The following is a 55,413-nucleotide window of genomic DNA, read 5'->3' as shown; positions in this document are numbered from 1 at the left end:
GGTTCGTCCTCGGTGCCCGATACCGGTGGTTCGCTCAACACATTCGGGCCCAGGGCATGTACCTGCGCGGTCAATCCCGAGTAGGAGGTGCGCCGCCAGGCCCGGTCGATCTCCCGGGTGAAGACCCGGGCTCGCAGGTTCGTGGCGTTCTCGACTCGTGGTGGCGGCAACACGGTGTCGGTGATCTTGGAGTAACTCACCACGGCACCGGCGCGGCTCAGGTGGGGCAGTCCGTCGGGGTGCGGCTCGATGGGTTGGGTGACCTCGGTGGCCGGCACCTGGCCGGGCACCCGTGGGGTGTAGAGCATCCGGTGCAGGGGGGAGCACTTGGTGCGGTTGCGCACGTCGGCCCACCACAGGGTCAGTTGATGCTGGGCCCGGGTGGTGGCGACGTAGAAGAGGCGTAGATCTTCGTCGAACTGTTCGGCCTCGGCGAGCTGACCGTGCTGCTGGGAGACCGCACCGTAGGGGAAAACCACGTCGAGCATCCGTTTGAACCGGCCGTCTTCGCGGTCGTGGTAGCTGGGCAACAGGTCCAGCGGTGGGATGTGGTCCCAGGTGTCGGGCAGAAACACCAGAGGGTATTCCAGGCCCTTGGCGCCGTGCATGGTGGAAATGAAGACCACATCGGAGTCGGTCTCCAACCGGCGTGGCTCTTCGTCCGAGCCACGCAACAGCGCCCGCTGCTTGCGCAACCACGCCAACAGTCCGGCGGTACCGAGGTTCTCGGCGCCTTGCGCCTGGTGCAACACCTGGGCCAAATGCCGCAGGTCGGTGACCAGGCGCTCGCCGTCCTCGGTGCCCAGCAGCCGCCCGGTCACGTCACGGTCGACGCTGAGGCTGTCGAAGAGGGCACTGACCCCGTCGGTCGCCAACACCCGAGCCCATTGGCGTACCTGCTGCATCAACTCGGCGTGGTCGGCCTCATCGGAGGCGGCGAGGTCTTGCAGACTCCATCCGATCAGCGGGGTCAACGCCAGGCCCCGCACCTGTGGTGCCCGGGGGCTGTCCAGAGCTGCCAAAAGGGTCTCCCAGTACTGCGCGGCCGGGGAGGAGAACACTCCCTTGGCTCCGGGGAACACCACCGGTACCCCACGCCGCCGGAGCGCGTCGCGGACGAACTCACCCATCGCGATCGTGCGCACCAGTACCGCCATGTCGCCGGGTCGCACCGGCCTGGGGTCTCCGTCCTTGGGATGCACGATCGGGGGGTCGGTGAGTGTTTCGGCGATGTGGGAGGCCGCGTGTTCGGCGATCGCCGGACGAGCCTGCCAGTAGTCGTCGAAGGTGCCTTCGATCAGGCGGACGTTCATCGGTGCCGCGGCTGCACCGTTGGTGTGGAACAGGCGCCCGTTCTGATGGGAATCGACCGGCGTGACAGCGATCCCTTCTCCCAGAGCCGCCTGCCCGAACAGTGCGTCCAGGCAGCGCTGCACCGGGCGATCGGTGCGCCAGTTGCGGTCCAGGGTGAACACCTCGGCCCCGGCCCTGGCGTCCAGGTAGCTCTGTACGTCGGCTCCACGGAAACCGTAGATGGCCTGTTTCGGGTCGCCGATCAACACCATCGTGGAGCGGCCGTCGAAGGCCCGGCGCAACACCTGCCACTGCACCGGGTCGGTGTCCTGGAACTCGTCGACCATCACCAGGGGAAAGCGCTGTTGGAGACGTTCGGCCACCAGGGCTCCCGTGGTGGGGTGGCCGAGCGCATCGCGCAGCCGGTTCTGCAGATCGTCGAAGGTCTGCACCCGCAGCCGACGCTTGCGCAGCTCGAACTCCTCGCGCACGTCGTGGGCGAACTCGACCTGGTCACGAGCCGCCTCGTGCAGGTCGGGGAAATCGCGCGGAGGCCAGAGTTCGGAGCCGGGATTGGTTGCCACCAGTTGAGCGATCTTCAGCCCATCGCGTTCCTGCCGCTTGCGCACCGACAACGGCAGGCTGGGCGACGGTTGCTTGCCGAAACGGCGCAGCCAGCAGTCCACGCCGATTTCGTGGATGAAGGAATCCACATCCTTGGTCAGGATCTGGGAGACGTCGTGATCGGCCAGCATCCCGAGTTCGGTCAGCATCGCGGCACAGAATGCGTGGGTGGTGCGGATCGTCGCCCGGTCGTACTCGCTCAGTGCAGCACGAATCCGGTGTAGAGCTGCGCCCCGGTCGCCGTCTCGATCGATGGCCTTGAGGATCGGGTCGTCGCCGGCCGGCCGGTCGGTGGTAAGGGCTTCGGCGGTGTCGGCCAACCGTTCCCGCAGGCGGGATCGAAGATCGCCGGTGGCGGCCTCGGTGAACGTGATCAGCAGCAATTGGGGTAGTTCAACCAGGCCGGCGGCCAGGTAGCGCACCGCCAGGGTGACGATCGCGAAGGTCTTGCCGGTACCGGCGCTGGCTTCCAGCAGCACCCGGGTGCCGGGGGCCGGCAGTTCACCGGCCAGGTCGAATGCCTTGCTCATGGACGCTCCTCATGTGCCAGCAGCGGGCCCCAAACTCGTTCGGCCAAGGCGACGAATTCGCTCTCCTCGGGGTCGTTGCCCAAAAGCTCGCGGTAATCGGTGAAGTGTTCATGCCAGGTCTTGTCGACGAATCTCCAGCGGTCCTCCCAGTCGAACCTGCGGCGCCGGGATCGGTCCTGCCAATCCCTCGCCAGCCCCACCGGCATCCGCACCAGGCGTTGCACACCAGCGTGGTACACCTCGACCAGGTCGGCCAGGTACTCCCGCGCCTGCTCAGCCGGCAGCGACCCGAACCGAACGACCCGGAACCTGAAGCTGCCCGGATGAGCCACCAGAACGGACTCCCGCTCCGGCGGCCCGGCGGCACACAGGGCAAGGTGGTTGAGCCACAACTCGACCTCGTGCTTGGCCTTGCGCTTCGACGCGGTGATCTGTAGGTGTGTCGAGCCGGCCACCGGCACCGCGCCGGTCACCACCGCATCGTTCACCACCGCGCCGGTCGCCATCGCATCGGGCAACGAGATGCGCACCGACTGGGGCACTTGGCGCAAGGTCCCGAATCTCTCGGCGGTGTGCACGATGTCCTGCATGTCACGCAACGAATCCGACAGCAGCTTCCGGCCGACCTGGAAGGCCGGCACCTTGCCCGCCCGCGATTCGCGCAGCGCGATGATGTCCGGTTCGGTGCCTTCGACCAGTGCGGTCAGCACGCGGTCGTTCAACTTCCAGTACTGCAGGCCGTCGAGGGCGGCGGGGAGTTCCTCGGGGTACTCCTCGTCGGCGTCCTCCCAGGTGGACAGGCCACAGCTCTTCAGGAAGTGGCGCAGGGGATCGGCGAAGAATGACACCAGATCGGCCAGGTCGACGGTGTCGGTTTCGGGCGCGGGCAGGGTGACGGTCAGGTCGAGCGACGGCACCGCGGTGCTGCGCGGGCCGGTCAGCGCACGAGCCCCGGCCAGGCCTTGTGGATCGAAACTGGCCGGCTCGGTCGCGTCGAAGTAACTCGGGGAGAAGGGCTGCAAGGGGTGCTTGCGGTGTGCGGCCGGCCACCGGTGCCGGGTCGGTTCCGAGACGGTTTCGGTGATCGTGTCGAACAGGTCGGCCAACGGAATGCTCATCGGGATCGAGCGGTTGCTCACCGGATCACGGTCGGCATGGATCACCACCAGGGTCTCGGTCGCCGACATCACCGCATCCAACAACAACTGTCGATCCTCGCCGGGGCCGTCACGTTCACCCTCGTGGGGATCGCGGGCCAACAGGTCGTCACCCACGGTGGTGCTGCTGCGCGGGAACCGGCCGTCGTCGACGCCGAGCAGCACCACGACCCGATGTGGCACCGAACGCATCGGCGACAGGGTGCACATGGTCAGTGCGCCGGTGCGGAAACTGGCCCGGGTCGGACGGCCCCGGAAGGCGTCGGCCAACAACTCCGAGACGTCTGCGGCGGTGAGCAGGGGCTGTAGGTCACCGGCGCCTTCGGCGAGATCGGCCAGGGTCGAGTAGGCGTGGTGGATCTGCCAGTCCTCGCCCGGTGCCGCCCGGGTGACCAGTTCGAGTGCCCGGCGCAACGATGCGGCCCAGTCGACCAAGGTCTTCCGCTCGGCGCGGTCGGGCTTCAGGCCGGCGAAGTCGAGGCTGATCCGCCGCAGCCGGGTGATGAGTTCGGCCAACCGTCCGACCAGGTCGACCATCGACGAGGAGTCGATGTCCAACGGTGTGACCCCGGCCAGGGCGCGTTCGGCCGGCAGGGCCACCCCGGTCAACATCCGGTCGAGGCCCGCCAGCCAGGTGTTGAGTTGAAAATCACCCATCCCGTGGCGGGCCATGTCGGCGTTGTCGATGCCCCAACGGATCTCGGCCTCATTCACCATCGCGGTGATCTCTTCGAGTTCCTCGACCGTGAAGGCGAAGCGGCGGGCCACCGGCTCGGCCGCGCACAGTGCCAGCAAGCTGCTGGCCCGGGGTCGCTGGTGCACCAACTCCAGCAGTTGCTCCAGGACCCCTAGCACCGGGTTAACCTGCCGCAGTGAGCGGTCGGCCAACCGCACCGGGATTCGGTGTACCGGGTGGTGGGCAGCCACCCCGTCCAGGGTCGTGCCGGAGAAGGCCGCCGAAATGTGCGGTGCATACACCTCGATGTCGGGGCACATCACCACGATGTCGCGCGGTTCCAAAGTCGGGTCGTCGGCCAACAGTTCGAGCACGACCTCGCGCAGTACCTCCACCTGGCGCTCGGGGCCGTGGCTGGCGTGGAACTGCACCGATCGGTCATCCTCGGCCAGATCATGGTCGGCCCGCGGTGGTTGCCCGCTGATCACATCGGCCTGTACCGCCGCCAACAGGGTCGTGGGCCCGTGGGCCGAAGGAGTGGCATGGTCGTGCACGGTGTGCCGAACCTGCTTCATCACCCGCGCCAGCTCGAGAGCATCGCGCCCCAACCGGTTCACCAGCGGGTGACCGCCGGTCGGCGGGGGTGTGCGGGGGCCGAGCGGACCGTCGGGGGCCTGGTGCCATTGCGCGGGGCAGGCCTGGGGCAACCACAGGTGCACGGCTCGATGCGCCCCGACCGCGGCCAGAATCCGGGCCTCGGTGGTGCTCAACCGGGTCGGACCGAAGACCGACAGTCGCGGCGGCAGGTCGATCAACCTCGGGTCGCCCTGCAACTGCCGCACCGCCTCGTCCAGGCGCCCCGAGGGGTCACCGATGCGGTTGCACAGTTCCCGCCACAGCCGGGGTTGCCATTGCAGATCGTTCGGCACCCGGTCGCGTCCCGACGACCAGTCCTGCAGCAGTTCGGGACGTTGATCGAGATAACCGGTGAAGACGGTCGCCACCCTGCGCGCGATCCGGAAGCGGCGGCCCGGGCGTCGTCCGGCGGCGCCCGAAAGGTGCTCGGCCACCACGGCGAACCACGGCTCGTCCAGCACCTCGTCCATCGTGGTGAGCACCGGCCAGACCAGCCGATTGCGCTGCCACGGGTCGGTATCGACGTCGACCCCGAGGGCGGCGGCGGTGATGTGCCGCACCAGCCGACGCAGTGGCGGGAAATCGATGCCGGCGCTGACCCCGTCCGCATTCTCGCCCGCCCCCAGGTGGGTGGACAGTGCCTGGGACAACCAGCGCTCCACCCCGGCGGTCGGCACGCTGACGATCTCGCGGGCGAAAGGATCCGCCGGTGGCTCGGCCAGTTCGTCGGCCAACGCCGTCGCGAGCACATCGGCTCGTGGAGCCAGATGGGCGTGCAGCCCGGTGAGTGGCGTTTCGGTGGTCATGGAGCCATCGTTGCAGAGGGCACCGACAGTTTCGGACGGGTGCGTCCCCGGTTGCGCGGAACCGGCTCAGACCTTCAGTTGGTTGAGCTTGGACACGACCTGAGCGCCGGTCGGGTTGGTCATCGTGGTGCCGTCGGGGAATTCCACCGTCGGCACCACCCGGTTGCCGCCGTTGATCTTCTTCACCTTCTCGGCCGCCTGTCGGTCGCGATCAACGTCAACCTCGCGCCACACCACACCGCGCTCGGCCAGCGACTCGGTGAGCGAGGCGCAGTAGGGGCACCAACTGGTCACGTACAGAGTCAGATCGCTCATGGGCAGGGAGCATAGCTGGCACCGCGGGCCCGGCGCCGCACCGTTACGAAACTGTCGGTGGTGACACCTATGGTTACTGGCATGCGTCGCGATCCCGAACACCTGCTGGCTGCGCTCGACCCCGAACAGCAGCAGGTGGCCCGTGCCCTGACCGGGCCGGTGGTGGTGATCGCGGGGGCCGGTACCGGTAAGACTCGGGCGATCACCCATCGCATCGCCTACGGTGTGGCAACCGGCACCTATGCACCGCGCAATGTGCTGGCGCTGACCTTCACCACTCGGGCCGCCGGAGAGCTGCGTTCCCGGCTGAGCGAACTGGGCGCCCCCGGGGTGCAGGCCCGCACCTTCCACTCCGCCGCCCTGCGTCAGGCGCAGTATTTCTGGCCGCGGATCCACGGCGGTGAACTGCCGCCGGTACTCGACAATCCGTACCGCTTGGTGGCCGGGGCCGCCCAACGGCTCGGGCTGGAGGCGGAAACCGCGCTGGTGCGTGACCTGTTGGGCGAGATCAGTTGGGCGAAGGTCAACAATGCCGACCCCGAACGCTACGCGGGCCTGGCCCGGGCCCAAGGACGCGAGGTGGCCTCGGCCGATCCGGAGGCGGTGGCCCGGGTATTCACCGCCTACGAGGACGCGAAACGCGAGGCCGGCCGGATCGACTTCGACGACATTTTGTTGTGCACCGCCGCCCTGCTGGCCCAGCACGAGGAGGTGGCTGCCGAGTTCCGGCGCAATTATCGCCACCTGGTGGTCGACGAATACCAGGACACCTCGCCCCTGCAACAACGTCTGCTCGAGTTGTGGCGTGGCCCCCATGAGGAGCTGTGTGTGGTGGGTGACCCGGCCCAGACCATCCACACTTTCGCCGGTGCCCGGGCCGAGTATCTGACCAGCTTCACCCGACGTCACCCCGACGCCACCGTGGTTCGCCTGCACCGCGACTACCGCTCGACCCCGCAGGTGGTGCAGGTGGCGAACCGGCTGAACCATGCTGCCGGGGTGCTGTCGGGAGTGCAACTGGTCGCCCAGCAACCGTCCGGGCCCGCCCCGATCTTCACCGAAGCCCCCGACGAGGCGGCCGAGGCGGCAGCCGTGGCCGACTGGTTGAAGCAACGTCACGAGGCCGGGGTCGAGTTGCGCGAGATGGCGGTGTTGTTCCGGATCAACGCCCAATCACCGGTGTACGAACAGGCCCTCAGCGAACGAGGCCTCAGCTATGTGGTGCGCGGTGGCGAACGCTTCTACGAGCGGGCCGAGGTGCGTCAGGGCCTGGGCGCACTGCGTGGCGAAGCCCGCAACGGCGCCGTGTTGGGCGAGGTCGTGCCCGACGACCCGGTACAGCGAGCCGTGGCGGTACTACGGGCGATCGGGTGGACCGAGGAACCACCCTCGGGATCGGGTGCGGTACGGGAACGCTGGGAGTCCTGGGCAGCCCTGGCCGCCGCGGTCGAAGACCTCGCCAAAGCCGACCCGGAGGCCGATTTCGCCCTGTTGATCGGTCGGCTCGAAGATCGCGCCGCCGACCAGCACGTGCCGCAGGCGCACGGGGTCACCCTGGGTACCCTGCACTCGGCCAAGGGACTGGAATGGGACGCTGTTGCGTTGGTGGGGGTCCACGAGGGGTCGGTGCCCTTCGTGCTGGCCCAGACGCCCGACGAGATCGCCGAGGAACGCCGACTGTTGTACGTCGGCGTCACCAGGGCCCGCAGGGACCTGTGGATCTCCTGGTCGACGAGCCGCTCCGGTGGGGGTCGGCGCCGGTCGGCCAGCCGCTTCCTGGACGGCATCCGGCCGCAGAGCGCCCGCACCGCCGGGGCGGCCAAACCCCGAAAGCAACGCCGCCGCGGGACGGCTCTGTCGGCGACCTGCCGCACCTGTGGCACCCGCTTGGTGGATGCGGCCGAACGCAAGGTCGGTCGATGTTCCGACTGCCCGCCGACCTATGACGAGAACACCCTCACCCTGTTGAAGGAATGGCGTCGGCAGGAGGCCGCCGAACTGCGTCAACCCGCCTACTGCGTCTTCACCGATGCCACCCTGATCGCGATCGCCGAGGCCAAACCGACCGACGATCGGGCGCTGCGCAAGATCCACGGCATCGGGGCCACCAAGGCCGAACGCTACGGCGAAACGATCCTGACCCTGCTGTCGGCGGGCACCTTGCCCACCGGCGACTGAACACGGCCGACCAGCGACTGAACACGGCCCGCGGACGTGGCCGAACCCCCGCAACTGAGACAAAGAATTAAATAGGTTGCGCGCCCTGCCCGGGGGTCTCTACGGTGTATGACGTCCTTGTGGTTCGCACAGGGCGAATGAATCGAGCAGGGAGGAGGGGCTGATCATGGTGGATTTCACCACGCGAATGAACGCGGTGCTGCAGAGCGTCAGCCTGTCCGCCAAGCGCCCGTGGCTCTATGGCGAGCGTGCACATGCCGCCACCACCGGCTTCAACCCGTTCATTCGTCCGGACGTCTTCGGCCCGACCGAGGTGTAACTCTCCTCTCCTCGCGGCCGTGATGTCCCACCGGGGATCACGGCCCACGTGTCCACGGTCCAGCCCCCAGCTATCAGGGGCCTACCGGCCCCAGGCACCACAGGAGACACCACATGACCACCATCATCGACGAGCACGTGCGCTTGCCATGCCACGTCGTCGACCCCGACCTCTTCTTCGCCGAGGTGCCCGAACAGGTCGAGCAGGCCAAGGCCGTGTGCGGCCCCTGCCCGATGCGGGCCGAGTGCTTGGCGGGCGCCGTGGCGCGCGAGGAGCCGTGGGGCGTATGGGGTGGCGAGTTGTTCGTGCGCGGCGCGATCGTGGCCCGCAAGCGGCCACGTGGCCGGCCGCGCAAGGACGCGCTGCCCTTGGCGGCCTGAGAGCATGCACCCGGCTTACCCAAATATTACATGTGAGGTGTAACAAATCGGGTAGGCTGGGTGCATGCCTCATGGTCCCCACGCCACAGCCACGATCCCGCCGCTACCGCGGGCCCGGCGGCGGGTCCTGACCGCCCTGGCGGACATCTTCGACGGCAAGCCGGTATTGCTCACCGACATCGCCGAACGGGTGGGCGGGCATCCGAACACCTCACGCCAGCAACTCGACCAACTGGTTGCCGACGGGCTGGTCGAATCCGAACCGGTCGCCCGGATCGGACGAGGTCGCCGCCCCCTCGGATTCAAACCGACCTCGGCCGGGCGGCAGGCTCTCACGGGCTCGGGTGCTCAGGCCGAACACACCGAACTGCTCAGAGCTTTCGCCGGTTACCTCGTGACCAAACCGGACGCCGCGGAAGAGGCCCGGGCGGTGGGGGAGTTGTGGGGCCACGAACTGGCCCTCCCACCCACCCCCGACGAAATGGCCGCGGTGATCGAACTGCTGGAGATCCTCGGCTTCGACCCGGCCCACGCCACCACCGACCAGGGTGAGGCGGTGCTGCTGCGGGCCTGCCCATTGCTGGATCTGGCCCATTCCGATCCCGAGGTGGTGTGTGAGGTACACCGCGGCATGATCGAGGGGGTACTGGCCAAGGTCGGCGCCAACCGGGGCGTGGAACTGCGCCCCTTTGCCTGCGAAGAGGGCTGCCACCTGATCGTCACCGACCAGCCGGCCGAATAACCCTGGGCTGCCGGACTGCTCAGTCCTCGTCGCGCCAACCGGGCAGAAACTCGTCCAGCACCCCGGCGAAGGGTGCCCGCACGTCCAACTGACTGAGGACCGACACCGCCCCCAGGTAGACCCGGTCGATCATCAGGAACTCCGGCGGCAGGTTCAGCTTGGCCGCCACCCCGTCGGGCCCGGAGGCCTGATGCACCCGCAGGGACTGATGGCGCATCCAGTCACGGGTGAAATGGAACTCCTCGACCGCTGCGGGTTCGACGAACGGGGTGAGGAACTCGATCAGTTCGGTCGGATCCACCTGTCCGGCGATGAATCCCAGATCGGCCAAGCCCGCCGCGAGCACGTCGGCATCACCTCGGGCGCAGAGCTTGAGCAACCTGCCCATCACCGGTGGGAGCCCGTCCGGGAAATGTTGGACCCCACCGAAGTCGAGCACCCCCAACCGTCCGTCCGGCATCACCCGGAAGTTGCCGGGGTGCGGATCGGCGTGCAGCAGGCCGACCCGCTCGGGGGCGGCGAAGAGGAACCGGGCGTACTGCAGCCCCACGCGGTTGCGGTCTTCGGCGGGCCACTCGGCCACATCCATCAGCGGGGTGCCGTCGACCCATTGACTGACGATCACCTTGGAGGTGTGGGCCAGGGCCGAGGGGACGAAAAACTCGGTGCTGTCGGCGAAACCGTCGGCGGCGCGCTGCTGGGCCGCGGCCTCGAGGGCGTAGTCGACCTCTTCACCGACCCGTGCGGTCAGCTCGTCGACCAGCGGCTTGACCTCGATCCCACCGCTCAGCGGAGCCAGCACCGTGGACAGCCGGGCGAGCTGTTTCAGATCCGATTGCAGGGCCTCATCGGCTCCCGGGTACTGCACCTTGACCGCGACGGGTTCACCGGTGTCGGCCCACACCGCCCGGTGCACCTGTCCGATCGATGCCGCCGCCGACGGGCGGGGCCGGAAATCACTGAACATGTCACGCCAGTCGGGGCCGAACTCCTGGCTCAGGATGGCGTGCACCCGGGCGGTGGCCATCGGTGGTGCGGCCTCCTGCAGTTTGCGCAGGTGCTCGCGGAAGGGCGCGCCGTATTCCTCCGGCATCGCGGCCTCGACCAGGCTGAGCGCCTGACCGACCTTCATCGCCCCGCCCTTGAGGTCACCCAACACCCGGAAGAGTTGTTCGGCGGCCTGACGTTGCAGATCGGCGTTCACCTCTTCGGCCGAACGTCCCGACAGCCGGCGTCCCAACCCTGCGGTGGCCCGCCCGGCCAGGCCCAGCGGCAGAGACGCCAACTTCGCCCCCCGGGCCAATGCGCCACGGGCGGGGGTGCCTTCGCTCTTGTTGCGCCGACGGTCCTGGGCCATGTGCCCCATTGTGACAGCTAGGCGGCAATCATCAGACCGGCGATATCCTGACCGTCCCAGTGACACAGACAGCTCGGATGAGATCGCCACCGACGCCACCGCGGGGTCCACTGCGGCGCCGTAACGGTCGCGGTGTGTCCGAGCAGGGCGCTGTTCCCGCCATGATGAAAGCCGAGCACCTCGGTGGCCGCGGTGACGGCCGCCCATCGCGCCGCCAGGTCGGGCATCGCCAACCGGACCCGGGTCAGTTGCATCAACAACTGCGGCCATTGCGGGTCGAGGGTGCGGGCATGCAGGTCGAGGCAGTTCAGGCAGGGCCCTGCTCCCGGCACCACCAGGGGACCCAGCACCACCCCCTCGGCCACCGGACGCACCACCAGGTGGGTGATGTCGTTGCCGGCACAGGCGGAGGTCAGGGCGCGGTCGGTCTCGGCGGTTTCGGTGTTGATGATGGTGAGTACGTCGGGCTCTCGCGGGATGGTCCATTGCTGATGCAGGAACAACCGGCCACGATGCTCGGCGGCCAGTAGTTGGCCCCGGCGTTGTACCCGGGGGTCGTCATCGAGCAGGGCGACCGCCACATGGTTCGCCCCACCGCGGAGCAACAGGTCGGCCATCTGCAACCCCCACGCGCCGGCGGCCAGCACCTGGGCGCGCAACGGCAGGGTGGGCTCGGGTTCGGCCAACAATCGGTGACGGCGCAACTCGTCGAGCAGTCGGGGCCAGTGCAACCCCGCGGTACGCCCGGCCCGGTCGGCCAGGGCATCGACACTGTGGTGGCCGTCGATCAGGGTCAGGAGTTCGAACAGGCCTGCCGGTGGATCATCGATCACCAGGGCACGGTCGGGGGTGCTTCCGATCTGCAGCGCCGAGCCCCGGCGCAACAGCACCGCGTGGTCGGCCAGCCGGGGGTGAGGGGTGGGCATGGCAACCATGGTGGATCACCGGCACCCCGCAATGGCAACTCGGCGACCAAACCGACAAGACCGAACCGACAAGACCGAACCGACAAGACCGAACCGACAAGACCGAACCCCGGACGAATCACCGCTGGCCTTCCCCTGCGAGCGGCTTCCATCCGGGGTTCGGACTTATGAGCCTAGGTGGCGCAGGTCACTGGGGTCAATCATCCCCAGGGGTGAGTTCACCGGTCGAGAAAGCTACTCCTGGTCGTCGAGCAGTTTGCGCAGTTCGGCGTCCAGGTCGAGCTCTTCGTTGTCGTCGGTTTCGCCCTTGACGTATCCCATCGGGTCGTCCAGCGCCGACGAACGCGGCAGCAGATCGGGGTGGGCCCACACCGCGTCGCGCTCGGCGGCGCCCCGGGCATCGCGCATCGCCGCCCAGAGGTTGGCCGCGTCCCGCATGCGCCGGGGCCGCAACTCCAACCCGACCAGGGTCGCGAAGGTCGCCTCGGCCGGCCCGCCGGTCGCCCGCCGACGCCGCATCGCTTCGGCCAGCGCCACCGCCGAGGGCATCCACTTGCTCGTGGCCTGGCTGACCACCTCGTCCACCCACCCTTCGACCAGGGCCAGCATCGTCTCCAGCCGTTCCAGGGTGGCGAGCTGTTCGGGGGTCTTGTGCGAGGTGAACAACTGTCCCTGCAACTGATCACTGAGCTCCTGCAGCGCGGCCGGGTCGATCGAGGCCGGATCCATCTCTCCGACGGCCGACTCCAGGGCCGAGGTGTCGATGGTGATGCCGTGGGCGTATTCCTCGACCAGGGCGAGCAGGTGCGGTCCCAACCACGGGGCGTGGGCGAACAAGCGCTGACGGGCGGACTCGCGCAGGGCCACGTACAACTGCACGTCGGTGGCCGATTCGGCCAGCCCCTCCCCGAAGGCCGCCACATTCACCGGCACCAGCGCGACCCGATGTCCGTCGTCCAGGGGCAGCCCGATATCGGTACTGCCGAGTACCTCGGTGGCCAGTTGCCCCAGGGCCTGGGCCAACTGGTGGGAGAACATCGCCCCACCCGATTGACGCAGCATCGGTCGCAGCAGTTCGTGCATTCCGGCCAGGGGTCCCAGATCCTCTGCCGGTTCCCCGAAGGTCAGGGAGTCGGCCATCGCGTCGGCGATGCTGGCCGCAACCGGCTCCACCAGACGCTGCCACACCGGCATGGTCTGCTCGACCCACTCCGCCCGGCTCCAGGTGGCAGCCGGTCCGCTCACCCGGGGCAGGTCGGTGGCCTGATCGAGCCAGGTGTCGGCCAGACCGACGGCCTCGGTGACCGCGCGACGATCGGCGTCACTGGGGGAGGGGTCGGTGCCCAGAGCGGCCACCTGACGACGCACCAGATCCTTGGTGGTGGCCCAGTTCACCCCCGAACCGGACACCTCGGCGGTGCCGCCCAGGCCCAGGCCGCTGAACATGTTCTGCAGCCCCTGCATGAACTCGGCCAGTCCTTCGGCGCCCGTGCCGGCACCGCCGAACAGCGATTCCATGCCGCCGGGGCCGAAGAGCGCTTCGAACGGGTTCTGCGGCTGGTTGGGGTCACCTTCGGGCTGTTGGTCGCCGGGACGGTCATCGGACATTCGACTCGGAGCTCCTAAAATGCGAGGTCCCTCCATTCAACCGCACCGGACAAGGCCTGCGCACCTATCGCAGAGGTCTGTTGTCGGATGGGGTGAAGTTGGCACTTCTCGGTAGGCTGCGGGCATGCCTCTTGACCTGCATGCGCGGATTGCGTCCGAGCCGTTGTCGGTGGACGCAGCCTTGGCGCGGGTCGGCTTGGCCGAGGTCGGTGGGGTTGCGATGTTCATCGGCGTGGTGCGCAACCACGACGGTGGACGCTCGGTGACCGCACTGGAGTACTCCAGCCATCCCACCGCCGAGGACGCCCTGGCCGACTGTGCCCGCAGCGTGGCTGCCGGCCACGACGTCCGCGCGATCGCGGTCGAACACCGCGTCGGTGACCTGAGGATCGGTGACTTGGCCGTGGTGGTGGCGGTGGGTGCCGCCCACCGCGCCGCAGCGTTGGAATGCTGCCGGGAACTGATCGACCGGTTGAAGGTCGAGGTGCCGATCTGGAAGCGCCAGTCGTTCGTCGACGGCGATGTCGAGTGGGTGGGCGCGTGACTCGCCAAACCTGGACGGCATTGGTGTCGGCGGTGCTGTTCGTCGGTTTGGCCGCCGCGGTGGCTCTGGTGCCGGTTCCTTTCGTCACCTGGAATCCCGGCCGGACGGTCAACGTGCTGGCCGGAGGGGAACCACCGGCACTCGATGTGGCCGGGGCCAGGTCCTATCCGACCACCGGCGAGCTGCACCTGACCACGGTGTCGACCACCCGGGTGGATTCGACCCTGGGCTTGCCCGAGGGCGTGATCGCCCATTGGTTGCCGAACCGCGACACCATGCCGCGGGAGGTGATTCACCCGCCGGGCCAGTCGGCCGAGGAGTCCCAGGCCGAGGACAAGCGGATGATGGACACCTCCCAGCAGAATGCGGTGGTTGCCGCGTTGCGGCAGGCCGACCTGAAGGTCACCGAGCACCCGGCGGTGGGTTCGGTGAACGTCGGGGGGCCCTCGGACGGTCTGCTGGAACCCGGTGACCTGATCATGGCCGTGGACGGCAGGTCGGTGGCGACTCCCGAGGACGTCAGCGCGGCGGTGCATCGCGTCACGGTGGGCGCCACCCTGGAGATGACCGTGCTGCGGGCCGGTACCGAACGTGCCGTCCAGATCACCACCACTGCCAGCAATGCCGACCCGAAACTGCCCGCGATCGGCATCGGGGTGCAGGTCGGCTACAAGCATGCCGCCCAGATCACCATCGTGATCGACCCGCGCATCGGCGGACCCAGTGCGGGCCTGGTCTTCGCCCTGGGTATCTACGACCTGCTCACCCCCGGGGCGTTGCTCGAAGGCAACGTCGTGGCCGGTACCGGCACCATCTCGCCCGACGGTCGGGTCGGGGGTATCGGTGGGGTGCACGAGAAGATCCGGGCGGCGGAGGAATCCGGCGCGCAGTTGTTCCTGTTGCCGGAGGCCAACTGTTCCGATTTGGGGGATCTGTCGACCAATGTGAAGGTGGCCAAGGTGGCCACCCTGGATGATGCGGTCAAGGCCATCCGCGACTACGCGAAAGACGGCCCCGCTGCGGTGCTGCCGACCTGTGAGAGGTGAGATGAACGTCGACCACGACGCGCTGGTGGCTGCGTTGGTGCAACTGGAGCATCACGTCGGACACCTCGGCTTCGACCAGCCACCACGACTGTTCGCCCTGGTGCGTACCGCGACGCTGATCGAGACCGAGCCGGAACTCGCCACTCAGGTCGGCTTGTCCACCGACGCGCCCGAGGGGTCCCTGACCGCGGTCGAACAGGACGGTTTCGACCCCGGCGACGATCTCGTCGCGGCCCTGAACCGGATCTTCTGGCCCGAGACCGTGGCCGGGGTGGCCTGTTCGATGGTCAGCAGTTTTTTGCCCAACGGGGTGGATGCAGAACTACCCGATGATCCCCACGAGGCGGCCGACTATGTGGCGGCGCACCCCGACAAGGTCGACCTGCTGGTGGTGGCCGGGGCGATGCGCAGCGGTGCCCGGCACGGGGTGGGCCGGTTGATCACCCACCCCGATGATCTGATTTCCGGCGATGACCTGGTGCCCGGGTTCACCCAGACCCTGGCCCGGACATTGCTCGACGACCCGACGACCGAGGAGTTCTCGACGTGAGTACGGCGACCATGCCACGGCGCACCAGGGCGCTGTTGCCCACCATCCTGATCGCGGGAGCGGTGGTGCTGGCGTTCATTCTGTTCACCAGCATCTGGACCGACCGCCTCTGGTATCACAGCGTCGGTTACGAGTCGGTGTTCGCCACCCAGTTGTGGACGCGGGTGGGCCTGTTCCTGGTGTCCGGGCTGGTGGCCGCTGCCGTGATCGGCGGTAATGCGGCCCTGGCCCAGCGGCTCCGTCCACCGACCCGCAGCGGACCGATGGCCAGCCCCTTGCTCGAGCGTTATCACTCGATGCTGCAGTCGCGGCTGCGGCGCACGGTATTGGCCACCGCTGTGCCGGCGTTGATCATCGGCGGCACTGCGGGTCTGGCCGAGACCTTCACCTTCCTGGCTTGGCGCAATGGCACCGAGTTCGGCGTCGCCGACCCGCGCTTCGGGCTCGACGCCTCGTTCTACGTTTTCGCTCTGCCCTGGTGGAAGTTCGTCGCCGGCTTCATGTTCTGGTTGTTGTTCTTCACCACCGTCGTCACGGCCCTGGTGCATTACCTCTTCGGCGGTCTGCAGGGCCGCAGCGCCACCAAGGCCGCCACCGCGCACATCTCGATCCTGGCCGGGTTGACCCTGCTGGTGCACGGGGTGCGGCTGTGGCTCGATCGCTACGGGTTGATGATCGACGACGCCCCGCTGTTGACCGGTCTGACCTACACCGACTCCCAGGTGCGGGTGTCGGGTCTGACGATCATGGCGGCGATCGCGATGATCAGCGCCCTGCTGTTCCTGGCCAATGTGTGGCTGCGGCGTTGGTCGTTGCCGGTGGTGTCGGTGGTGCTGATGCTGCTCAGCGGCCTGGTGATCGGGATGATCTACCCGGCGATCATCCAGGCGATTCAGGTCAACCCCGATGAGCCGGACACCGAACGTCCCTACATCGAAGATCACCTGAAGGCCACCAAGTCCGCCTTCGGCATCACCGATGTGGAGATCGAGAACTACGAGGCGGTCACCGACACCGAACCCGGCCAGTTGCGCGCCGATGCCGAGGCCCTGCCCGGCATCCGGTTGATCGACCCGGCCCTGATCGGCCCGGCCTTCGAGCAGTTGCAGCAGGTGCGCGGCTACTACTCCTTCCCCAAGGTGCTCGATGTCGACCGCTACACCATCGACGGCCAGCAGACCGACGCGGTGGTCGCGGCCCGGGAAATGGACATCGAAGGCCTGCAATCGCAGAGCTGGAACAACATCCGCACCGTCTACACCCACGGCTTCGGTCTGGTGGCCGCCTACGGCAACCGGCGCCAGCCCCAGGGTGACCCCGAGTGGATGGCCCGTGACATCCCGCCCACCGGCGCCCTGTCGGAGCACGAACCGCGGATCTACTTCGGCGAACTGCACTCCGACTACTCGATCGTCGGTGCCCCGGCCGGAACTCCGCCGGTCGAACTCGACACCCCCGGTGGTGGCGAGAGCGATGAGCCGACGCTGACCACCTACACCGGTGATGGTGGTGTGCCGGTCGGCAACTTCTTCAACAAGTTGTTGTACGCGGTGAAGTTCGCCGACGTGAACATCATGTTGTCCGACCGGGTGAACACCGAATCCAAGATCATCTACGACCGCACCCCGCGGTTGCGGGTGGCCCAGGCCGCCCCCTTCCTGCAGGTCGACTCCAACGCCTACCCGGCCATCGTGGAGGGCCGACTGGTGTGGATCGTGGACGCCTACACCACGTCCAACTCCTACCCCAACAGCCATCGGGTGTCGCTGGAGCAGGCCACCTCGGACTCGATGACCCGGCAGGCGATGGTCGCCCAGCCCGACCGGATGGTCAACTACATGCGCAACTCGGTGAAGGCCACCGTGGACGCCTACGACGGCACGGTCACCATGTACGCCTGGGACGAGGACGACCCGGTGCTGAAGACCTGGCGCAAGGTCTTCCCCGACACGGTGAAGGACCGATCCGAGATCTCCGACGACCTGTTGAGCCACCTGCGCTATCCCGAGGACATGTTCAAGGTGCAGCGCGAGGTGCTCGGCCGCTACCACGTCAGCGACCCGCACCTGTGGTACCAGCAAACCGACCTGTGGGTGACCCCCAACGACCCGGTCGCCGGTACCGGTTCGAAGGAGACCCCCTACTACCTGTCGATCCGCTGGCCCGGTGATGACGAGCCGGTGTTCAGCCAGACCACGGTGTATGTGCCGAACAACCGCTCTAACCTCGCCTCGTTCATGGCGGTCAACGCCGATGCGTCCCGCGACGACTACGGCAAGATCCGAATACTCAGAATGTCGGGCCAGCAACAGATCGACGGCCCCGGGCAGACCTTCAACGCGATGACCACCGACCCGGTGGTCGCCGAGACCCTCAGACCCCTGCTGAACCAGGGTGCGGCCTCGGCCGAGTACGGCAACCTGCTCACCCTGCCGGTGGGCGGTGGTCTGCTGTACGTGATGCCGATCTACGCCCAGCGGCAGGCATCGACCGGGTCCTACCCGGCGCTGCGATTCGTCGTGGTGCGCTTCGGCGAGAAGGTCGCGATCGGTAACACCTTGCAGGAGGCTTTGGACAAGGTCTTCGAGGGTGACTCCGGCGCCGAAACCGGTGAGGACCCCGACGCGATCGACGAGGAACCGCCGGCCGACGAACAGCCCGGCCAGACCGACCCGGGTGAGGGCACCGCCGACGAAGCGGCTGCTCGCCGGGCCCTGACCGAGGCCGAACAGGCCTTCAACGACGCCGAGAAGGCGCTGAAGGACGGCGATCTCGGCACTTACCAGGAGAAGAACGCCGAAGCCCGGGCCGCCCTGCGCCGAGCTCTGCAAGCGATGGGCCGATAGCGCCTGTCGACACTCCCTCGAGCACCTTCGTGGGGAGTGCTGGGCGTCTGCTGCTGCAAGTGGCCCGATTTCGCCGAGCAAAGCCCGGATATGGTTTTGATGCGCGAAATCGGGCACGTTGCAGCACGGCTGAGTAGTCCGGTTGGGCCCGGACTCGGTGGCAGCGGCTCAGACGCTCCAGCCGGCGGCACGCAGCGGTTCGGTGAGGTGATCGGCATCGCCGACCACTACCAGGTACAGGTTGTCGAGATCGATCAACTCCCGGTAGGCGGCGGTGGCCGATTCGGCGGTGACCGCGGCGATCGCAGCCAGGTTCCGGGTGGTCCATTGCGGATCCAGCCCGAGCAGCAGGTTCGTGGCGGTTCGGGCGGCCACGGTGTCGGCGGTGGCGTACTGCAAGGGCGAGGTGCCGGTGAACCAGCGCACCGCGTCGGTGACCTCCGCGTCGGTGAAGGGCGAGTCGGTCACATCCAGCAGGCGCCGGGCCTCGGTGATCGCATCGGCGACCACCTCGGTACGAAACGATCCCGAGGTCGCCCAGAATCCGCCCTGCCGCATGCCGGTCAGCCCGACCCGGGCCCCATAGGTCCAGCCCTTGTCCTCGCGCAGCACCAGGTTCACCCGCGAACCGAAGGCTCCACCCATCGCGTGCACCGCGACCACCAGATCGGCCCAGCGGGGATGGGTACGGTCGATCCCGATACCGCCGAGGCGAATGTCGGCCTGTACCGCGCCGGGCCGATGCACCAGCTTCGCCGTGCGGGCGGCGTACTCGGGAGTCGAATGAGCCACGTTGTCGGCTTCCCCGGCCCAATCACCGAAGGCCTCCTCGATCAGCCCCAGCACGCCCGCATCGAGGTCACCGGCGACCACGATCGAGGTGCGGTGCGGGGTGACCAAACGGTGCCAGGCTCGCACGTCGGCCGGGCTCACCGCAGCGACGGTGGCGGCGTCACCACCGTTGGGACGCTGGGCGCGGGTGGCTTCGGTGTGCAGAATCCGGCGGTACTCGACCCCGGCGGCGACCGCTGAGTTGGCCTGCTGCTGGTCGATCTGGGCCAATCGCAGGCCGACATGGCGAGTGACATCGGCCTCGTCCAACAGGGGTCGGATCACCGCATCGCGCAGCAACGGCAGCGCGTCGGGCAGGCGGGAGGTCGGCACGTCCACATCGACGCGCACCCCCGACAACGACACCTGCACCCCGAGGGCGGCCCCGCAGGCTTCCAGCGCGGTACTGAAAGCGGCACCGGGCAGGTCGGCGGTGCCCTCGTCGAGACAGCGGGCGCAGATCGTGGCCACTCCCTCCCGGTCGGCCGGCTCGGCCGCCAGCGGCAGGTCGAGCACCACGGCCACGGAGGCGACGTGCTGGCCCGGCAGATGGTGGACGAGCACATCCACGCCATTGGTCAGGCGATGCTGCTCGGCGGCCGGAAACTCCCAGGCCGGTGGGGCAGCGACAACGGGGCGGGTGCTCATGCCTGCTCCTTGCGGTAGGTCACGGTTGCTCGGTGCTCGGGGTTCAGGTGCCGGCGAGCGGCCTCGGTGACAGCCTCGGCGTCGATGGCCATCACCTCACCCAGATGTCTGTTGATGAACTCGTGGTCACCGCGCAACAAGGTGGTGCCCGAGAGCTGGTCGGCGCGAGCATCGAGGCGGGCCAGGCCCTGCAACCAGGCGCGTTCGTACTGCGCCTTGACCCGGTCGAGTTCGGCCTCTTCTGGCCCGTCGGTGACCAGCCGGTCGAGTTCGGCCAGGGTGCGATCGGTGACCTCGTCGATGCTGTGGCCCTCGATGGCCCGGGCGCTGATGAACCCCAGGGAGGTGCCGCCGATCAGCCCGATGCTGCCGGCCCCGGCCGACGATGCCAGCGGGTTGTCGCGCACCAACGTCCGGTGCAGACGTGAGGGTTGGCCGTCACCCAGCACCATCAGGGCCAGGTCGGTGGCGTCGAAGGCCGGGTCGTCCATCGCCGGCAGCCGCCACGCCAGGTACACCGCATCGGCCGGTACATCGGCGCGTACGTCCGCCGACGGCAATCCGGTCAGGGCGGGCAAGGGGTCGGGCATCACCACCGGGGGCAGCTCACCGGCCGGGATGTGCCCGAAGTACTTCTCGGCCAGGGCGAAGCCCTCGTCAGCGGTGAGGTCACCCACCAGCGACAGCACCGCATTGTTGGGCATGTAGTGGGTGCGGAAGAAGGTGTGCGCATCCTCGAGGGAGGCCGCGTTGAGGTCATCCATCGAGCCGATCGTGGTGTGCCCGTAGGGGTGGTCGGCGGGAAACACCAACCCGACCAGCGTGTCCATCAGGTCGCCGTAGGGCACGTTGTCGTAGCGCTGCCGCTTCTCCTCCTTGACCACCTCACGCTGATTGTCGAGGTTCTCCTGGGTGAGCGCGGTCAGCAGCGACTCGAGGCGGTCGGCCTCCAACCACAGGGCCAACTCCAGCCCGCCGATCGGCAGGGCCGCGAAATAGTTCGTCCGATCGAACCAGGTGGTGGCGTTCACCGAGGCTCCGTTGGCCTGCAACAGCGAGATGTGTTCTCCGGAACCGACATGGGCCGAACCCTGGAACATCAAGTGCTCGAACAGGTGCGCGAACCCGGTCAGGCCCGGTTGCTCATGGCGTGAGCCCACGTTGTACCAGATGTTCATCGCCGCACTGGGCACCGCATGATCGGGGTTGACCACCACGCGCAGTCCATTGGCCAAGGTGGTGGTGTGCAGCGGGTAATGCAGGTCGGGCATGCGCCCCATCAGACCACATCGGATATCACGCGTGTCGTTGACACGTCCACGTCGGCGGGCAGAATCGAGTCATGAGCCGACCCGAGATCAGTGCTGTACAGGGTGACATCACCACCGTCGAGGTGGACGCCATCGTCAACGCCGCCAACAACGCGATGCGCGGCGGTGGGGGAGTCGACGGAGCCATCCACCGGGCCGGTGGGCCGGCGATTCTGGCCGACTGCATCGAGCGGTTCCCCGACGGTCTGGCCACCGGTGACGCCGGGTGGACCACCGCCGGTGACCTGCCTGCCCGCTGGGTGATCCACACTGTCGGCCCCAACCACGCCGCCGGGCAGACCGACCGGACGCTGCTCACCTCCTGCTACCGACGCAGTTTGGAGGTGGCCGACGAACTGGGCGCGACGTCGGTGGCCTTTCCGCTGATCAGCGCCGGCATCTACGGCTGGCCCAAGGATGATGCAATCCGGGCCGGCCTGGAAACCGTCGCCGAAGCCGACACCCGGGTGGAGCGGGTGCTCTTCGTGGCCTTCGATGAGGCAACCCATCGGCAGATCGAGGCGCAGTTGAACAACTGACGGTCACCCATCGGGAACATCTGGTGTCGCCGCGCCGGGCCACATAGGCTGGGTGGCACAGCCGGGCTCCGCGCCGGGCCCGCGAAGGGGACGCGATCATGCCGCTACAAGGGGAGTACGAACCGCCGGCCAGGGATTGGGTGCGGCAGGAAGTCGACCGGATCCTCAGTACCGGAACCACCGACGGCACCACCATGAGCGGCTACGCCGTGGTGCTGGTCACCACGGTGGGGGCCCAATCCGGCAAGCTGCGCAAGGTGCCGCTGATTCGCGTCGAGCACGAGGACGAGTATGCGCTGATCGCCTCCAAGGGCGGGGCTCCGGATCATCCGCAGTGGTACTACAACGTGAAGGCCAACCCGCACGTCGAGTTGCAGGACGGGGCGCTCACGATGGATTACCTGGCTCGGGAGGCCACCGGTGAGGAGCGCGACCTGTGGTGGCATCGGGCGACGCAGGTCTATCGCGATTACACCGACTACCAGGCCAAGACCGACCGCCAGATTCCGGTGTTCGTGTTGACCCCGATGAGTTCCTGAGCGCTGTTTCGGCCGTGCTCGGGCCCTATCACTTCCCGGGTTCGTCCGGGACGGGCACCGGCTCGTTGGCGTAGCGCGCGACGTAGGAGCGCTCTTCGACCCGTTCGGTGATCTTCCACCCGTCGTCGGTGCGGCGCAGCTTGTCGACATACCAGAGCCCACACACCAGCACCCCCGAGTCACCGTCGCGCTCGAACTGCATCGGGTTGTAACAGATCGTCCGGGCGGTGGCCGCGTCACCGGTGATCTCGATCAGCGGCGGTCCGATCATGTGCTGCATGCTCAACCAGTTGGGCATCGCCTCGGCCAGAAAGCTGATGACCGCCTCGAGGGTGTCCCGAGGGCCCCCGAAGACGCTGTAGTCGATCACCGCATCGGGGGTGAAGCACTGCCGGAACAGATCCCAGTTCAGCGAGTCGACCGCATGGGTGTAGCGGAGCAGGACGTCGGTGATCTCCATCCGATCGGAGATCTCTTGCTGGCTCAACATCGGTCCTCCTCGACACGGCGGTCGATCGAAACTAACCGCCGGTCGCGGGCCGGCGAGGGCCCGCTCCCGATCAGTGGCGACGACTATTCGCCGCGATAGGAGCCGATCGAGTACTGGTTTCCTTCCGGGTCGGCCACCGAAGCCGAACGCCCGCCGTAGGGGACGAACTCCGGCTCCTGGAGCGAGGTACCCCCGGCATCCAGTGCGCGGCGGTAGGTTGCGTCCACCTCGGCGTCGGAATCGACCACCAGATAACAGGATCCGACACCCACCCGCCGCTGCCAGCCCTCATCCCCACCGGGACGTTGAGCCGAGCCGAACATGATTCCCCCGTTATCCCCGAAGTGGAATTGGGCGTGTTCGACCACATCGGGATGATCGGCGTTGCGCACCACGAGCTTTTCCTCGAAGCCCAGAGCGGTGAGGAAGCTGATGCCGGCGTTGGCGTCACGAAAGGCCAGGGAATGCCACACAGTAGGATTCGTCATGGGTTCAACCCCTCCGAGAGAGAATGATCACCGAAATCTACGCCCCGCGCCGGGTGTCCGGAAGAGCAGACCCACGTGCTCGAGCCTCACACCGGGGTGACCAGCTCCCCGCGGTCGAACCAGGCCTCCACATTGGCCAGCACCACGTCGGCCATGGCCTGGCGGGTCTCCACCGTGGCCGACCCCACGTGCGGGGTCAGGACGACGTTGTCGAACTCCAGCAGCGCCTCGGGAACATGCGGTTCATCGGGGAAGACATCCAAACCGGCCCCGGCGATGGTCCTGGTGCGCAGCGCCTCGATCAGATCGTCGTGGTTCACCACCGAACCGCGGGCCACATTGATCAGGTATCCCTCGGGGCCGAGTGCGGCCAGCACGTCGGCGTCCACCAGCCCTTCGGTCGCGGGGCCACCGGGCACCATCACGATCAGCACGTCGTTGGCCGCAGCCAGCTCGGTCGCACTCGGGTGGTAGGCGTACGGGGAGCCGGCCACCTCGCGGCGCGAGTGATAGGAGATCTCGCAATCGAAGGCGGTCAGCCGGTGGGCGATGGCTTCGCCGATGCGTCCCAACCCGAGGATGCCGACCTTCGACCCGGTCAAGCGTCGCGACAACGGGAACCACCGTTCGGCCTCCCACTGTCCGGCCCGGATGAACCGGTCACCGCGGCTGACCATCCGCAGCACGTCCAGGGTCAGCGCGATCGCCATATCGGCGACACAGTCATTGAGTACGTCGGGAGTGTTGGTCAGCGTGATACCGCGCTCGCGGGCGGCGTCGGCATCGGTGGAGTCGTAACCGACCGCGAAGTGGGCCACCACCCGCAGGGCCGGTAACCGATCCATCAACTCGGCGTGCACCCCGCCACCGGCATGAGCCACGGCCACCTCGATCGTGTCGCCATGTTCAGCCAGGAAGGCATCCCGCTCGGGCCCGGGATCGGGCAGCGGCAACGCCCCGAAACGCTCCGCCAAAGGCTCGCCCAGATTGGGCGGCATCGAGGCAACGGTGATCACGCGCACAGTCATGGGCCCGACTTTACGGTTTCGCGCCGCAACTCGTCGTCGGACTTCCCGCGCCGCACCGCTGCCCGGTCCGTCAGTTGCTACATTTCGCGCCCACAAGACCCGCCCGGCTTGCTATCGTCCCCGGCAATCGGCTTGCACTGGAGGAAGCATGGAAACCCGAAACCGGCGCTGGTTGCTGTGGGGGTTGTTGGTGTTCGGGGCCATGCTCCTGTCCGGGTGCGGCGCCAAGATCGACTCGGTGTTGCAGCTCAACGCGGATGGTTCGGGTGAGCGCACTTTCACGATGACCTTGAGCGGTGAGGATCAGAAGCAGTACATCAAGGGTGATGTGGCCAAGATCGATGCCCTGTTCAAGTCCTCCACCCCGGAGCAACTGGAATACCTCGGGGTGGCCGACGGCTCCGGTGGCGCCAAGGTCTACTCCTTCAAGATGACCTTCAGCGACATCGACGACTACACCGACAAGGTGACCCGGCTGATGGCCGCCGGCGGCAACCGCAAGCCGGTGGAGATCGAGTGGAAGGTCGAGGACTCGGTCTTCCGCAAGAGCGTGACCTACAAGGACAACACCAACACCAAAGCTCTGATGAAGTGGGCCAACCAAGCCGTGTACGACTCGGACGTGATGGATACCGAGAACCCGAACTTCACCGCCGATGACCTGACCGAAGAGGGGCAAACCGTGCTCCGCCACGGCGAGGAGAGCTACGAGATCACCGGATCCGGCAGCGTCAGGAAGGTCGATGACCGAGGCGCGATGTCGGTGCAGGTGAACACCGAAGGCGTGGACACCGGCCGGTACAAGCGCACCATCACCTACGAACTGCCGCGCGAGCACTATGTGGTCGATGAGGCCGGATTCGATGAGTTCTTCGACTCGGTCACCCCTGAGGGCGGCACCCTGACCCCGGCCGGTGGCACCGGTACGACGTGGGTCCTGGAGTTCTCCTCCGAGGACCCCGCCGACATCGTGTCCTGGACGAACGCGGCGCTGATCAGTGAGCAGACCGAGTTCACCGTCGAGTCGAAGGTGGCCCAGCAGGAGGACGGTCTGGCCCGTGAGCTGCGGGTGGTCGACAACTTCGAGTGTTCGGCGGTGTGCCATCGCGATGGCCGGATTTCCGGTGATCTGGAACTGCCCGAACCCTGGCAGCGAAGCAGCGGCCAAAGCCCGTCCACCGAGCCGATCGTGTACCACAAACCGGTGCAGGCCGAGACCCGCAGCGTCCGGGTGAAGGCGGCCGAGCGCAACCCCTCGCTGACGCTGAGTGTGGGCTTCGCCGCCGACGACGTTGCGGGCCTGGAGGATGCCGTGGCGAAAGCCATCAGCGGCTCCGACGGCAGTGACGTCGAGATCACCGACGAGGACGGGCGGAAGATCTTCACCGTCGTGCAGGAAGGTGACAGTCAGGCCGACTTCCAGACCGCGTACGAGACGAGTCAGCCGGGCTTGTTCCTCAAAACCGACGAGGTCAATTCCACTCTGTTCCAGCGTCACACCGTCACCAACGTCGGCTACCGGATCGAACACTCCGGTCCGGCCGGCGGCCCGGTCGAACTGACCGTCGAGTTGGTGGGCCTGGGGACGATCGACGAGGAGGCCTCGAATCTGCCCGAGGGCGCCACGATCGACGGCAACACCGTCACGCTCACCGTCGACCCCAGCGCTGATATGTACTTGGTCGCCAAGCAAACCCAATGGCTGGGAGTGGCCGTCGTGGGCGGGGTGATCGCCGCAGCTTTGATCGGTGCGGTGGGCTTGGTGATCGTGGTGCGCCGGATGGCGAATGACGACACAGCTCCGTCCGCCCCGGGAGCCGGGCCCCGATAAGACGTCCCGCGTGCGGCCCGCCCGTCCATGACCCAGCCGGGTGGGCAGTATGGACGAATGGACGAACTGTGGTCGCACATCGGAATCTCCGGCATCCAGGTTCTCGGAGTGATGCTGGCCACCACCACCTTGTACGTGGTGTACGCCGGGGTCATTCGCTATCTCGGACGGCGGATCCGGGCCAGCACTTCGACCTTCAGCCTGGCGCTCGCCACCCTGATGGGGGCGTTGATCGCGCGTTCGATGCTGGGTGACTCACCAACCCTGCTCGGTGGTCTGGTCGCCCTGGCCACTCTGATGGGCCTGGAAGCCAGCTTCGGGGTGTTGCGCCGCCGACTGCCACGGCGGGGGAGACCCGGGCGCCACCAACCCACCGTGATTCTGGTGGACGGCATGGTCCTTCCGGCGGCTCTGGCCACCACCGGGTTGCACGAACACGAGATCGTCACCCGGCTGCGCCAGCAGGGGGTGACCAGTTACCAGGACCTGGCGCTGGTGATCCTCGAATCGAGCGGGGCGCTCACCGTGCTGCGCACCGGCAGCACGATCCACCAGCGATTCCTGTGGGACGTGCGGGGAGCCGGTGACCTGCCCGAGGCGCTGGTGGACAATTCCGCCACGCACTGAGGACGCTGCACCGAGGGGCGTGGTCAGCGGTGACGGCGTGTGGTCGAGCCCGACCTGGCCAGCCCGACGAGTGGACGGCCGGCCGTGCCGGTCGATGCCCGGGAGTGCTGACCGCCGATTGCTCTGCTGTGCAAGCGTTCGGCCCGCAATGCCATGTCCGGTCGGGCGGCGAGTTGCGCCATCACCGACAGGGCCGAGGCGGTGGCGTGCGAACCGCATTTGGCCGCAGCAACATCATCGGCGATCAGCTCCACCAAGAACTTCGTCGACTTCTTCAGCCGCCGCACCGGCGCGAACCGGGGCAGGCAGGCGGTGTAGACATTCGCCAGGCGGAGCACCAGGTGATGGCGCTCCTCGAGGTGGGCGCATTCGTGGGCGATCACCGCGTCCAGCTCGGGCTCGGTGAGGTGATCCTGCAGCGTGCGGCTGATCACCACGGTGGCCTCGGGGGCGTGGAAGGAGTACGCCACCGGACTGTCGGCATCGACATAACGAATGGTGGTCCCGGAGCGGTTCTCGACCGAATGGCGACAGGTGCGGGCGGCATACCGCAGGTGATCCTTCACTCCCTGTTCGTGACGCACCACGGGCTCGGAGCGTCCCGACAGCAGGGCGCAGCAGGCCGCGAGCACGAAGGCCCCCGCCCAGGCGCCGAAGCTGAACACCAGGGCCTTGCCGCCGCGGCCGTCCAGCCCGAGGCTGTGGGCCAGCGCCATGCCGTAGATCGCGGCGAAGAGCAACGCCCCGGCAACACTGGCCAGGGCAGCGTGCCAGCAGGCCAGAGCAAGCCTCGGCTGCCACACCTGCCACCGGCCACGGGTGAGGATCTGGGGTGCTGCAACCGTCACGGTCGCCGCGTAGATCAGGCAGGCGACGATCGGTGTCATCGGCGCTTCTTCGAACGGTTCGACGATCCTCGCTGCGAGATGGCCTCACGCAAGATGTCCAGGTCCTCGGGGTCGAGGTCCCCGGCGAACTTCAGCAGGGCCGCACCCCGGCTCGCGTCTTCGGGCAGGGCTTCGAGCATGGCCTGGCTGGCGTGCTCGGCCTCGGTGATGGTCGGTTCGAACTGGACCCGGCGCACCGCATCGCCGACCCGACGCACCATCCCCTTCTGACCCAGGCGGTCCAGGGCGGTGAGCAGGGTGGTCTGGGCGGGGCGCTTGCCGGTGACCAGATCCTGGATCTCCAGTGAGGTCATCGGGCGTCCCTGTGACCACAGGACGTGCATGATCGCGGTCTCCAGTTCGCCCGGAGCACGAGTGCGTCGACCCGCCATCAACAACCTCCCTGTTCGGATCCGATCCGGTGGCGCCGTCCCGCCGAAGGACGGGGTGGCCGATGTTCTACCCGCAGTAGAGTAATGCACCCGGAGCTGGGTGCACAGTGGAAATCCCTGCCGGTCAGGCGTTCATCGCCACCAGCATGACGCCCATACCCACCGACATCAGCAGGTGGCAGACCGAATGCAGTCGATGCCGCGGTTCGCGCACCGCTCGCAGCAGCCACCACGCCGCCACCAGTCCGCAGATCGCGACGAAACCGACATTGACCGCATCGGCCCAGGCCGGGGTGTCGGCCGCCATGTCCATCTCGTGGCCACCGTGACCCCCGTGGTCGCTGTGGTCGCTGTGATCGGCATGATCGCCGTGGTCCCCGTGCGCGCCGTGGTCCATCCCCGCCATCAGCAGCGGCATCGCGGCCAGCATCCAGATCATCGCGAGGTCGAGCAGCATGTGGCCGGCCACATCGAGGCGCTCGGTGAGGCCGCGTGCCCGCAACCAGTTCGGGATCAGCGACAGCAGCAGCACCGCGAACAGCGCCACCTGGCCCCACAACAGCACATCGCCGAACATCACCCAGGTCATGAAGATCATCGCGGCGCTCATGATCAGGTGGTTGATGTCGACGACCTGCCCGTCGGTCAGTGCGGGGGACCCCGCCGATTTGCTGCGTTGGGCGGCAATGAAGTGGTACAGGCAGTACAGGCCGGTGAAGACGAAAATCGCCGTGAGGGCCACGTTGACGGGGAACGCAATCATGGCAATACTCTAACTCTACATCAGGTAGAAAAGCCAAGCCTCCGAGGAGCCTCGCGTGACCGCCACCCAGACCATGAGCCCGGACGCCGAGCGGCGTGACGCGAGCGCTCCGTCCGATCGCAAACGCGTGAACTGGTTCGCGGCCTTCTGGCGTTGGCATTTCTACGGTTCGGTGTTGGTGATCCCGGTACTGCTCGTGCTGGCCGTCACCGGCCTGACCTACATGTACCGGGCCCAGGTGGATGCCTGGACGCATCCGGGGGTGCTCACCGTGGCAGCCCCCGAAGGCGCCGAACGACTGCCACTGTCCCAGCAGGAAGAGGTCGTGCGCGAAGCTTTCCCCGAACGCAACATCTTGTCGCTGGTCGACCATACCGGCGAGCGCGCCACGGTGTTCGTGACGTCTGCGGGCGAAGACAGTCGCAATGTCTACGTCGATCCCTACCGAGGGGTGGTGACCGGCGACCTGGCCCCCGAGGGCCTGATTTCGGACTGGGCCGAACGCATTCACGGCACGTTGTTGATCGGTGATGCCGGCGACCGGATCATCGAACTCGGCGCCTCCTGGGCGATCGTGATGACCATCACCGGATTCGTCATCTTTTTCCTCGGCCGCCGACCCCGGAAGAACGCGACGAGCCGGGGGATGCGGGGCGCCACGCTGCGTGGGGCGCATGCAGTGGTCGGCCTCCCGGTGGGCATCGGACTGCTTCTGCTGGTGGTCTCCGGGCTGCCGTGGACCGGGTTGTGGGGGAGTCAGGCCCAACAGATCGCCGCAGGCAACGGCATGTCGCTGTGGGGTGAGGATCCCGGAGGTGAATCGAAGCTCGGAGAGCTGATCGAGAAAACCGACGGCAAGTCCGGGCCGGCCGGATGGGCGGTCTCCAACGGGGACACGGCGCACAGCCACGGCAGCGGCGAGCCGATCTCGGTCGACCGAGCTGTCTTGGTGGCGTCGGGAACCGGGGCGCCGGGGCCGTACTCGATCACCTACCCCGTGGATGAGAAGGGCGTCTACAGCGTCTTCGGCTGGCAGTGGTCGAACAACGGCAACCCCGCCGAAGCCGATGTCTCCCGAGAGCTGGCCGTACACGTCGACCAATACAGCGGCAACGTCGTTGGTACCTACGGCTATCAGGACTACTCGATGGTGGCGAAGACCGTGTCCCAAGGCATCGCCCTGCACGAGGGACGACGCTTCGGCACGATCAACACCATCGGTACGACGTTGTTCTGTCTGGCTGTGATCTTTCTGTGCGTCTCGGCGCCGATCATGTGGTGGAAGCGCCGCGGGGCGGCCACCGGCCTGGCCGCCCCGCGCGCCCGACTGCCGATCTTCGGCAACTGGATCCTGCTCGGCGCTGTGGCCGCACTCGGCCTGTTCCTACCGCTATTCGGCCTGTCGCTGCTGCTGATCCTGGCCGTCGATCAGTTGATCGTGCGGCGGGTGCCGAGCCTGGCGAGGGCGTTCGGCTCGGCGAGGTGAATCGGCCCAGGCCCTACAGTTCGTGTCCGGAAGTGCGCCTTGGCGCTCGGCATGATTGCGGTGGTTGGGGTGAGCTCAGTTCGCATCCAGTGCACCGGGGGTGTCCGCCGGGGGATCGCCATAGGTGTCGCTGAGCCGCATCCAGGAATACGTCGGTTCCTGGGGCACATGCGGAGGTGAGTTCTCCCAATCCTCCTGACGCCCGAAAGGTGTCAGGTCGAGCAGGTCGAACACGAGCATGAAGGGCTCTTCACCGCGGGCTTGGGTGGACCACGTATGGAAGACGCGATCTCCACGGCGGAGGAAAACGCTGATCGCTTGGTGTTCCTCTCCGTCGACGGTGGCGCCGAAATCGACGTTGAAGTCCGTCCCGACGGTGGAATACCACGGCAGGCTCCACCCCATCCGGTCACGGAAGGCGTGTAGTCGCTCCCAGGGGGCGCGGGAGGTGAGTACGAACGAGGTCCGCCGAGCATGCAGGTGGGACAGCGGGCCGATGTGTTCGGCCATCATCGAGCAACCGTCGCAACCTTCCTTCCAGTCTGGGCCGAACATGAAGTGCTGAACGATGAGTTGGGGACGTCCGTCGAAGAGGTCAAGCAAGGTGATGGAGCCGTCGGGTCCTTCGAACTCGTAGTCCGAGCGGACTTCGACCATGGGCAGGCGACGCCGTGCCGCGCTGATCGCGTCCTTCATGCGGGTGAGTGCCTTTTCCTGCTGGAGTAGTACGCCCCTGGCATCGTTCCAGGTATCGCGGTCGACGATTCGAGGCCACGTTTGATCGATGGTGCTCATTGGTGGAACCCTTCTTGGGCAGTGATTGTGTTTTTCGTGCAGGCTTTCGGTGTGCTGGGCATGTTCGTCCGTCCTTCACGGTTGTGGAATGCGGTCTTGGTCCCGACGGCGGTCGGGTGACTTGATGTCTCGGTGATGGTGAGTAGGTCCCGCATCAGGCGCCGGAGAGCAGGCCGGCGCCCCGAAGGATGCTTGGTAGGGCGAGCAGGATGCTGCCGAGAATCACCGGCGCCCCGCACATCCCGAGCAGAAACTCGCGCCGGCCCAGTCGGGCCCGACGCGCAAAGGAAACTGCCAGCACCCCAAACCCTGTGCTCGCCAGGAGGAAGCCGAGCACGTACCCGATCGCTGCGGCGTCAAGGTGATCGGTTCCGGGATGGATGCCCGCGACGATGATGACCGCTTGAATCATACTCCCCGAGACGTAGACGGCCAGGGTGGCGAAGCCTGCCCACAGGAGGATGCCGATCACACGGGGGCTGACCAACTTGGTCGTCGGGGTAATGGCCAGTGTCGCGACGATGACACCCACGAGCTTGATGGCTACGACGTACCAATTCACGACCGACAGTGCGGCCGCGTCGGCGGCGTGAGGGCCCGAGTCGAACCTGTTGGTCAACTCGAACCAAATGTTGATCGCGGCGAAGGCCGCGCAACCGGCGGCAACCAGAATGCCGATGATGACGATGGATCTGGACGCCGGTCGTACTCGCAGGACGTCGGTGGTGGTCAGGGTCATGGTGAAGCCTCTTTCCTCGGCTCAGGGGCCGGGAGGTTCAATTAGAATGAGCATCCTAGAATCTACGCTCTAGAAGGGGTGTTCTCCAAATGGTTTATGCTGATATTTGTGGCCACTGCGAAATTCACGACTGACGGAATCCTCGACGCCGCTGCCCAGGAGGTTCGGGCTGGTGGGCGAGAGGTGCGGATCGGGGACATCGCCCGGCGTCTCGGGGCCCCCACCGGGTCGATTTACCATCGATTCGGCTCACGGGAAGAACTGTTGGTGCGCTTGTGGCTGCGCAGTGTGCGCCGATTTCACGTCGAGTACTTGGCCGCAGCGGACCGGGTGGACCCTGAGCAGGCAGTGCTGGGGATGGCCGAGTGTGTGGTGACGTTCACCCGCGACCATCAGGATGATGCGGTGGCGATGACCCTTTATCGCCAGTCCCGCCTGCTTGAAACCGCGCCGGAGGCGTTGCGCGACGAGGTTGCGAAGGTCAACGATGCGATCCACGCGCGGATGGCCGAGCTGGCCGTCATGCGTTATCCCCAACCTGAGGCGCGGCATCACTCCTTGATCAGAATCGCTGCCGCTGAATGCCCTTACGGTTTGGTCCGGCCATACCTGTGGGGCACGCTGCCTCCGTGGTTGCCCGAGGTGGCCACTGCCAGCGCCACAGCCATCTTGGCCCTGGGTGACTGACGTCCGCGTCACCCCGCGCAGGGAATAATGGGTCACAGGTGTGCGGGTGTCCATCAGTTCTCGAGCAGTCGCAGGCCGATCACGCCGGCAATGATGGCACCGAGGCAGAGGATCTTCAGCGGGGTGACGGCATCGTTGAACACCGTCATGCCCACCGCGGCAACTCCCACCGCTCCAATGCCGACCCAGACTGCATACCCGTTGCCCGCCGGCAGGTGGCGAAGTGCGATCGCGAGGAGTCCGAAGCTGATGACGGCCGTGGGTATGGCGATCAGGCTCGGCCACAGCCGGGTGAATCCCTCCGACCGTTTCATGGCCGTCACCCACACCACTTCGAGTAAGCCGGCGATCACCAGTGTTCCCCAGGCGATGTTGGTCACGTCGCGGCTTCCGTCCGTGTCGTGTGGTGCGGACGGGTCATGCTGCATAGCCGCCGTCCACGGAGATCGCGGTTCCCGTCACGTAGCGACCGCCCTTGCCGGCGAGGTGGGCGACCGCTGCAGCGATGTCATCGGGTTCGGCGTAGTGCCCGACGGCGATATAGGGAAGCTCGTTGGCGGCGTCAGGGCCGTCGGCCGGATTCATATCGGTGTCGGTGCAGCCGGGGTGTAGGACGGTTGCGGTGATGCCGCGAGGGCCGAGATCCCTCGCCAGGCCTTTGGTGAGTCCGATCAAGGCGGACTTGGTCATCGCGTACAGGGTGAGGCCCGCGTACGGCACCCGCTCGGCGAAGCAACTGCCGATGCTGATGATTCGACCGCCCGCCGGCATCACCCGGGAAGCGTGCTGACTGGCGATGAAGGCCGCCGCCACATGGATGGCGAGCTCGGCTTGGAGTTCCTGCTGGGTCACCGACTGCAATGGTCCGGTATGAAATACGCCGGCGTTGTTCACCAGAATGTCGATGGAGCCCAGTGTCTCGACAGTCTTGTCAACGGCGTCGATCACCTGCTGCGGGTCAGCGCTGTCGCTCTGGATTGCCACCGCTTTCCGCCGAGCCCTCGTGATTCGGTCGGTAACCCGCTCCGCGTCATCAGTTGCGCGTAGGTAGGTGAATGCGACGTCGGCACCGTGATCGGCCAACTTTGCGGCGATGGCCGCCCCGATTCCTCTGCTGCCGCCGGTCACCAGCGCCACTTTCCCATCGAGTTCACCCATGTGAATCCCCTTTTTTTATGTATCGATCGATACACTATTAGTATGGGCAGGGTGGACAGCAAAAGTCAACGAGAACGCTCCTCCGGTTATTCGGGTAATGGTCGCGGCCGCGGCCGGCCACGGGCCTTCGACCGCACCGGGGCGCTCGTTCGGGCGATGGAGGTGTTCTGGGAGCACGGTTACGAGGGCACGGCCCTGAGCGACCTCACGGCCGCGATGGGGATCGGGCCGACCAGTCTGTACGCGGCGTTCGGGTCGAAGGAGGGGCTGTTCCGTGAGGCGGTCGCCTACTACAGCGCCCCCCAACGATCGCCGATCGAGCGCGCCTTGGCGGAACAAGCAACCGCTCGCGGAGTGGTCGAGGCGATTCTGCGTGCGAACGTGGAGCTTTACACCCGGGACGACACTCCGCGTGGATGTTTGGTGGTGCTCTCCGGGTTCACCTACACCGAGGAGAACGCGGCGGTCCGCGATCTACTCGCGGACCTGCGCAGAGCTGACCGGCTGAAGCTGAGGAGCCGGTTCGAAGAGGCTGTCGTCGCAGGCGAACTCGATGTCGATGCCGACCCGGAAGCTCTCGCGAACTTCGTGGTCACCGTCTTGCATGGTTTGTCCGTCCATGCCCGAGATGGTGGGTCTCGGGATCAACTGGCGCGCACCACCGATCTCGCAATGGCGGCGTGGGACCACTTGACCGCACAGCGTCCCTTGTAGGTCTGCGGCCGCATGGCACGCGAGCTGTGCAGGTCTCAAAAGACTTCTGGCCCGGGATTCGTGGTGAATCCCGGGCCAGACTGGTAGCGGGGACAGGATTTGAACCTGTGACCTCTGGGTTATGAGCCCAGCGAGCTACCTAGCTGCTCCACCCCGCGTCGACAACAGATATGTACTTTACGCCCCCATCAAGCTCGAATCAAATTGGCGGTTAACCGACCGGTCACTCCGGCGTCACCTGGGGGATGGATTCGCCCCTGGGCGCGGTCGAACGGCCTCTGCGATTGCGCCTGCAGTAGCGTGACGCAGACCAGCAACTCAACGGCGAGGGGTGCCCCGGATGTCAGATGATCGCATTGCGACCTGGTTCGAAGACAACGGCCGCGTGATGCACCTCAGGCTGGAGAATCCCGCCAAGCACAACGCCATCGACGCCGAGATGTGCCGAGCACTGGGCACCGCCTGGAAAGCCTTCGAAGACTCCGAAGCCAGGGTGGCGGTCATCTCCGGTGATGGTCCCTCGTTCAGTTCCGGGGCCGACCTGGGCAACCCACCCACCAGTCAGGACTGTCTGCCCGGCGTCACGACTCCGGTCACCAAACCGGTGATCTCGGCCGTACACGGCTGGTGTATCGGGCTCGGCCTGGTGCTGAGCCAGATGGCCGACCTGTGTGTCGCCGATGCCGGAGCGCAGTTCGAATTACCCGAACTGCGCCTGGGGCAAACCGGCGGTGCGGTACTGCACCTGACCGGACGCATCCCGCTCAAGGGTCTCTTCGAACTGCTCTACGGCGAGCGGGTCGATGCCGAGCGTGCCCAGCAGCTCGGTCTGGTCTATCGGGTGGTGCCGCCCGGCACCCACCTGGCCAAAGCCCGCGAGGTTGCGGGCCGGCTCGCCGACCTGGATTCGACCACGGTTCGCTGGATCAAACCGCGACTGTTGGCGACGTTGCCGCAGGTTGCCGGCGCCGATGCAGTGAACCTGCTCGATCACATCCGGGCAACCGACCCTCCGACCGGCACCCCCTAGCGCTGTTTACATCCAGCAGCCCGCTGCTGCAAAACGCCCGATTTCGGACAGCAAAGCCTGTGAGATCGATGCCGGCCCGAGAAGGGGCAGGTTGCAGCAGGCTGCGACGATCACCGAGGCTTACCAGCCGGTAAGTGACCGGAACCACCCCGGGCCGTTACCTGGCCGTTATAAAACGGTGCCCACGTCGTTGCCGGTTCCGAGTGGATTGGTCGCCCACGAACCGATCCGAGCGCCTAGGCTGAGGCGCATGATCACCGGTTTCCACATCGGCCATCATGAGGTGCGCGCACCCGGATGGCAGACCGGAACGACCGTGATTGCAGCTCGCGACGGTGCCACCGCCGGAGTGGACGTGCGCGGGGGAGGCCCCGGCACCCGGGAAACCGACGCCCTGGATCCGACCACTCTGGTTCAGCAGGTGCACGCCCTGGTGCTCACCGGGGGCTCGGCCTACGGGCTGGCCGCCGCCGACGGGGTGATGCAGGCCCTGGCCGAGGAGCACATCGGATTCCCGGTCGGCACCGAACCCCACGAGGTCGTGCCGATCGTGCCGGCCGCAGTGATCTTCGACCTCGGCCGCGGCGGGGAGTTCGGCAATCGACCCACCGCCGAGTTCGGCCGACTGGCCCTGGCCAACGCGTCCGGAGCGGACCCGGCTCAGGGCACCGTCGGCGCAGGCACCGGCGCAGTGTGTGGGGGAGTGGCCGGTGGCTTCGGCTACGCCGAACTCACCATCGACGCCGATCAACCGATCACCATCGGCGCCGCAGCGGTGGTCAACGCCGCCGGGTCTGCCGTAAACCCCGACACCGGACGGCTCTGGGCCGACCGCGCACATCGACTGCCCGCACCCTCGGCAGCCCAGCGCACCGCGCTACAGGAAGCCCGCAACAACGCGGCCTCGATCAACACCACCATCGGGGTGATCCTGACCGATGCCACCCTCACCAAGGCGCAGGCCAACAAGGTCGCCCAGGTGGCCCACGACGGCTTGGCCCGGGCGATCACCCCGGTGCACTCGATGACCGACGGCGACACGATCTTCTGCCTGGCCTCGGGTACCGACACACCCCTTCCGCACACCCCGGCCGGGATCACCACCTTCAACGCGATGCTGGACAAGGCGGCCGAGGCCTTCACCGAGGCCTGCCTGAACGCCATGATCCACGCCGAAAGCCATGGACGGTGGCAGTCGTACACCGACCTCACCACCTGACCCAAGAAATGCACATGTCGAGGAGCACAATGCGCAGCAAGTTCATCAGCCTGATCGGCGGCCTGATCGCCGTGGCGATGATTGTCACCGGATGCACCGGAAACGGCGCCGGTAACGGCAACGGCGAAGGCAAGTCGGACACCCTGGTGATCGGAGCCGTCGCCCACCCGCCGACGATGGACGCGGTCACTAACGATTCCGCCGCCATCCCACAGGTGCTGCTGTACAACGTGTACGAGACGCTGGTGAAGATGGGCTCCGACGGCGAACTGCAGCCACTGCTGGCTCAGCGCTGGGAGGTTTCCCCCGACAACCTCACCTACACCTTCCACCTCGACCCGGCCGCGAAGTTCGCCTCCGGCAAGGACGTGACCTCATCGGACGTGAAGCACAGCATCGAGCGCATCCAGGCCGGTGGATCCGTGACCAACGTGCTGCAGGGCCAGATGGAGGTTGTCGAGTCGGTGGACGACAGCGACAAGTCCGTCGCCGTGATCAAGCTGAAGCGACCCAGCAACGCCTGGCTCTACAACATGACCTCCACCGGCGGGATGATCTTCGACGCCGAATCCGACACCGATCTGGCCACCGACACCGCCGGTTCGGGCCCCTACCAACTCAAGCAGTGGAACCAGGGCGACTCGGTGGTGCTGGAGCGCAACGAGCAGTACTGGGCCACCCCGCAGCCCTTCCGCGAGGTCACCTTCCGGTACTTCACCGACCCCAACGCGATGAACAACGCGATGCTGTCGGGCGACCTGGACATCATCTCCAACCTGCAGGCGCCGCAGGCGATCGACCAGTTCTCCGACACCTCGCGCTTCCAGATCATCGAGGGCACCACCAGCGGTGAGGTCGTGCTGGCGATGAACCACGAGAACAAGGCCCTCGCCGACGTGCGGGTGCGCCGGGCGATCATGCACGCCATCGACCGGCAGGCCCTGATCGACACCGTCTGGAACGGCCACGGCACCCTGATCGGCTCGATGGCATCGCCCACCGACCCCTGGTACGAGGACCTGTCGTCGGAGTACGACTACGACCCGGAGAAGGCCAAGAAGCTACTCGCCGAAGCCGGCTACGCCAACGGGTTGACCCTGCGGCTGCGGCTGCCGGTGCTGCCCTATGCCACCAGTGGCGGCCAGTTCGTGGCCAGCCAGTTGCGTGAGGTCGGCATCAACGCCACCATCGACGAGCTCGAGTTCCCCGCCCGCTGGCTGGACGTGGTGCTCACCAAGGCCGACTACGACATGACCATCGTTGCCCATGTCGAACCGCGCGACATGGTCAAGTACGCCGACCCGAAGTACTACTGGCGCTACAACAACCCCGAGTTCCAGAAGTTGATGACCGAGGCAGATGCCGGCAGTCACGACGATTACGTCGCCAAGATGCGCGAGGGCGCCAAGATGCTGAACGAGGACGCGGCCGCCAACTGGTTGTTCCTGCTGCCGAACCTGATCGTGGCCCGCGAGGGCATCAACGGTCTGCCCGAGAACATGACCTCGCTGAGCTTCGACCTGACCAACGTCACGGCACGCTGAGCCGCCGATGGCCTTGCGGATAGCGACCAGGATCGCTGCCTTCGTGGGCAGCGTCCTCGTCGCGTCCATGCTCATCTTCCTGGTCACCGCCGCTCTGCCGGGTGACGTCGCCCAGGTGATCCTGGGCAACAACGCCGACCCGGCCGCGGTCGAAGCCCTGCGTCAGCGCCACGGCCTCGACCGGCCCCTGCCGGTGCAGTACTTCGACTGGCTCTTCGGGATGTTCGTCGGCGACTTCGGGCATTCCTACCTGACCGGCCAGTCGGTGATCAGCCGGATCTCCCCCGCGATCGGGGTCACCATGTCCCTGGTGCTCGGGGGCATGCTGTTCGCCATCATTTTCGCCATCCCGATGGGCATGATCGCCGCCATCCGCCGCCGGCACGCCTCGGGTGCCGTTGCGTCGGCGCTGTCGCAGATCGGCCTGGCGATCCCGGCCTTCTGGGCCGGGTTGATGCTGGTCTATCTCTTCTCGGTGAACCTCGGCTGGTTGCCGGCCAACGGTTACATCCGCTTCGGCAACGACCCGGGCCGGTGGGCCCGGCACCTGGTGCTGCCGGTGCTGTCGCTGGCCATCGTCCAGGGTTCGGTGCTGTCGCGCTACGTGCGTTCGGCGATCATCGAGGTGCTGGGGGAGGACTGGATCCGCACCGCCCGCTCGATCGGCTGGACGAAGTGGGGCGCGCTGATCCGACACGGGCTGCGCAACGCCTCGCTGTCGGTGGTCACCGTGCTCGGCCTGCAACTGGCCACCTTGTTCGTCGGCGCGATCGTGGTCGAATCGGTGTTCACCCTGCCCGGCCTGGGTTCGGTGCTGCTGTCGGCGGTCGCCCAACGCGACCTGATGATCGTGCAGGGCACCGTGATGCTGCTGGTGCTGGCGGTGCTGGTGATCAACGCACTGGTCGACCTGAGCTATCTCGCCCTCGACCCCCGCCTGCGGAGCCGTCGATGAGGAGCCTGAAACGCCTCACCCTGTGGCTGGGTGCCGCATTGGTGGCGATCGTGGTGCTGGCCGCGCTGGTGTCACTGTTCTGGACGCCCTTCGACCCGACCCAGGTGCGACCCTCGGAGCGACTGCTGCCACCGGGATGGCCGCACGTACTCGGCACCGACGGTTTCGGCATCGACATGGCCTCCCGATTGATGGCCGGCGCCCGGATCTGCCTGCTGGTCGGCATCATCGCCGTCGCGATCGCCGCGGTGATCGGGGTACCGCTCGGGGTCTTCGCCGGCATGAGCAAGAACTGGGTCTCGTCGCTGGTACTGCGCGCCACAGACATCCTCTACGCCTTCCCGGCCCTGTTGTTGGCGATCCTGCTGGCGGCCACCTTCGGCGGCTCGACCTGGACGGCGATGACCGCAATCGGGATCGCCTCCATTCCGGCCTTCACCCGCATGGCCCGAGCCGCCACTCTGCAGGTGATGGCCTCCGAATACGTGCTCGCCGCCCGCTCGTCGGGTACCGGACGGCTGGGCATCGCGCTGCGGCACGTCGCCCCCAACATCGCTCCGGTGATCGGGGTGCAGGCCTCGGTCTCCTTCGGCATCGCGATCCTGGCCGAGGCCGCGCTGAGCTACCTGGGCCTGGGCACCCCACCGCAAACCCCCACCTGGGGCCGGATGCTCAAGGACGCCCAGGCGTACGTGTTCAGCGGTGACCCGCTGGTGGCGGTACTGCCCGGCCTGGCCATCGCCGGTGCCGTGTTGGGCTTCAACCTGCTCGGTGACGGGCTTCGGGATCTGCTGGATCCGCGCCTGCGCGAATCCACCGTCCGGGCGGAGCAGGGCCGATGACCGCCCTGGAAGTACGCGACCTGTGCGTCGCCTTCGGCAACCGGCCCCCCGCGGTGATCGAGGTCAACCTCGAGATCGCCGAGGGTGAACGCCTCGGCCTGATCGGCGAATCCGGCTCGGGCAAATCGGTCACCGCCCTGGCCGTGATGGGTCTGCTGCCCGAGTACGCTCGGGTCACCGGCGAGGTGCTGCTGGCCGGACGCTCCCTGCTGGGCCGCTCCGACCGGGAGATGTCGAAGCTGCGCGGGGATGCCATGGGCATGGTCTTCCAGGAACCGATGACGGCTCTGGATCCGACCATGAAGGTGGGCCGGCAGATGGCCGAGGTGATCGAACTGCACCGCCCCAAGGTCGGCCGCACCCAACGCCGCGGCGAGGTGATCGACATGCTGGAACGGGTCGGTATCGACGAACCGGAGCGCATCGTGCGCTCCTACCCACATCAGCTTTCCGGCGGACAACGTCAGCGCGTGGTGCTGGCGATGGCACTGATCAACAGCCCCGACCTGCTGATCTGCGACGAACCGACCACCGCCCTCGATGTGACCGTGCAGGCCCGGGTGCTGCGGGTACTGGACGAGGTGCTCGCCGCCGACGGGGCCGCCTGCCTGTTCATCAGCCACGACCTGGCCGTGGTCGCCCAGGTGTGCTCCAAGGTCGCCGTGATGCTCGACGGCCGGATCGTGGAGCAGGGCAGCGTCGCGCAGGTCTTCGATGACCCGCAACACAGCTACACCAAGGGTCTGGTGGCCACCTCGCGGCTCGACCGGGTCGCCCCGGGCAGCAGACTGCCGGTGGTCGGCGACTTCTGGAACCGGGAGCAGACATGACGCCGGTGTATCGACTCGAGGCGGTGAACCGCATCTTCGGCGCCACCCACGCGGTGCGCGACGTCAGCTTCGACCTGGCCGCGGGGCAGCGTCTGGGCATCGTGGGGGAGTCGGGTTCGGGCAAGTCCACCCTGCTGCGGATGATGGCCGCCCTGGACCATCCGACCTCCGGGGAGATCCGGTTCGACGACCGGCGCATCGACCATCTGCCGGAACGCCGGTTGGCCTTTCTGCGCGCGGAGGTGCAGGTGGTCTTCCAGGACCCCCGCTCATCGCTGAACCCCCGGATGAAGGTCGGCGACATCATCACCGAACCGCTGCGCTCCCGGTTGCTGCGCGGACGCACCGGGGTCGGGGACGCTGCGGGCCGGCTCACCCAGGTGCTGGACGAGGTCGGTCTGCCGGCAGATTCGGCCCGACGGTACCCGCACGAGTTCAGCGGGGGGCAGCGGCAACGCATCGCCATCGCCCGTGCCCTGGCGCCCCGTCCCAGGGTGCTGTTGGCCGACGAACCGGTCTCGGCCCTGGACGTGTCGGTGCGCGCCCAAGTACTCAATCTGCTCACCGACCTGGTCGCCGAATACGGCCTGACCACGGTCTTCGTCAGCCACGACCTGCAAGTGGTGCGCCATGTCTGCGACTCGGTGGCGGTGCTGCGTCGCGGCGAGATCGTCGAATCGGGCCCGATCGAGCAGATTTACGACCAGCCCGGTCACGAATACACCCGTGAACTTCTGGCAGCAATTCCGCGGCTACGATGAGCGGGTGCGTGCACTGCTACTTGAGAACATCCATCACGACGCCGCCACCCTGCTCGAACAGCGCGGTTACCAGGTGGAAACCCGCAAGGGAGCCCTCGACGAGGACGAGTTGATCGAGGCCCTCGACGGGGTCGACCTGCTCGGCATCCGGTCGAAGACCCAGGTCACCGCCGAGGTGCTGGCCCGAGCCCCGCAACTGTCGGCGGTCGGTGCCTTCAGCGTCGGGACGAACCAGATCGACCTGGAGGCGGCCACCGAACACGGCATCGCGGTGTTCAACGCCCCCTATTCCAACACCCGCTCGGTGGTGGAACTGGTGATCGGCCACATCATCGCGCTGGCGCGCCGGATTCCGGAACGCAACCAGGCCCTGCACGCCGGCAACTGGCTGAAGTCGGCCACCGGCTCCCACGAGGTGCGTGGCCGCACCCTGGGCATCGTCGGCTACGGCAATATCGGCACCCAACTGTCGGTACTGGCCGAGGCGATCGGGATGCGGGTGTACTTCTACGACATCGTCGACCGGCTCGCCCTGGGCAACGCCCAGCGCTGCGGATCACTGGATGAACTGCTCGAGAAGGTCGAAACCGTCTCGCTGCACGTGGACGGCCGCCCGTCCAATACCAACCTGATCGGTGCCGACGAGTTCGCCCGGATGCGCCCGCGCACCCTGTTCCTGAACCTCTGCCGCGGCAACGTGGTCGACCACGAGGCGCTGCGCGACGCGCTGATGTCGGGTCACCTCGCCGGGGCGGCGATCGACGTCTTCCCCACCGAACCCAAGGCCAACGGGGACTCCTTCGAGTCCTACCTGCAGGGCCTGGACAATGTGATCCTGACCCCGCACATCGGCGGCTCCACCCAGGAGGCCCAGCAGGACATCGGCCATTTCGTGGCCGGCAAGCTGCGCGATTACGTCCAGACCGGGTCGACGGTCATGTCGGTGAACCTGCCCGAGGTGGGTGTCGGGGGTGACATCTCGCACTGCCGGGTACTGCATCTGCACCGCAACGTGCCCGGTGTGCTGGCCGGTATCAACCAGGTCTTCGGTGACGCCCAGGTCAACATCGACCGGCAACAGCTCGCCACCCGCGGTGAGCTCGGTTACGTGGTGACCGACCTGGCCGGCGACCTGCCGAAGACGGCCGTCGAGGCGCTGTTGGCGCTGCCGGAAACCGTCCGGCTCACCACCGTCAACAACTGAGCGGTCGACGGCTCAGCCGGCAACTGCAACCGTTCAGATCTGGACGGTCGGTTCGTGGTGCTCGTCCTCGGGCAAGGCCAGCCGGTCGGCGACCGCATCATGCAGCAGGCCGTTGGTGGCGATCGCCCCGGGCCCGACCGGGCCGGGGGCATTGTCCAGGTTGGTGAACCGGCCACCGGCCTCGGTCACCACGATCGAGCAGGCGGCCATGTCGTACAGCTGCAACTCCGGTTCGGCGGCCATGTCGACCGCCCCCTCGGCGACCAGCATGTACGACCAGAAGTCACCGTAGGCCCGGGTGCGCCAGCAGTCGCGCATCAGGTCGACGAACCCTTGGCCCCGGCCGGATTCGATCCAGCCGTGCAGCGACGAGTACGACAGGGACGCATCGGCGATCGAGCCGACCCGCGAGACCTGACAGGGACGCGCCGCCGACAGCGATCGTCCGGTGTAGGCACCCGATTCCTTGGCCGCCCACCAACGCCGGCTCAGCGCGGGGGCCGAGACCACCCCGACCAGCACCTCGTCGCCCTCCATCAGCGCGATCAGGGTCGCCCACACCGGTACCCCGCGGACGAAGTTCGCGGTGCCGTCGATCGGGTCGATCACCCAGCGGCGCGGCCCGCTGCCGGTGTCCTGACGCTCCTCGCCGTGCACCGCATCACGGGGACGAGAACGCGAGAGGGTGGCGCGAATCGCGTCCTCGACGGCGGTATCGGCGTCCGAGACCGGTGTCATGTCGGGTTTGGTGGTGACCTCGAGGTCGACCGCCCGAAACCGTTCCATCGTGATTGCGTCGGCCTGATCGGCCAGAGTGTGCGCCAAGCGCAGATCTTCACCCGTCATGGCTCCGACCCTACTGGTTGCCGGCCAACTCCCGCGATCAGGTTCACCAGCCAGTGCGACCGACTCAGGCCCAGTCCTCCTGGGCGGTTCGGGCGGCCAGAATACGCCGCACCGACTCGACCCGGGCTTCGGTGGCATCGCCGCGGGCCAGGGCCGCGTCGAGCCCGCAATCGGGGGCGCCGGCCTCGTGGGTACAGCCACGGGGACAGTCGGCGGCGAAGGGGGCCAGGTCGGTGAAGGCGGCGAAGATCCGTTCGGGGGTGACGTGGCTGAGCCCGAAGGACCGCACCCCGGGGGTGTCGATCACCCAGCCGGGATCGTCCCGGTGTCCCTCGATCGGTGGCAACGGCAGGGCCACGGCCGAGGTGGAGGTGTGCCGGCCCCGTCCGGTGACCACGTTGACGTGGCCTACCGCGCGTTCGGCGTCGGGAATCAGGGCATTGACCAAGGTTGATTTGCCCACCCCGGAGTGGCCGATGAACACCGACATCCGGCCCGCCAGGCGTTCCCGCATTCCGGCCGGGTCGACCCCGATCTGCACCACCTCGATCGGCACGTCCAGGGGCGCATAGGCCGCGATCAGCTCATCGGGGGAGGCCAGGTCGGCCTTGGTCAGACACAGCAGGGGTTCCAGCCCGCCCTCGTAGGCCGCCACCAGGATCCGGTCGATCATGCCGGTGCGCGGCGGCGGGTCGGCCAGGGCGGTGACGATCACCAGTTGGTCGGCATTGGCCACCACCGGACGTTCGTAGGGGTCGTCGTCATCGGCGGTGCGACGCAGGATGGTGGTGCGGTCGAGTACCTCGACGATCCGGGCCAGGGTGCCCTCGGTACCGGAGACATCGCCGTCCAGGCGCACCCAATCACCGACGATGACCCCCTTGCGGCCGAGCGAACGAGCCTTGGCAGCGGTCACCCGGGTGCCGTTGGTCAAACAGTGGTAGCGGCCGCGGTCGATGCCCAGCACGATGCCGATCGGCAGTTGGGAATAGTCGGGCCGGTCCTTGGTGCGGGGCCGACTGCGCCGGGGACGGTCGAAGGCCTCGGGGTCTTCGTCGTAGTCCTCCCAGCGATCGCTCACCGAGCGCCTTCCGGTTCGTCGGCCGCCTCTTCGGCCGCGGATTCGGCATCCAGCCACTGCTCCGACTGGGCCAACATGTCCAGCCAGCGCTGCGGGAAGTCGGGCATGGTCTTCGAGGTCGAACCGATGTCGTCGATCGTGATGCCGTCGACGACCAGGCCGAGCACCGCCGCGCAATGGGCCATCCGGTGGTCGTCGTAGGAGCGGAACTCCCCGCCGTGCAGCAACCGCGAATGCACCGACAGGCCGTCGTTGTTCTCGATCACGTGCCCGCCGAGTTCGGTTAGTTCATCATGCAGGGCCTGCAACCGGTTGGTCTCATGCCCCCGGATGTGACCCACCCCGGTGATCCGGGTGTTGCCGGCGGCCAGGGCGGCGATCGCGGTCACCACCGGCGTCAGCTCGCTGGCCGCGGTCAGGTCGAGTTCGCCCGCACCGTGCAGGCTGTGCCCGCCGGTGACGGTCAAGCCACGCTCGTCGAGTTCCACGTGGGCACCGAAGCGGGGCAGGATCTCACTCAGCAGGCCGCCGGGCTGGTGGGTGTGTTCCGGCCAGTCGGTGACCGTCACCGAGCCACCGGTGACCGCCGCGGCGGCCAGGAAGGGTGCCGCATTCGACAGGTCTGGCTCCACCACGGTGTCCATCGCCCGGATCGGCCCCGGGGCCACGATCCACCGGTCGGGGTGGGAATCGTCGATCACCACGCCGCGTTCGCGCAGCATCGCCACGGTCATGTCGATGTGCGGACGGGACGGCAGCTTCGGGCCGACATGCTGGATGTCGACGCCGCGGGCGTAGCGCGCCCCGGCCAGCAGCAGCCCGGAGATGTACTGGCTGGAGGTGCTCGAGTCGATCCGGATCGCACCGCCGGGCAGATCGGGGCGTCCGAGCACCGCGAAGGGCAGCCCGTCGACCTGATCGATCACTGCGCCCATATCGGCCAGGGCATCGATCAGTGGGCGCATCGGCCGTGAGCGTGCGGCCTCGTCCCCGTCGAACAGGATCGCGCCCTCGCTGATCGCGGCCAGCGGGGGAACGAACCGCATCACGGTGCCGGCCAGCCCGCAGTCGATGATCCCGTCGCCGTGCAACTGCTGCGGCGGGGTGATGTGCCATTCGGCACCGGAGTCGTCGATCTGCACCCCCAACTGCCGCAGGGCAGCACGCATCAACCGGGTGTCGCGGGCGTCCAGTCCGCCGCGGACCGTGGACGGGCCGTCGGACAGGGCTGCCAACAGCAACACCCGGTTGGTCTCGGATTTCGAGCCCGGCACCGACACCGTGGCATGCACGCGTTGTTCGGCGATGGGTGCGGGCCACGCCGAATCCAGGGCTCGACGTGGCCGGGGGTTACGACTGGAGGTCACAACAGATCGACGTACCTCTCAAGAGGTCAGGGCCTTGCGGGCGGCCTTCGCCTGCTTGCGGGCTTCCTTCTTCGCCTTGTTGGCTTCCTTGGTCAGGCGCTTCTTGGCCTTGCGGGTCTGGTCGCCCAGCCGCTCGGTACCGGCCTGGGCGCGCCACGCCAGCGAAGGCTTGCCCTCGGTGTCCTGCGAGGCGAGCAGCACCCCGCCGAGCAGCGAGACATTGCCCAGGAAGCTGTCGTTGTTCGCCGCGCCGCCACCGAAGGGGCTGGATGCGATGGTGCGCGGCAGCGAGGAGGCCGCGAGCAGGGTGGCGCCGAGACGGCGTCCCTTGCCGGTGGCCAGCATCGCGGCACCGGCGATCTGGGCGATACCGCCCAGCCGCACCAGGCTCGCGGTGTCATTGGGGATCGAGGCGGCAACCTCGGCCGGGGCGTACCGCTTGACCATCGGCACCACGGTGTCGGCGATCGGTTGGACGGTCGGCACCTGGGACTCGGGCTCGCGAACGGCCTGAACGCCGCGTGCGGCGTAGACGCTGGCAAGCATGGATCGGGCAACGAATCGCAAGAGGCTCATACCTATCTTTCTACCGGTTCGCGGGGCTGTGGACAACACAGGGTCACCCGATTGGTAAGTCCCCTCCCGGTTCCTGCCCGACCGTGTCACAATGCCCCGCATGTGTGGTCGCTACGCAGCCGCTGCCGACCTGACCGAGTTGGTCGAGCAGTTCGGCGTCGAGGAGGTCACCGGCGAGCCACCACCACCGCGCTGGAATATCGCGCCCACCGATCCGATCGCGGTGATCACCACCCGCCGCAACGAACCCGGACGGGCCCTGCGGGTGGTGCGCTGGGGGCTGGTGCCGTCCTGGTCGAAGGGCCCCGGCACCCGGGCCCCGCTGATCAATGCCCGCGCCGAGACGATCACGACCAAGCCCAGTTTCCGCAAGGCCTTCGCCACCCGACGGTGCATCGTGCCGATGAACGGCTACTACGAATGGCGGGCGGCCACCGAAGCCGGCAAGCAGGTGCGCCAGCCGTGGTTCCTGCATCGCCGCGACGGCGCGCCCGCGGCTACCGCCGGTATCTACGAATGGTGGCGCGACGAATCGCTGCCCGGCGATCACCCGCAGGCGTGGCTGCCCAGTTGCGCGATCATCACCACCGAGGCGGCCGATGACATCGGGCATCTGCACGACCGGATGCCGGTGCTGTTGGAGCCACAGGACTACTCCGACTGGCTGAACACCGAGGGCCCCGAGGCCGAGTTGATGCTGCGCGAGCGCAGTGCCGCGATGACCGGGCTGCTGACGGCCCATCCGGTGTCGCGTCGGGTCAACAAGGTCGGCGAGGACGGTGCCGACCTGATCGAGGAGATCGCCCTGCCCTGAACCGACGGGGAAAACGACGGCCCGATCAATGGCTCGGGGCGGGAATAGTGGGGGCCCACCACGGTGTTGTATCGGGCATGGTGATCACCGAAGACCGCGCCGATCGGCAATCAGCGGTACTCTCGTATGTGATGAACCTGCCCGTTGAGCCTGATTCACCCACCGGTGGCCGAGCCGGCGAGCATGACGCCGAGCTCGACACCACCACGCCCGACGAAGCAACAGCCGTCGAGGCGAAACCCGTCGAGGACGAAACCGACGCCGAACTCGCCGAACGTTTCGAGCGCGACGCAATGCCCTACCTCGATCAGTTGTACGGCGCCGCCCTGCGGATGACCCGCAACCCCGCCGATGCCGAGGACGTCGTCCAGGATGCCTATTTGCGGGCCTTCCAGTCGTTCCGACAGTTCACCCCCGGCACCAACCTGCGGGCCTGGCTGTACCGGATCCTGACCAACACCTACATCAACTCCTACCGCAAGAAGCAGCGTCAGCCGCAGGTATCGGACGGTGAAGGTGTTGAGGACTGGCAACTGCACCGCGCCGCCGACCACGACTCGGTCGGTCTGCGCTCGGCCGAGATGGAGGCCTTGGACCAACTGCCCGACAGTGCGGTCACCGATGCCCTGCATCAGCTTCCCGACACCTTCCGGCTTGCGGTCTACCTGGCCGATGTGGAGGGTTTCTCCTACAAGGAGATCGCCGAGATCATGGACACCCCGATCGGCACGGTGATGAGTCGGCTGAACCGGGGCCGCAAGCAGTTGCGCGAACTGTTGGCCGACCACGTCCGCGAACAGGGCCTGTTGCGAAGTGGGGTGACCCAGTGAACAAAGAGATCGACTGCACCGCCGCGCTGCGCAAGATGTTCGAGTTCCTGGATTCGGAGATGGCCGAACTCGACGCCGATGAGGTGCGCCACCATCTCAACGTGTGCGCCGAGTGCCTCGACGAATTCGACTACCAGATGGCCGTCCGGGCCGTGGTGCAGCGCAGCTGCCGCTGTGAGGCGCCGGCCGACCTGCGCGACCGGGTGGTGGCCAGCCTGCGGATCACCACGATTTCGATCACGAAACAGGCCAGGCCCCCGTCCCCGTGAGGGGAGAGGGCCTGTCACTGATCGCAATACTCAGGCGTTGGGGCGCTTGCCGCTGTTCGCCTTGTTCTTGCGGCGGGCCTTACGCTTACGTCCACGCTTGCTCATGTGGGCCTCCTCATGGGTGATACCTCCGGCCAACGACCGGCACAGCGCACCATTGTGCCACGATTCACAGCGGGGCCGGAAAATCGACGATCGGAGAAAAGTGGCCGGGTACGGGAGGTTGCGATGCCGTCGATGACGCGGCTGCTGACCGAACAGAACCGTTTGACACCCGATCAGGTCGAACACCTGCAACGGCTGGTGCGCGAATGGCATCTGGTGGCCGACCTGGCGTTCTCCGATCTGGTCCTGTGGGTGCCCGACGAGGACCCACACATCATGTGGGCGGTGGCCCAGATCCGTCCGACCACCGGCGCCACCGCGGTGCTGGACGATGTCGTGGGCGAATCGATCGCCTACGAACCCGACGAACTGGTCGTGCAGGCCTTCTTGTCCGAACAGGAAGTGGTCACCAGCAACAACCAGCTCTCCACCGGCATCCCGGTCGACATCCACGCCCGCCCGATCACCCTGGACGGGCAGGTGATCGCGATCCTGGAACAACACACCAACCGGATCGCCGTGCGCGCCCTGGGCGCGATGGAGGACTCCTACGTCGAGATCGCCGGGCTGCTGATCGAGATGATCGGCCGCGACGAGTTCCCGATGGCCGGCGCGCCCTTCCACCCCGGCCATTCCCCGCGGGTCGGCGACGGGCTGATTTGGCTGGACGCGATGGGCAACGTCATCTATGCCAGCCCCAACGCGGTCTCCAGCTACCGCCGACTCGGCTACAACCAGGATCTGCTCGACATCACCGCCCAGGAACTCTTCGACCAGGCGATGCCCGAGCGCAATGTCGATGCGCTGGCCCTGATCCGGGGCCGGCAGGTGCGCGAGTTCACCGTCCAACAGCCCCAGGTCGGGCTGCGCGCCAGGCTGCTGCCGCTGCGCGAACTGCCCGAGGGTGCGACCGAATCGGTGTCGGTCGGAGCGGTGCTGCTGGTGCGCGATATCACCGAGATCCTGCGCCAGGAACGCGAACTGGTGACCAAGGACGCGACGATCCGCGAGATCCACCACCGAGTGAAGAACAACCTGCAAACCGTGGCGGCCCTGCTGCGGATGCAGTCGCGCCGGATGGAAGCGGCCGAATCGCGCCAGGCCCTCGGTGAGGCGATGTCGCGGGTGGCCGCGATCGCGGCGGTGCACGAACTGCTCTCGCAGAGCTACGACGAGGACGTGACCTTCGACGACGTCGCCGACCGGGTGATGAAGATGGTCTCCGATGTGGCCGGCCCCGGCGTGCGGGTGCGCCGGGAGGGCAGCTTCGGGTCGGTGTCGGCCGGTTCGGCCACCGCCCTGTCGCTGGTGGTCACCGAACTGTGCCAGAACTCGATCGAACACGGCCTGGCCGGTGAACCCGGCGAGGTGATCGTGCAGGCCGACGGCAACGACGAATGGCTCGAGGTCGCGGTGCTGGACGCCGGGCGCGGGCTGCCCCCGGACTTCTCCACCGACCGGCTGACCAGTCTGGGCCTGTCGATCGTGCGCAGTCTGGTGACCGATCTGGACGGCACCTTCGAACTCGTGCCCCGGGAGGACCGGGGGAGTGCGGCGATCATCCGGATACCGCGAGGCGCCGGACGGCGACAGGTGGACCCCGACGAACAGCCGAGGCGCGACAGTTAGCCCCGGACGGAGTTAACGGTGTGCAGGAGTGCGGGTCAGGCGCTGCGAACGCGGCTGCGGGCGGCGCGACGCTTCAGGGCGCGACGCTCGTCCTCACTCAGCCCACCCCACACACCATGGTCTTGCCCGGCCTCCAAAGCCCACTGCAAGCATGCCTCGCGCACGTCGCAGCGCATACACACCTTTTTGGCTTCTTCGATCTGCAGGAGGGCGGGGCCGGTGTTCCCGATCGGGAAGAACAGCTCCGGATCCTCTTCCAGACAGGCTGCCTCATGGCGCCAATCCATACTGACTCGTACTCCTTACCTGGGGGGGGCCGATCCCACTCTGCGTATTCCGTGCCGTCGCTGCCACGGAATCCGACGGGTCGGGTCGGCGCACTAAGCTAAGCAAGGGTTGCAAGCCAACACAAGACCCCCGGGCGACGGTTACGTCACAAAAACCCGAGTTTCCCACATACTGTAACGAGGGATTGACGTGCGACGAAATCGGTGCAGGTGGGACGGATGTGACACCGGAGCCCCGATTTCACCGGTCGGCAAAGGCTTGCTCACCCGCTTAGTGCCGGTTCCGAAGCCCGTGAAATTGGGTGTGAGCGGGATCACTGCAGGCGCTGATATCCGAGACGTCCGACCCCGTCGGTCACGGTAGGCTGAGGCAATGCCCACCCTCGGTCCGCCCGCCTCCAAGCAGTTGCAGACTGCCGCCATCGTGCTGTGGGTGCTGGGTGCGGCAGCCGTGCTGTTGGCGGTGGCCGAAGCCTTCTCGATCCAGTGGCACCGGGCTGTCGTCGGTGTGGGCACCACGATCATGCTGCTGCTCTACACCGCGGTGATGGTGTTCATCGGCCGCGGGCTGTGGCAGGGGCGGCGCTGGTCGCGCGGGCCGGCCGCGGCCTTCGGCCTGGTGCAGTTGCCGGTGGCCTGGTCGTTCCTGACCGGCATGGCCACCCCGCTCTCGTTCGCGATCGGGATCGGCCTGGCGGTGGCGTCGGTGGTGGTGCTGGTCTGTGTGCTGCATCCGTCCACCACCCGGATCATGATTCCGCAGGCAGAACTCGACGAGGCCGCCGAAGCCAGGGCCGAAGCGCTGCGCCGGCGCGAGGAAGATCGGCAGCGGCGGGAAGAACAACGCTCCAAGCGGCGGAAGTAACTGCGGCGGGTCTGCCTCGGTTACTCGTCCTCGTCGTCGTCCAGTCGGGCCAGCCAGGTGGCCAACCGTTCGACCGGCACCTCGAATTCGGGGTTCAGGTCGACGAAGAACGTGAATTGTTCCGCCAGCCAGGCGAAGGAGACTTCCTCTTCTCCCCGCCTGGCCGACAGTTCCTCGATACCGCGATCGGTGAAATACATCAGTCCCCGAAGGCTTCGCCCAACAACGCCTTCTGCTGGTCGGTGTGCACCTTGATCGTGCCCACCGACGGCGCCGACGACGCCGGACGGTAGATACCGCGCATGGTCCAGTCGCGCTCGGGCCCCTTCTCCTGCAGCGCCGGAATCAGGTTCAGCTGCAGGAACGGCCAAGCACCCTGGTTCTCGGGCTCTTCCTGCACGAACCGGATATCGGTGACGTGGGCGTAGGGCCGCATCACCTCGAGCAGCGAGTCGGTGGGCAGCGGGTAGAGCCGCTCCAGGGTCACGATCGCGACCTCGTCCTCCTTGCCGAGCTTCTTGCGCTCGGCCACCAGATCCCAGCGCACCTTGCCCGAGCAGATCAGCACCGTGCGCACCTTGCTCGGATCGGTGATGGTCGGGTCGGGCAGCGACGGCTGCCAGGAACCGTCGGTGAAGTCCTCCGGCATCGAGACCGCCATCTTGTTGCGCAGCATCGACTTGGGGGTGGCGATCACCAGCGGACGGTGCCAGTTCACCCGGGCGTGGGTGCGCAGCAGGTGGAAGTGGCTGGCCGGGGTGGACGGTACGCACACCGCCAGAGCGTCCTCGGCCGCCAACTGCAGGTAACGCTCGATCCGGGCCGAGGAGTGGTCCGGGCCCTGACCCTCATAGCCGTGCGGCAACAGCAGCACCACACCGGAGAGCTGGCCCCACTTGGCCTGACCCGAGGAGATGAACTCGTCGATGATCGTCTGCGCGCCGTTGGCGAAGTCACCGAACTGGCCCTCCCACAGCACCAGCGCGTCCGGACGGGCCACCGAGTAGCCGTACTCGAAGCCCATCGCGGCGTACTCGCTGAGCAGCGAGTCGAAGACCTGGAACTTGCCCTGGTCGTCACTGAGGTGTTTCAGCGGCACCCACGACTCCCCGGTCACCCGGTCGACCACCGCGGCGAAGCGTTGGCTGAAGGTGCCGCGGCGCGAGTCCTGGCCGGTGAGGCGCACCGGACGTCCGTCCATCAGCAGCGAACCGATGGCCAGCAGCTCGGCGGTGGCCCAGTCGATCGGGCCCTGGGTGATCGCGGCCGAACGGCGCTGCAACTGGGGCAGCACCTTCGGGTGCACCGTGAAGCCCTCGGGCACGTTCACGAACGCGTCGGCGATGGTCTTCATGGTTTCCATCGAGATCGCGGTGTACTGGTCGTACTTGCTCTTGGTCGGGTAGGCCGGCACCCGCTGGTATTCCTCGTCGAAACCGTTGTCGGCGTCGTCGCGCAGTTCCTTGAACACCGACTCCAGCCGGTGCTGGAAGCGGCTCAACACGTCCTCGGCGTCCTCCACCGAGATCAGGCCACGACCGATCAACGATTCGGTGTAGAGCTTGCGCGCCGACCGCTTGTTCTCGATCAGGTCGTACATCAACGGCTGGGTGAAGCTGGGGTCGTCACCCTCGTTGTGGCCGCGGCGGCGGTAGCAGACCATGTCGATGACGACGTCCTTGTTGAACTCCTGCCGGAACTCGAAGGCCAGCCGGGCCACCCGCACACAGGCCTCGGGGTCGTCACCGTTGACGTGGAAGATCGGGGCGTTGATCGTCTTGGCCACGTCGGTGGCGTAGTAGGACGAGCGCGACTCGGTCGGCGAGGTGGTGAAGCCGACCTGGTTGTTGACCACCACGTGAATCGTGCCGCCGGTGCGGTAGCCGCGCAGTTGCGACATCTGCAGGGTCTCGACCACCACGCCCTGGCCGGCGAAGGAGGCATCGCCGTGCATCAGGATCGGCAGCACCGGGAACTCGTAGCTGCGGTCGAGGACGTCCTGCTTGGCCCGGGTGATGCCCTGCAGGACGGGGTTGACCGCCTCCAGGTGTGAGGGGTTCGCGGCCACCGAGGTGAGCACGGTGGAGCCGTCCAGGGCGACGAACTTGCCCTCGGCGCCCAGGTGGTACTTCACATCGCCCGACCCCTGCACGGTGCGCGGGTCGATATTGCCCTCGAACTCCCGGAAGATCTGGCCGTAGGACTTGCCGACGATATTGGCCAGCACGTTCAGCCGACCGCGGTGCGGCATGCCGATCGCGACCTCGTCCAGCCCGTTCTTGGCGGCCATATCGCAGATCTCATCCAGCAACACGATGGCGGACTCGCCACCTTCGAGGCTGAACCGCTTCTGCCCGACGAACTTCGTCTGCAGGAAGGTCTCGAAGATCTCGGCCTCGTTCAGCTTGTCGAGGATGCGCAGGTGCTCCTCGCGCGGCAGGTCCTGGTGTGGCTGCTCGACGCGCTGCTGGATCCACTGGCGCTGGTGCGGATCGACGATGTGCATGTACTCGATGCCGATCGTGCGGCAGTACGAGTCGCGCAGCACATCGAGGATGTCGCGCAGCTTCATGAACGGCTTGTCGGCGCCGCCGAAGGAACCGGTGGCGAACTCGCGGTCCAGATCCCACAGGGTCAGCGAGTGGGTCTCGGTCTCGAGGTCGACGTGGCCGCGCTCGTGGTATTCGAGGGGGTCGATGTCGGCCAGGATGTGGCCGCGGGTGCGGTAGGAGTTGATCAGCTCCAGCACCCGGGCCTGCTTCGAGATCTTGTCGTCGCGGTGGGCGGAGATGTCGGTGGTCCAACGCACCGGCATCATCGGCACGCGCAGCGAGCGGAAGATGTCGTCCCAGAATCGGTCGGCACCCAGCAGCAACTGGTGGATCCGGTTCAGGAACTCACCCGACTGTGCGCCCTGGATCACCCGGTGGTCGTAGGTGGAGGTGAGGGTGCAGATCTTGCCCACACCCATCTCGGCGAGCCGCTCGGCGTCGGCGCCCTCGAACTCCGGCGGGTAGGCGATGGAGCCCATTCCGACGATCGTGCCCTGCCCCGACATCAGTCGCGGCACCGAGTGGTGGGTGCCCATCGGGCCGGGGTTGGTCAGCGACACGGTGGTGCCGGCGAAGTCGTCCAGGGTCAGCGAGTTGCTGCGGGCCTTGTTGACCAGGGCCTCGTAAGCGCTCCAGAACTGGGCGAAGTCGAGATTGCCGGCGTCCTTGATCGAGGGCACGAGCAACTGGCGGGTGCCGTCGGGCTTGGTCAGGTCGATCGCCAGACCGAGGTTGATCTGGCCGGGGGTGACCAAGGTCGGCTTGCCGTCGATCTCTTCATACGAGCTGTTCATCGCCGGCACCGACTTGACCGCCTGCACCACGGCGTAGCCGATCAGGTGGGTGAAGGAGACCTTGCCGCCCCGAGCGCGCTTGAGGTGATTGTTGATCAGGGTGCGCTGGTCGATCACCAGCTTCATCGGCACGGTGCGCACGCTGGTGGCGGTGGGCACGACCAGCGAGGCTTCCATATTGCGGGCGGTGCGCATCGGGGCGCCGCGCAGGGTCGTCTTGGTGGCCTCGGTGCTGGCGGCGGCCGGGCGCTGCGAGGGCGAGGGCGGATCGGCGGGCACACCGCCGGAGGTACCCGGCTTGCTCGGCCGGGCGTCCTTCACCTTGTTCGGCGGCTCGACGCTCGACTTACGGCTGGAACCGTCGGCGGTCGAGGCGGTCGGCTTCGCCGGGGCCTTCTGCTGGGCCGCCGGCTGGGCGGGCTTGGCCGCGGGCGCGGCAGGCTTCGAGGCGGGCTTGGCGGTCGGGGCAGGCTTGGCAGCGGGAGGCGGTGCCGCCTTGGAACTGGATTGCTGGGCAGTCTCCGGAGC

54 protein-coding genes and 1 tRNA gene (2 of these 55 cut by a window edge) are annotated in these 55,413 nt (G+C 67.1%); 28 read left to right on the top strand and 27 right to left on the bottom strand.

Going from position 1 to position 55,413, the window contains the following annotated elements; all coding sequences use genetic code 11:
- From ACR4XW_RS10895 to ACR4XW_RS10885, 3 genes are all read right to left on the bottom strand, one after another.
- Positions 1 to 2,447, bottom strand: partial view of a UvrD-helicase domain-containing protein gene (locus ACR4XW_RS10895; RefSeq protein WP_434760584.1) — the 5' portion only. It extends 886 nt beyond the left edge of the window; only the first 2,447 of its 3,333 coding nucleotides appear in the window; the start codon lies at positions 2,445 to 2,447; its stop codon lies beyond the left edge, outside the window.
- Positions 2,444 to 5,722, bottom strand: a complete 3,279-nt coding sequence (recC, locus tag ACR4XW_RS10890) for an exodeoxyribonuclease V subunit gamma (protein ID WP_434760583.1) — start codon at positions 5,720 to 5,722, stop codon at positions 2,444 to 2,446. Before recC ends, ACR4XW_RS10895 begins: the two co-directional genes overlap by 4 nt.
- A gap of 66 nt (positions 5,723 to 5,788) precedes the next feature.
- On the bottom strand, positions 5,789 to 6,037 hold the full coding sequence (locus ACR4XW_RS10885) for a mycoredoxin (RefSeq protein WP_434760582.1): 249 nt from the start codon (positions 6,035 to 6,037) through the stop codon (positions 5,789 to 5,791).
- 81 nt (positions 6,038 to 6,118) lie between these two features.
- Here ACR4XW_RS10885 and ACR4XW_RS10880 point away from each other — a divergent pair, with 81 nt between their 5' ends.
- The 4 genes from ACR4XW_RS10880 (at position 6,119) to ACR4XW_RS10865 (ending at position 9,656) form a co-directional block, all read left to right on the top strand.
- A complete protein-coding gene (locus ACR4XW_RS10880; RefSeq protein ID WP_434760581.1) occupies positions 6,119 to 8,215 on the top strand; it encodes an ATP-dependent DNA helicase UvrD2 in 2,097 nt (698 codons plus the stop codon).
- 166 nt (positions 8,216 to 8,381) lie between these two features.
- The gene (locus ACR4XW_RS10875) at positions 8,382 to 8,534 is read left to right on the top strand and encodes a hypothetical protein (RefSeq protein WP_434760580.1); all 153 of its coding nucleotides are present in this window, start codon (positions 8,382 to 8,384) and stop codon (positions 8,532 to 8,534) included.
- Positions 8,535 to 8,647: 113 nt separating this feature from the next.
- Positions 8,648 to 8,914: a WhiB family transcriptional regulator gene (locus tag ACR4XW_RS10870; protein WP_434760579.1), complete on the top strand. Its 267-nt coding sequence runs from the start codon at positions 8,648 to 8,650 to the stop codon at positions 8,912 to 8,914.
- A gap of 64 nt (positions 8,915 to 8,978) precedes the next feature.
- Complete coding sequence (locus ACR4XW_RS10865) at positions 8,979 to 9,656, top strand: helix-turn-helix transcriptional regulator (RefSeq protein WP_434760578.1); 678 nt, start codon at positions 8,979 to 8,981, stop codon at positions 9,654 to 9,656.
- A gap of 19 nt (positions 9,657 to 9,675) precedes the next feature.
- On the opposite strand, the gene ACR4XW_RS10860 is transcribed toward ACR4XW_RS10865, so the two are convergent.
- The 3 genes from ACR4XW_RS10860 to ACR4XW_RS10850 form a co-directional block, all read right to left on the bottom strand.
- A complete protein-coding gene (locus ACR4XW_RS10860; protein ID WP_434760577.1) occupies positions 9,676 to 11,013 on the bottom strand; it encodes an ABC1 kinase family protein in 1,338 nt (445 codons plus the stop codon).
- A 17-nt stretch (positions 11,014 to 11,030) separates the two neighbouring features.
- A complete protein-coding gene (locus tag ACR4XW_RS10855) occupies positions 11,031 to 11,939 on the bottom strand; it encodes a hypothetical protein (protein ID WP_434760576.1) in 909 nt (302 codons plus the stop codon).
- Between the two features lie 234 nt (positions 11,940 to 12,173).
- Positions 12,174 to 13,547, bottom strand: coding sequence for a zinc-dependent metalloprotease (locus ACR4XW_RS10850; protein ID WP_434760575.1), 1,374 nt, complete (start codon positions 13,545 to 13,547; stop codon positions 12,174 to 12,176).
- Positions 13,548 to 13,671: 124 nt separating this feature from the next.
- On the opposite strand from ACR4XW_RS10850, the gene ACR4XW_RS10845 reads away from it, so the two are divergent.
- Genes ACR4XW_RS10845 through ACR4XW_RS10830 form a run of 4 tightly spaced genes read left to right on the top strand, consistent with a single transcriptional unit; the run spans position 13,672 to position 18,533 of the window.
- Entirely contained in the window at positions 13,672 to 14,091 is a 420-nt protein-coding gene (locus ACR4XW_RS10845) for a molybdenum cofactor biosynthesis protein MoaE (protein ID WP_434760574.1), read from the top strand.
- Entirely contained in the window at positions 14,088 to 15,137 is a 1,050-nt protein-coding gene (locus ACR4XW_RS10840) for a YlbL family protein (protein ID WP_434760573.1), read from the top strand. Before ACR4XW_RS10845 ends, ACR4XW_RS10840 begins: the two co-directional genes overlap by 4 nt.
- 1 nt (position 15,138) lies before the next feature.
- Entirely contained in the window at positions 15,139 to 15,687 is a 549-nt protein-coding gene (locus ACR4XW_RS10835) for a PPA1309 family protein (RefSeq protein WP_434760572.1), read from the top strand.
- Entirely contained in the window at positions 15,684 to 18,533 is a 2,850-nt protein-coding gene (locus ACR4XW_RS10830) for a UPF0182 family membrane protein (RefSeq protein ID WP_434760571.1), read from the top strand. The genes ACR4XW_RS10835 and ACR4XW_RS10830 overlap by 4 nt, the downstream gene beginning before the upstream one ends.
- Before the next feature lie 168 nt (positions 18,534 to 18,701).
- Here ACR4XW_RS10830 and ACR4XW_RS10825 read toward each other — a convergent pair whose 3' ends face one another.
- Positions 18,702 to 20,012 (bottom strand): M16 family metallopeptidase, encoded by a 1,311-nt coding sequence (locus tag ACR4XW_RS10825; RefSeq protein WP_434760570.1) that lies wholly within the window; start codon positions 20,010 to 20,012, stop codon positions 18,702 to 18,704.
- On the bottom strand, positions 20,009 to 21,292 hold the full coding sequence (locus tag ACR4XW_RS10820) for a M16 family metallopeptidase (protein WP_434760569.1): 1,284 nt from the start codon (positions 21,290 to 21,292) through the stop codon (positions 20,009 to 20,011). Before ACR4XW_RS10820 ends, ACR4XW_RS10825 begins: the two co-directional genes overlap by 4 nt.
- A 62-nt stretch (positions 21,293 to 21,354) precedes the next feature.
- Between ACR4XW_RS10820 and ACR4XW_RS10815 the strand changes: the two genes are divergently transcribed.
- Positions 21,355 to 21,861, top strand: coding sequence for an O-acetyl-ADP-ribose deacetylase (locus ACR4XW_RS10815; protein ID WP_434760568.1), 507 nt, complete (start codon positions 21,355 to 21,357; stop codon positions 21,859 to 21,861).
- A gap of 98 nt (positions 21,862 to 21,959) precedes the next feature.
- Positions 21,960 to 22,400, top strand: coding sequence for a nitroreductase family deazaflavin-dependent oxidoreductase (locus ACR4XW_RS10810; protein WP_434760567.1), 441 nt, complete (start codon positions 21,960 to 21,962; stop codon positions 22,398 to 22,400).
- Positions 22,401 to 22,428: 28 nt separating this feature from the next.
- Here ACR4XW_RS10810 and ACR4XW_RS10805 read toward each other — a convergent pair whose 3' ends face one another.
- The 3 genes from ACR4XW_RS10805 to ACR4XW_RS10795 all read right to left on the bottom strand — a co-directional run bounded on the left by ACR4XW_RS10805 (position 22,429) and on the right by ACR4XW_RS10795 (position 24,406).
- Positions 22,429 to 22,890 carry a nuclear transport factor 2 family protein gene (locus ACR4XW_RS10805; RefSeq protein WP_434760566.1) on the bottom strand — a complete coding sequence of 154 codons (462 nt, stop codon included), beginning with the start codon at positions 22,888 to 22,890 and terminating at the stop codon, positions 22,429 to 22,431.
- 83 nt (positions 22,891 to 22,973) lie between these two features.
- Positions 22,974 to 23,378, bottom strand: a complete 405-nt coding sequence (locus tag ACR4XW_RS10800) for a VOC family protein (protein WP_434760565.1) — start codon at positions 23,376 to 23,378, stop codon at positions 22,974 to 22,976.
- An 86-nt stretch (positions 23,379 to 23,464) separates the two neighbouring features.
- Positions 23,465 to 24,406: a 2-hydroxyacid dehydrogenase gene (locus tag ACR4XW_RS10795; RefSeq protein WP_434760564.1), complete on the bottom strand. Its 942-nt coding sequence runs from the start codon at positions 24,404 to 24,406 to the stop codon at positions 23,465 to 23,467.
- Between the two features lie 148 nt (positions 24,407 to 24,554).
- On the opposite strand from ACR4XW_RS10795, the gene ACR4XW_RS10790 reads away from it, so the two are divergent.
- Complete coding sequence (locus ACR4XW_RS10790) at positions 24,555 to 26,237, top strand: hypothetical protein (RefSeq protein WP_434760563.1); 1,683 nt, start codon at positions 24,555 to 24,557, stop codon at positions 26,235 to 26,237.
- Positions 26,238 to 26,294: 57 nt separating this feature from the next.
- The gene (locus ACR4XW_RS10785; RefSeq protein WP_434760562.1) at positions 26,295 to 26,864 is read left to right on the top strand and encodes a YetF domain-containing protein; all 570 of its coding nucleotides are present in this window, start codon (positions 26,295 to 26,297) and stop codon (positions 26,862 to 26,864) included.
- 23 nt (positions 26,865 to 26,887) lie between these two features.
- Here the strand turns inward: ACR4XW_RS10785 and ACR4XW_RS10780 are convergent, their stop codons facing one another.
- The 3 genes from ACR4XW_RS10780 to ACR4XW_RS10770 form a co-directional block, all read right to left on the bottom strand.
- Positions 26,888 to 27,751, bottom strand: coding sequence for a M56 family metallopeptidase (locus tag ACR4XW_RS10780; RefSeq protein ID WP_434760561.1), 864 nt, complete (start codon positions 27,749 to 27,751; stop codon positions 26,888 to 26,890).
- Entirely contained in the window at positions 27,748 to 28,143 is a 396-nt protein-coding gene (locus tag ACR4XW_RS10775; RefSeq protein WP_434760560.1) for a BlaI/MecI/CopY family transcriptional regulator, read from the bottom strand. Before ACR4XW_RS10775 ends, ACR4XW_RS10780 begins: the two co-directional genes overlap by 4 nt.
- A gap of 124 nt (positions 28,144 to 28,267) precedes the next feature.
- Positions 28,268 to 28,906 carry a DUF5134 domain-containing protein gene (locus ACR4XW_RS10770; protein WP_434760559.1) on the bottom strand — a complete coding sequence of 213 codons (639 nt, stop codon included), beginning with the start codon at positions 28,904 to 28,906 and terminating at the stop codon, positions 28,268 to 28,270.
- A gap of 55 nt (positions 28,907 to 28,961) precedes the next feature.
- Between ACR4XW_RS10770 and ACR4XW_RS10765 the strand changes: the two genes are divergently transcribed.
- Positions 28,962 to 30,392, top strand: coding sequence for a PepSY-associated TM helix domain-containing protein (locus ACR4XW_RS10765; protein ID WP_434760558.1), 1,431 nt, complete (start codon positions 28,962 to 28,964; stop codon positions 30,390 to 30,392).
- Between the two features lie 75 nt (positions 30,393 to 30,467).
- On the opposite strand, the gene ACR4XW_RS10760 is transcribed toward ACR4XW_RS10765, so the two are convergent.
- Together ACR4XW_RS10760 and ACR4XW_RS10755 are read right to left on the bottom strand one after the other, a co-directional pair.
- A complete protein-coding gene (locus tag ACR4XW_RS10760; RefSeq protein ID WP_434760557.1) occupies positions 30,468 to 31,187 on the bottom strand; it encodes a DUF899 domain-containing protein in 720 nt (239 codons plus the stop codon).
- 154 nt (positions 31,188 to 31,341) lie between these two features.
- Positions 31,342 to 31,926, bottom strand: coding sequence for a hypothetical protein (locus ACR4XW_RS10755; protein WP_434760556.1), 585 nt, complete (start codon positions 31,924 to 31,926; stop codon positions 31,342 to 31,344).
- A gap of 108 nt (positions 31,927 to 32,034) precedes the next feature.
- Here ACR4XW_RS10755 and ACR4XW_RS10750 point away from each other — a divergent pair, with 108 nt between their 5' ends.
- On the top strand, positions 32,035 to 32,613 hold the full coding sequence (locus tag ACR4XW_RS10750; protein ID WP_434760555.1) for a TetR/AcrR family transcriptional regulator: 579 nt from the start codon (positions 32,035 to 32,037) through the stop codon (positions 32,611 to 32,613).
- 53 nt (positions 32,614 to 32,666) lie between these two features.
- Here the strand turns inward: ACR4XW_RS10750 and ACR4XW_RS10745 are convergent, their stop codons facing one another.
- Both ACR4XW_RS10745 and ACR4XW_RS10740 read right to left on the bottom strand, forming a co-directional pair.
- Entirely contained in the window at positions 32,667 to 32,993 is a 327-nt protein-coding gene (locus ACR4XW_RS10745; RefSeq protein ID WP_434760554.1) for a DMT family transporter, read from the bottom strand.
- Between the two features lie 37 nt (positions 32,994 to 33,030).
- Positions 33,031 to 33,771 (bottom strand): SDR family NAD(P)-dependent oxidoreductase, encoded by a 741-nt coding sequence (locus tag ACR4XW_RS10740; RefSeq protein WP_434760553.1) that lies wholly within the window; start codon positions 33,769 to 33,771, stop codon positions 33,031 to 33,033.
- Positions 33,772 to 33,813: 42 nt separating this feature from the next.
- Between ACR4XW_RS10740 and ACR4XW_RS10735 the strand changes: the two genes are divergently transcribed.
- On the top strand, positions 33,814 to 34,485 hold the full coding sequence (locus tag ACR4XW_RS10735; protein WP_434760552.1) for a TetR/AcrR family transcriptional regulator: 672 nt from the start codon (positions 33,814 to 33,816) through the stop codon (positions 34,483 to 34,485).
- An 81-nt stretch (positions 34,486 to 34,566) separates the two neighbouring features.
- Here the strand turns inward: ACR4XW_RS10735 and ACR4XW_RS10730 are convergent.
- A tRNA-Met gene (locus tag ACR4XW_RS10730) sits at positions 34,567 to 34,643 on the bottom strand.
- A gap of 182 nt (positions 34,644 to 34,825) precedes the next feature.
- Here ACR4XW_RS10730 and ACR4XW_RS10725 point away from each other — a divergent pair.
- From ACR4XW_RS10725 to serA, 8 genes are all read left to right on the top strand, one after another.
- Entirely contained in the window at positions 34,826 to 35,515 is a 690-nt protein-coding gene (locus ACR4XW_RS10725) for an enoyl-CoA hydratase/isomerase family protein (protein ID WP_434760551.1), read from the top strand.
- 250 nt (positions 35,516 to 35,765) lie between these two features.
- Positions 35,766 to 36,734, top strand: a complete 969-nt coding sequence (locus ACR4XW_RS10720) for a P1 family peptidase (RefSeq protein WP_434760550.1) — start codon at positions 35,766 to 35,768, stop codon at positions 36,732 to 36,734.
- A 14-nt stretch (positions 36,735 to 36,748) separates the two neighbouring features.
- Positions 36,749 to 38,278 carry an ABC transporter substrate-binding protein gene (locus ACR4XW_RS10715; RefSeq protein ID WP_434760549.1) on the top strand — a complete coding sequence of 510 codons (1,530 nt, stop codon included), beginning with the start codon at positions 36,749 to 36,751 and terminating at the stop codon, positions 38,276 to 38,278.
- Between the two features lie 7 nt (positions 38,279 to 38,285).
- Positions 38,286 to 39,233 carry an ABC transporter permease gene (locus ACR4XW_RS10710; RefSeq protein WP_434760548.1) on the top strand — a complete coding sequence of 316 codons (948 nt, stop codon included), beginning with the start codon at positions 38,286 to 38,288 and terminating at the stop codon, positions 39,231 to 39,233.
- A gap of 5 nt (positions 39,234 to 39,238) precedes the next feature.
- Positions 39,239 to 40,075 carry an ABC transporter permease gene (locus ACR4XW_RS10705; protein ID WP_434760842.1) on the top strand — a complete coding sequence of 279 codons (837 nt, stop codon included), beginning with the start codon at positions 39,239 to 39,241 and terminating at the stop codon, positions 40,073 to 40,075.
- Positions 40,072 to 40,905: an ABC transporter ATP-binding protein gene (locus tag ACR4XW_RS10700; protein ID WP_434760547.1), complete on the top strand. Its 834-nt coding sequence runs from the start codon at positions 40,072 to 40,074 to the stop codon at positions 40,903 to 40,905. The genes ACR4XW_RS10705 and ACR4XW_RS10700 overlap by 4 nt, the downstream gene beginning before the upstream one ends.
- Positions 40,902 to 41,666 (top strand): ABC transporter ATP-binding protein, encoded by a 765-nt coding sequence (locus tag ACR4XW_RS10695; RefSeq protein ID WP_434760546.1) that lies wholly within the window; start codon positions 40,902 to 40,904, stop codon positions 41,664 to 41,666. Before ACR4XW_RS10700 ends, ACR4XW_RS10695 begins: the two co-directional genes overlap by 4 nt.
- A 4-nt stretch (positions 41,667 to 41,670) precedes the next feature.
- Positions 41,671 to 42,870: a phosphoglycerate dehydrogenase gene (gene serA / locus ACR4XW_RS10690; RefSeq protein WP_434760545.1), complete on the top strand. Its 1,200-nt coding sequence runs from the start codon at positions 41,671 to 41,673 to the stop codon at positions 42,868 to 42,870.
- Positions 42,871 to 42,903: 33 nt separating this feature from the next.
- On the opposite strand, the gene ACR4XW_RS10685 is transcribed toward serA, so the two are convergent.
- The 4 genes from ACR4XW_RS10685 to ACR4XW_RS10670 form a co-directional block, all read right to left on the bottom strand.
- A complete protein-coding gene (locus ACR4XW_RS10685) occupies positions 42,904 to 43,716 on the bottom strand; it encodes an inositol monophosphatase family protein (RefSeq protein WP_434760544.1) in 813 nt (270 codons plus the stop codon).
- Between the two features lie 64 nt (positions 43,717 to 43,780).
- Positions 43,781 to 44,797, bottom strand: a complete 1,017-nt coding sequence (gene rsgA, locus ACR4XW_RS10680) for a ribosome small subunit-dependent GTPase A (RefSeq protein WP_434760543.1) — start codon at positions 44,795 to 44,797, stop codon at positions 43,781 to 43,783.
- A complete protein-coding gene (gene aroA, locus ACR4XW_RS10675; RefSeq protein WP_434760542.1) occupies positions 44,794 to 46,164 on the bottom strand; it encodes a 3-phosphoshikimate 1-carboxyvinyltransferase in 1,371 nt (456 codons plus the stop codon). Before aroA ends, rsgA begins: the two co-directional genes overlap by 4 nt.
- A gap of 18 nt (positions 46,165 to 46,182) precedes the next feature.
- Positions 46,183 to 46,740 (bottom strand): DoxX family protein, encoded by a 558-nt coding sequence (locus tag ACR4XW_RS10670; protein WP_434760541.1) that lies wholly within the window; start codon positions 46,738 to 46,740, stop codon positions 46,183 to 46,185.
- A 91-nt stretch (positions 46,741 to 46,831) separates the two neighbouring features.
- Between ACR4XW_RS10670 and ACR4XW_RS10665 the strand changes: the two genes are divergently transcribed.
- The 3 genes from ACR4XW_RS10665 to rsrA all read left to right on the top strand — a co-directional run bounded on the left by ACR4XW_RS10665 (position 46,832) and on the right by rsrA (position 48,653).
- Positions 46,832 to 47,554, top strand: a complete 723-nt coding sequence (locus ACR4XW_RS10665; RefSeq protein ID WP_434760540.1) for an SOS response-associated peptidase — start codon at positions 46,832 to 46,834, stop codon at positions 47,552 to 47,554.
- A 131-nt stretch (positions 47,555 to 47,685) separates the two neighbouring features.
- Positions 47,686 to 48,384: a sigma-70 family RNA polymerase sigma factor gene (locus ACR4XW_RS10660; protein ID WP_434760539.1), complete on the top strand. Its 699-nt coding sequence runs from the start codon at positions 47,686 to 47,688 to the stop codon at positions 48,382 to 48,384.
- A complete protein-coding gene (rsrA, locus tag ACR4XW_RS10655; protein WP_434760538.1) occupies positions 48,381 to 48,653 on the top strand; it encodes a mycothiol system anti-sigma-R factor in 273 nt (90 codons plus the stop codon). The genes ACR4XW_RS10660 and rsrA overlap by 4 nt, the downstream gene beginning before the upstream one ends.
- Positions 48,654 to 48,683: 30 nt before the next feature.
- Here rsrA and ACR4XW_RS10650 read toward each other — a convergent pair whose 3' ends face one another.
- Entirely contained in the window at positions 48,684 to 48,758 is a 75-nt protein-coding gene (locus ACR4XW_RS10650) for a 50S ribosomal protein bL37 (RefSeq protein ID WP_434760841.1), read from the bottom strand.
- A gap of 123 nt (positions 48,759 to 48,881) precedes the next feature.
- Between ACR4XW_RS10650 and ACR4XW_RS10645 the strand changes: the two genes are divergently transcribed.
- The gene (locus tag ACR4XW_RS10645) at positions 48,882 to 50,387 is read left to right on the top strand and encodes a sensor histidine kinase (protein WP_434760537.1); all 1,506 of its coding nucleotides are present in this window, start codon (positions 48,882 to 48,884) and stop codon (positions 50,385 to 50,387) included.
- Positions 50,388 to 50,422: 35 nt separating this feature from the next.
- Here ACR4XW_RS10645 and ACR4XW_RS10640 read toward each other — a convergent pair whose 3' ends face one another.
- Entirely contained in the window at positions 50,423 to 50,674 is a 252-nt protein-coding gene (locus tag ACR4XW_RS10640) for a WhiB family transcriptional regulator (RefSeq protein WP_434760536.1), read from the bottom strand.
- Positions 50,675 to 51,047: 373 nt separating this feature from the next.
- Here ACR4XW_RS10640 and ACR4XW_RS10635 point away from each other — a divergent pair, with 373 nt between their 5' ends.
- On the top strand, positions 51,048 to 51,539 hold the full coding sequence (locus tag ACR4XW_RS10635; RefSeq protein ID WP_434760535.1) for a hypothetical protein: 492 nt from the start codon (positions 51,048 to 51,050) through the stop codon (positions 51,537 to 51,539).
- A 20-nt stretch (positions 51,540 to 51,559) separates the two neighbouring features.
- On the opposite strand, the gene ACR4XW_RS10630 is transcribed toward ACR4XW_RS10635, so the two are convergent.
- Together ACR4XW_RS10630 and ACR4XW_RS10625 are read right to left on the bottom strand one after the other, a co-directional pair.
- Positions 51,560 to 51,739 (bottom strand): DUF6104 family protein, encoded by a 180-nt coding sequence (locus ACR4XW_RS10630; protein WP_434760534.1) that lies wholly within the window; start codon positions 51,737 to 51,739, stop codon positions 51,560 to 51,562.
- Positions 51,739 to 55,413: the 3' portion of a multifunctional oxoglutarate decarboxylase/oxoglutarate dehydrogenase thiamine pyrophosphate-binding subunit/dihydrolipoyllysine-residue succinyltransferase subunit gene (locus ACR4XW_RS10625; RefSeq protein WP_434760533.1), read on the bottom strand. It continues 135 nt past the right edge of the window; the window shows 3,675 of its 3,810 coding nt (coding positions 136–3,810); its start codon lies beyond the right edge, outside the window; it ends in the stop codon at positions 51,739 to 51,741. The genes ACR4XW_RS10630 and ACR4XW_RS10625 overlap by 1 nt, the downstream gene beginning before the upstream one ends.

Source organism: Pseudenemella bisphenolivorans (assembly GCF_051133435.1).
In the GTDB taxonomy this organism is placed as follows: Bacteria; Actinomycetota; Actinomycetes; order Propionibacteriales; family Propionibacteriaceae; genus JAAYAO01.
The sequence above is the reverse complement of the archived record's forward strand: the minus strand, read 5'-3'. Positions and strand labels throughout refer to the sequence as shown.

Excerpts from the sequence above, each read along its gene's own strand:
- ACR4XW_RS10795 (WP_434760564.1), bottom strand. The coding sequence starts at position 24,406 with ATGACTGTGCGCGTGATCACCGTTGCCTCGATGCCGCCCAATCTGGGC.
- ACR4XW_RS10630 (WP_434760534.1), bottom strand. The coding sequence starts at position 51,739 with ATGTATTTCACCGATCGCGGTATCGAGGAACTGTCGGCCAGGCGGGGA.
- ACR4XW_RS10790 (WP_434760563.1), top strand. The coding sequence starts at position 24,555 with ATGGAAACCCGAAACCGGCGCTGGTTGCTGTGGGGGTTGTTGGTGTTC.
- ACR4XW_RS10845 (WP_434760574.1), top strand. The coding sequence starts at position 13,672 with ATGCCTCTTGACCTGCATGCGCGGATTGCGTCCGAGCCGTTGTCGGTG.
- ACR4XW_RS10835 (WP_434760572.1), top strand. The coding sequence starts at position 15,139 with ATGAACGTCGACCACGACGCGCTGGTGGCTGCGTTGGTGCAACTGGAG.
- ACR4XW_RS10770 (WP_434760559.1), bottom strand. The coding sequence starts at position 28,906 with ATGATTGCGTTCCCCGTCAACGTGGCCCTCACGGCGATTTTCGTCTTC.
- ACR4XW_RS10635 (WP_434760535.1), top strand. The coding sequence starts at position 51,048 with ATGCCCACCCTCGGTCCGCCCGCCTCCAAGCAGTTGCAGACTGCCGCC.
- recC (WP_434760583.1), bottom strand. The coding sequence starts at position 5,722 with ATGACCACCGAAACGCCACTCACCGGGCTGCACGCCCATCTGGCTCCA.
- ACR4XW_RS10885 (WP_434760582.1), bottom strand. The coding sequence starts at position 6,037 with ATGAGCGATCTGACTCTGTACGTGACCAGTTGGTGCCCCTACTGCGCC.
- ACR4XW_RS10805 (WP_434760566.1), bottom strand. The coding sequence starts at position 22,890 with ATGTTGAGCCAGCAAGAGATCTCCGATCGGATGGAGATCACCGACGTC.
- ACR4XW_RS10755 (WP_434760556.1), bottom strand. The coding sequence starts at position 31,926 with ATGACCCTGACCACCACCGACGTCCTGCGAGTACGACCGGCGTCCAGA.
- ACR4XW_RS10700 (WP_434760547.1), top strand. The coding sequence starts at position 40,072 with ATGACCGCCCTGGAAGTACGCGACCTGTGCGTCGCCTTCGGCAACCGG.
- ACR4XW_RS10865 (WP_434760578.1), top strand. The coding sequence starts at position 8,979 with ATGCCTCATGGTCCCCACGCCACAGCCACGATCCCGCCGCTACCGCGG.
- ACR4XW_RS10810 (WP_434760567.1), top strand. The coding sequence starts at position 21,960 with ATGCCGCTACAAGGGGAGTACGAACCGCCGGCCAGGGATTGGGTGCGG.
- ACR4XW_RS10760 (WP_434760557.1), bottom strand. The coding sequence starts at position 31,187 with ATGAGCACCATCGATCAAACGTGGCCTCGAATCGTCGACCGCGATACC.
- ACR4XW_RS10735 (WP_434760552.1), top strand. The coding sequence starts at position 33,814 with ATGGGCAGGGTGGACAGCAAAAGTCAACGAGAACGCTCCTCCGGTTAT.
- ACR4XW_RS10870 (WP_434760579.1), top strand. The coding sequence starts at position 8,648 with ATGACCACCATCATCGACGAGCACGTGCGCTTGCCATGCCACGTCGTC.
- ACR4XW_RS10785 (WP_434760562.1), top strand. The coding sequence starts at position 26,295 with ATGGACGAACTGTGGTCGCACATCGGAATCTCCGGCATCCAGGTTCTC.
- ACR4XW_RS10720 (WP_434760550.1), top strand. The coding sequence starts at position 35,766 with ATGATCACCGGTTTCCACATCGGCCATCATGAGGTGCGCGCACCCGGA.
- ACR4XW_RS10640 (WP_434760536.1), bottom strand. The coding sequence starts at position 50,674 with ATGGATTGGCGCCATGAGGCAGCCTGTCTGGAAGAGGATCCGGAGCTG.
- ACR4XW_RS10880 (WP_434760581.1), top strand. The coding sequence starts at position 6,119 with ATGCGTCGCGATCCCGAACACCTGCTGGCTGCGCTCGACCCCGAACAG.
- ACR4XW_RS10780 (WP_434760561.1), bottom strand. The coding sequence starts at position 27,751 with ATGACACCGATCGTCGCCTGCCTGATCTACGCGGCGACCGTGACGGTT.
- ACR4XW_RS10660 (WP_434760539.1), top strand. The coding sequence starts at position 47,686 with ATGAACCTGCCCGTTGAGCCTGATTCACCCACCGGTGGCCGAGCCGGC.
- ACR4XW_RS10815 (WP_434760568.1), top strand. The coding sequence starts at position 21,355 with ATGAGCCGACCCGAGATCAGTGCTGTACAGGGTGACATCACCACCGTC.
- ACR4XW_RS10775 (WP_434760560.1), bottom strand. The coding sequence starts at position 28,143 with ATGGCGGGTCGACGCACTCGTGCTCCGGGCGAACTGGAGACCGCGATC.
- ACR4XW_RS10685 (WP_434760544.1), bottom strand. The coding sequence starts at position 43,716 with ATGACGGGTGAAGATCTGCGCTTGGCGCACACTCTGGCCGATCAGGCC.
- ACR4XW_RS10855 (WP_434760576.1), bottom strand. The coding sequence starts at position 11,939 with ATGCCCACCCCTCACCCCCGGCTGGCCGACCACGCGGTGCTGTTGCGC.
- ACR4XW_RS10875 (WP_434760580.1), top strand. The coding sequence starts at position 8,382 with ATGGTGGATTTCACCACGCGAATGAACGCGGTGCTGCAGAGCGTCAGC.
- ACR4XW_RS10725 (WP_434760551.1), top strand. The coding sequence starts at position 34,826 with ATGTCAGATGATCGCATTGCGACCTGGTTCGAAGACAACGGCCGCGTG.
- ACR4XW_RS10825 (WP_434760570.1), bottom strand. The coding sequence starts at position 20,012 with ATGAGCACCCGCCCCGTTGTCGCTGCCCCACCGGCCTGGGAGTTTCCG.
- ACR4XW_RS10740 (WP_434760553.1), bottom strand. The coding sequence starts at position 33,771 with ATGGGTGAACTCGATGGGAAAGTGGCGCTGGTGACCGGCGGCAGCAGA.
- ACR4XW_RS10710 (WP_434760548.1), top strand. The coding sequence starts at position 38,286 with ATGGCCTTGCGGATAGCGACCAGGATCGCTGCCTTCGTGGGCAGCGTC.
- ACR4XW_RS10645 (WP_434760537.1), top strand. The coding sequence starts at position 48,882 with ATGCCGTCGATGACGCGGCTGCTGACCGAACAGAACCGTTTGACACCC.
- ACR4XW_RS10670 (WP_434760541.1), bottom strand. The coding sequence starts at position 46,740 with ATGAGCCTCTTGCGATTCGTTGCCCGATCCATGCTTGCCAGCGTCTAC.
- ACR4XW_RS10820 (WP_434760569.1), bottom strand. The coding sequence starts at position 21,292 with ATGGGGCGCATGCCCGACCTGCATTACCCGCTGCACACCACCACCTTG.
- ACR4XW_RS10860 (WP_434760577.1), bottom strand. The coding sequence starts at position 11,013 with ATGGCCCAGGACCGTCGGCGCAACAAGAGCGAAGGCACCCCCGCCCGT.
- ACR4XW_RS10800 (WP_434760565.1), bottom strand. The coding sequence starts at position 23,378 with ATGACGAATCCTACTGTGTGGCATTCCCTGGCCTTTCGTGACGCCAAC.
- ACR4XW_RS10695 (WP_434760546.1), top strand. The coding sequence starts at position 40,902 with ATGACGCCGGTGTATCGACTCGAGGCGGTGAACCGCATCTTCGGCGCC.
- ACR4XW_RS10715 (WP_434760549.1), top strand. The coding sequence starts at position 36,749 with ATGTCGAGGAGCACAATGCGCAGCAAGTTCATCAGCCTGATCGGCGGC.
- ACR4XW_RS10850 (WP_434760575.1), bottom strand. The coding sequence starts at position 13,547 with ATGTCCGATGACCGTCCCGGCGACCAACAGCCCGAAGGTGACCCCAAC.
- ACR4XW_RS10665 (WP_434760540.1), top strand. The coding sequence starts at position 46,832 with ATGCCCCGCATGTGTGGTCGCTACGCAGCCGCTGCCGACCTGACCGAG.